Source organism: Streptomyces sp. NPDC079141, from assembly GCF_040686775.1.
In the GTDB taxonomy this organism is placed as follows: domain Bacteria; phylum Actinomycetota; class Actinomycetes; order Streptomycetales; family Streptomycetaceae; genus Streptomyces.
Genome location: NZ_JBFBLP010000002.1, coordinates 723,720 through 780,302, shown reverse-complemented (window position 1 = coordinate 780,302; position 56,583 = coordinate 723,720). Strand labels below are relative to the sequence as shown.

Here is a 56,583-nt window from a genome sequence, read left to right as displayed (position 1 = left end):
CAGGTGCTGGGCCTGTTCGGACTGGGCGCGCTGATCGCCGCCGGGCTCGCCGTGCACGGGGCGATCGGCACCCGGATCCGCGGCCATCTGCGGGACATCTCGATCCTGAAGGCCATCGGTTTCACCCCGGGCCAGGTCGTCCGCGTCTACCTGCTCCAGCATCTCGCCTACGCGCTGCTGGGCGCCGTGTCCGCGGTCGCGCTCATCGAGGCCCTGGGCAACCGGCTTCCCGGCCGCCTCGGCGACGCGGTCGGGGTGTGGCAGGGGCTGCCCGGGCGGGCGGTGGCCCTGGTCGCCGTTCCGGCCTGCGCGGTCCTGTTCATCGCCGCGACCACCGGCCTCGCCGCCTGGCGGGCGGGACGGGTGCCTCCGGTGCCGGTGCCCCGGCCGGCTGCCTCGGCGGGCCGCGGACTGTCGGGCCCGGTTCGGCGGGCGCTGGGGACACGGCTCGGGCGAGCGGGCGGGATACGGCTGTCCCCCGCGCTGGTGCTGGGCTGGCACACCGCGTTCGCCCGCCGCCGGCGCACGCCGGCCACCGTCGCCCGGCTCGCACTGCCGCTGCTGCTGATCGTCGTGGCGCTCAGCGCCTGGAGCACCATCGACCGCTTCCAGAGCAGACCCGAACAGATCGGCCTGCCCACCGCGCTCACCGTCCACACGGACTCCGGCCTCGGCCGCCGCGACGCCGGCGCGCTGCTGGAACGCGACCCGCAGGTCGCCGCGGTCTACCCGGGCGTCGAGGTCGCCGCCCTGGTCCCCGGCCAGACGGCCACCATCGCCCTGCGCGGCCTCGGCACCCGCCAGGACCCCTACCCGTACGCCCTGGCCGAGGGCCGTCCCGCGCAGAACCGTGACGAGGCGGTCGCCGGGCAGGGTCTGCTCAACCTGCTGGACGTACGGGTCGGCGACTGGGTCCGGATGACCGTGGGCGACCAGCCGCAGATCCTGCACATCGTCGGCCGCAGCATCGAACCGGAGAACGCCGGCCGGGTCATCTCCACCTCGCTCGACACCCTCCGCGAGAACGACCCCCGACTCGCCCCGACCCGCTACGAGCTCCGGCTCCACCCGGGCGCGGACGCCGCCGAGGTCGCCGACCGCCTGACCGAGGCCGGCCACGGCCACCTCGACGTCCACACCGTCCCGAACCCCGCCGACGGCCTCTCACCCATGCGCGGAGTCGTCCTCGGCCTCATCACCGTGCTGGCGCTCATCGGCCTGATCGAACTGCTCACCGCCATCGGCGGCACCGTCCGCGAGAGCGAGCGGGACCTGCTGGCCCTGAAGGCCGTCGGCCTCTCCCCCCGCCAGATCACCGGCATCACGGTGACAGCCACCGCGCTCACCACCCTGGCCGCGGCCGCCATCGGCACCGCCCTGGGCGCCCCGCTCGCCCACTGGCTGATCGACACCCAGGGCAGATCGAGCGGCATCGGCGCGGGGATAGCCGAGGGCCCGTCGACCGCCCTGCTGTTGCTCTTCGTCACGGCGGCGGTGATCGGCGCGGCAGCCGTGGCCGCGCTCCCGGCGACGAGGGCGGCAAGGCGAAGACTGGCGGACACTCAACCCGCGTAGGGGTTCCTCGGAGCCTGCGGGTTGTACGGCCCGTAAGGGTTCCCCTGAGGCGGAACATACGGCGGATACGCCGGAGGCACCGGCACCGGGGCCAACGCACTCGGATGCACACCGAGCCGAATCCCGTACCGCCCCTTCAGCCGCTTCGTCTCCAACAGCGAGATCCCCGTGACCGTCAACGGCGCGCCCAGGATGAACAGAACGCCCATCGTGAGGCTCAGCCCGTGCAGATCACCGGTGACAAGATCCGGAATGGCCATCAGCCATGTCGTCACCGTGGCGAGCAGCGGCGGCAGACACCGGTGCACCCCGGCCGTGCCGAAGAAGTTCGCGCCGACGTGCCAGGCCCCGCGGGCCACGAAACCGATCAGCCAGAGCACCAGCGGACCTAGCAGCAGCACGAAGAACCCCGCACCGCCCGCCGCCCTGAGCAGGACGACGGTGAGCACGATCGACCCCACGAAGAGCAGCAGCAGCTTCAGCGAGTTGAGCAGCGGCACCTTCAGCGACCGCACGGTGCCGCCGCGCCGCCACACGAAGAGCATCACGCCGACCGTCAGCGGTGTGACGAACAGCAGGACGACGGACGCCGTCAGCATGTTCTCCAGCATTTCGTCGAAGGCGAAGCCGCCCTCGACGAAGGTGTAGACGCCGACCGCGGCGATCGTCCCGGCGATGAGGCGCGCCTTCTTGAGCTGCTCCACCGCCGGGTCGGCGGACTCCGGAATCCACGCCGGATGGAATGCCGCGCGCGCCGCGTGCTTGGGCTTCCACAGCGGTCCCGCCGCCGGCGTGCCGCCCGTCCAACTGCCGCGTGAACCGGCCAACTTGAACTCCCCCGAGCCATGGCTTTCATGATCGCCAGGGAGTCTACGGGAAGCGGACGGCCGTGCGCCGCCCGCTTGCCGTGATCAGCGGCCGCGCAGCTCCCGGTACTTGGCGACCAGCGCCTTGGTGGAGTCGTCCAGACCCGGCACCTCGGCGCCCTCGGTCAGGGCGGGCTCGACCCGCTTGGCGAGGACCTTGCCGAGCTCGACGCCCCACTGGTCGAAGGAGTCGATGTTCCACACGGCGCCCTGGACGAACACCTTGTGCTCGTAGAGGGCGATGAGCTGGCCCAGCACCGACGGCGTCAGCTCACGCGCGAGGATCGTGGTCGTCGGGTGGTTGCCCTTGAACGTCTTGTGGGTGACCAGCTCCTCCGGCACCCCCTCCGCGCGCACCTCGTCCGGCGTCTTGCCGAAGGCCAGGGCCTGCGTCTGGGCGAAGAAGTTGGCCATCAACAGGTCGTGCTGCGCCTTGAGTTCACCGCTCATCTCGGCGACCGGCTCGGCGAAGCCGATGAAGTCCGCCGGGATCAGCTTGGTGCCCTGGTGGATCAGCTGGTAGTAGGCGTGCTGCCCGTTGGTGCCGGGCGTGCCCCACACGACCGGCCCGGTCTGCCAGTCGACCTCCTGCCCGTCCCGGCCGACGTACTTGCCGTTGGACTCCATGTCCAGCTGCTGGAGGTAGGCGGTGAACTTGGAGAGGTAGTGGCTGTAGGGCAGCACGGCGTGCGACTGGGCGCCGAGGAAGTTGCCGTACCAGATGCCCAGCAGGCCCAGCAGCAGAGGCACGTTGGACTCGGCGGGCGCGGTGCGGAAGTGCTCGTCGACGAGGTGGAAGCCGTCGAGCATCTCCCGGAAGCGGTCCGGGCCGATGGCGATCATCAGGGAGAGGCCGATCGCCGAGTCGAAGGAGTAGCGGCCGCCGACCCAGTCCCAGAACTCGAACATGTTGTCCGGGTCGATGCCGAAGTCCGTGACCTTCTCGGCGTTCGTCGACAGCGCCACGAAGTGCTTGGCCACGGCGTCCTGGCCGGCGCCCAGTTCACCGAGCAGCCAGTTGCGCGCCGAAGTGGCGTTGGTGATCGTCTCGATCGTGGTGAACGTCTTGGACGCGACGATGAACAGCGTCTCCGCCGCGTCCAGGTCACGGGTGGCCTCGTGCAGGTCGGCGCCGTCGACGTTGGACACGAAGCGGACCGTCAGATCGCGGTCGGTGCAGGCGCGCAGCACCTCGTAGGCCATGGCCGGGCCGAGGTCGGAGCCGCCGATGCCGATGTTCACGACGTTCTTGATGCGCCGGCCGGTGTGGCCGGTCCACTCGCCGGAGCGGACGCGGCCGGCGAAGTCTGCCATCTTGTCGAGGACGGCGTGCACACCGGGGACGACGTTCTCGCCGTCGACCTCGACGACCGCCTCGCGCGGGGCGCGCAGCGCGGTGTGCAGCACCGCACGGTCCTCGGTCGTGTTGATCTTCTCGCCGCGGAACATCGCGTCGCGCAGCCCGAACACATCGGTGGCGGCGGCCAGCTCGCGCAGCAGCCGCAGCGTCTCCTCGGTGACCAGGTGCTTGGAGTAGTCGACGTACAGGTCACCGACCTGGAGCGCGTATCCGCTGCCGCGGCCGGGGTCGGCGGCGAACAGCTCACGCAGCTGCACCTCGCCGAGTTCCTCACGGTGCTTGGCCAGCGCCGTCCACTCGGGCGTCTGGTTGAGCCTGGTACGACCGTCTGCGTTCATTTCGGACTTCAGCCTTCTTTCCTACCCGTCCCTGCTGTCCCAACCTAGTTGATCAGCGGGTGACGTGAGCTGTCGTGCTGTCGTCGTGCGGGGCAACAACAAGTACGTCCGCCTTGCGCACAGGTATCAGCGCGATGACGGACAGAACGAAGAACGCGGCCGCGAGAAGGGCCGGGCTGTTGAGTCCCCAGACGGTGGCGACGGCTCCGCCGAGCAGCGCGCCCAGCGGTGCTCCGGCGACACCGAGGGTCCGGAAGGCGGAGCTGACCCGGCCCAGCATGTCGGTCGGGCTGCGCTGCTGCATGAGTGTCGTGGTGTTGACGTTCCACACCATGCCCATGAACCCGAACACGGCCAGGGCGAGGGCCAGCGCGACCAGATGGCGCACCGAGCCCATCACGACCAGCGCGCCGATCTGCACGATCCCGGCGAGCAGCACCGCCCGCATCCGCCCCACCCGGGCGACGAGCGGGCCGCCGGCCGGCCCGCCGATCAGGCTGCCGACCGTGTACGCCGTCATGGCCACCACGTATCCCGTGGTGCCCGCGTCCAGCCAGCCCGTCACCAGGAGCACGAGTGTGGCAATCAGGGCGCCCATGCCTATGTTGCACAGGGCGGTGGCGGCGCACAGGCCGCGCAGGGCTCTGTCCCGCCACAGAGTGCGCAGCCCCTCGGCGATCTCCCGGCGCAGGGTGCTGCCTGCCGGCCGGGGCTTCCGCTCGGGCGGCGCGGTCCGCAGCGAGGCGACGAGCGCGGCCGCCACCAGGAACGTGACGGCGTCGACCGCGAAGGGCGCCGCCGCCCCTGCCGCGATCAGCAGCGGCACGACCGGGGCGCCCAGCAGGCCGCCGGCGACACTCTGACCGGTCATCAGACGGGCGTTGGCGCTGCCCAGCTCGGCGCGGTCCACCAGGGCCGGCAACAGGGCCGTCGAGGCGTTGTCGAAGAGGGTCTGGAGTGTGGTCAGGGCGAAGGCCAGCGCGATCAGCAGGCCGATCGAAGCGTGCCCGAGGGCGACGGCCACCGCGAAACACCCGACCAGCAGCCCGCGTACCGCGTCCACCGTCCACATCGCGCGCCGCTGGTCCACGCGGTCGGCGACGGCGCCGCCCAGCAGTCCGAAGACGATCCAGGGGAGATAGCCGCAGGCGGTCACCGCGGCGATGAGCAGCGGCCGGTCCGTCAGTGTCGCGGCGAGCAACGGCAGCGCGGCGGTCCGCAGTGCGTCACCGAACCTGGAGAGCACGGCGGCACTCCACAGCCGCCCGAACCCCCCGCGCCACGCCGGTGCGCGCACGTCCCCCGTCTCGACCGTCGTCACAGCTCCCCCTCACGATTCGCCCGATGCACAAACCGTAGAGGGCACCACTGACAATCGGCCGGGGCGCGGGGTTCTGCGGGCGCCCGCGAAACAGCTCCGGCCGGACACCGAACGGTGCCTGGCCGGCTCTCAACTCCTAGATCTCGCCCCGCAGTTTGGCGAGCGCCTCGGCGAGGATCGCCTCGCCGTCCGCGTCGCTGCGCCGCTCCCGCACATACGCCAGATGCGTCTTGTAGGGCTCGGTACGCGGCGGGTCCGGCGGGTTGTCCCGGTCCTGTCCTGCCGGGAAGCCGCAGCGCGGGCAGTCCCAGGTGTCGGGAACCTGCGCGTCGCTGGCGAAGCTCGGCTGGGTCTCGTGCCCGTTGGAGCACCAGAAGGAGATGCGCAGCCGCGGCGCGGACTCACCGCGCTCGGCCTCACCCATCGGCCCCGCCCCGACCCGGCTTCCTCGGATCGCGTTGCCACTTGCCACGGTCGTAACTCCCTGCGTGATGGTGCCGCGAAGCGAGTCGGCGTTTCGCTTCGTTGCGAGCGCCTCAGTCTACGTAAGGCCCAACGCGCGTCCAGTGATTGGAGTTACAGCCCCCACATCTAGACGCAAGCCCCATGATAGGCCGCGCTCAGCTGCGCGTACCGAACATGGGGCGTTACGTACGGAATGTGCGTGCCGGTCAGTTGTTCACCTTCATCAGCAGACCGAGCACGACGATGCACGCGAACCAGAGCAGACCGACCACGACGGTGATCCGGTCGAGGTTGCGCTCGGCGACCGAGGAGCCGCCGACGGAGGACTGCATGCCGCCACCGAACATGTCGGAGAGGCCGCCGCCCTTGCCCTTGTGCATCAGCACCAGCAGCATCAGCAGCCCGCTGAAGACGATCAGGGCGATCGAGAACCCCATAACCACGGCTGGACCAACTTCCTCGGATCTGGATGGACGACAGGGGCACAGCCACCGGGCTGTGCCCCCGCAAGGGTACGACGGATCCCCGCTTACCAGGTACTCACTGGTCGCGGAAGCGCACGATCTTGACGAACTCGTCGGCGTCGAGCGACGCACCGCCCACGAGCGCCCCGTCGATGTCGGCCTGCGCCATGATCTCGGCGACGTTGCCCGACTTCACGGAGCCGCCGTACTGGATGCGGACCTTGTCGGCCAGCTCCTGCGTGTACAGCTCGGCGATCTTGCCGCGGATGGCGGCGCAGACCTCCTGCGCGTCCTCGGCGCCGCAGACCTTGCCGGTGCCGATGGCCCAGACGGGCTCGTAGGCGATCACGATGGTCTCGGCCTGCTCGGCCGGGAGGTCCTTCAGACCGCCCTCGACCTGGGCGAGGGTGTGGGAGACGTGGTTGCCCGCCTCGCGGACGTCCAGCTCCTCGCCGACGCACAGGATCGGGGTCAGGCCGTGCTTGTAGGCGGCCTTGACCTTGGCGTTGACGATCTCGTCGGTCTCGGCGTGGTACTGGCGGCGCTCGGAGTGGCCGATGGCCACGTACGTGCACTTCAGCTTGGCCAGCATCGAGCCGGAGATCTCGCCGGTGTAGGCGCCGGAGTCCTGCGCCGAGATGTCCTGGGCGCCGTACTTGATCTTCAGCTTGTCGCCGTCGACCAGGGTCTGCACGGAGCGCAGGTCGGTGAAGGGCGGCAGGACGGCGACCTCGACGGCCTCGTAGTCCTTGTCGGCCAGGGCGAAGGCGAGCTTCTGGACGTGGGCGATGGCCTCAAGGTGGTTGAGGTTCATCTTCCAGTTGCCCGCCATCAGCGGCGTGCGCGTGCTCATAAAGGGTCAGTCCTCCAGTGCGGCGAGGCCGGGGAGCGTCTTGCCCTCAAGGTATTCGAGGGAGGCGCCGCCGCCGGTCGAAATGTGGCCGAATGCCGTCTCGTCGAAGCCCAGGATGCGGACGGCCGCGGCGGAGTCGCCGCCGCCGACGACCGTGAAGGCCGGGGAGTCGATGAGGGCCTGGGCGACCGCCTTGGTGCCCTCGGCGTAGTCGGGGTGCTCGAAGACGCCCATGGGGCCGTTCCAGAAGACGGTGGCGGCGTCGGCGAGCTTCGAGGCGTACAGCTTGCGGGTCTCCGGACCGATGTCCAGACCCTCCTGGTCGGCGGGGATCGCGTCCGCGGCGACGGTCGTGGGGTTGGCCGGGGCCTTGGTCTTCAGGTCCGGGAACTCCGTGGCGACGAGGACGTCGACGGGGAGGACCAGCTCGACGCCGTTCTTCTCCGCGCGCTCGATGTACTCCTGGACGGCCGGGACCTGGTCCTCCTGGAGGAGGGAGATGCCGACCTCGTAGCCCTTGGCCTTGAGGAAGGTGTAGGCCATGCCGCCGCCGATGAGCAGGCGGTCGGCCTTGCCGAGCAGCTCGTCGATGACGGCGAGCTTGTCGGAGACCTTGGCGCCGCCGAGGGCAACCACGTACGGCCGCTGGACCTCGTCCGTCAGCTTCTTCAGGACGCCGACCTCGGTGGCGATGAGGTAGCCGGCGTAGTGCGGCAGACGGGCCGGGAGGTCGAAGACCGAGGCGTGCTTGCGGTGCACGGCGCCGAAGCCGTCGCCGACGTAGACGTCGGCCAGGGCGGCGAGCTGCTCGGCGAAGGCGCCGCGCTCGGCGTCGTCCTTGCTGGTCTCGCCGGCGTTGAAGCGCAGGTTCTCGATGACGGCGACGCCGCCGTCGGCGAGGCCGGCGACGGTGGCGGTGGCGGACTCGCCGACCGTGTCCGTCGCGAAGGCGACAGAGGCGCCGAGGAGTTCACCGAGGCGCGCGGCGGCCGGGGCGAGGGAGAAGGCCGGATCCGGGGCGCCCTTGGGGCGGCCCAGGTGCGAGGCGACGACCACCCGGGCGCCCGCCTCGGCCAGCGCCTTGACGGTGGGCAGGACGGCGCGGATGCGGCCGTCGTCGGTGATCGTGGTGCCGTCCAGCGGCACGTTCAGGTCGGCGCGGACGAAGACCCGCTTGCCCGTGACACCTTCGGCGAGGAGTTCGTCGATCGTCTTCATTGAGAGGGCTCCCGAGGAGATTTCGTGGTGCTCGTGATCCTAAGAGGGCTGGTCCGTACGTGAGTCAGGGCCCGGGCGGCGCGTCCCTGCGCCGCCCGAGCCCTGCTCACATCAAAGTGCCTGCTCCGGAGATCAGAGCTGGTTGCCGACGAACACCGTCAGGTCGACGAGACGGTTGGAGTAGCCCCACTCGTTGTCGTACCAGCCGAGGATCTTCACCGACTTGCCCTCCTGGACCATGGTCAGGGAGGAGTCGAAGGTGCAGGACGCCGGGTCGCTGACGATGTCGGAGGAAACGATCGCGTCCTCCGTGTAGGACAGGTAGCCCTGCAGCTCGCCCTCGGCGGCCTTCTTGAACGCGGCGTTGACCTCGTCCTTGGTGACCTCGCGCTCAAGCTCCACGACCAGGTCGGTGGCGGAACCGGTCGGGACCGGGACGCGCATGGCGATGCCGTCCAGCTTGCCCTTGAGCTGCGGGAGCACCAGGGCGGTGGCCTTGGCGGCACCCGTGGTGGTCGGGATGATGTTCTCGGCGGCGGCACGGGCGCGGCGCAGGTCCTTGTGCGGGAAGTCCAGGATGCGCTGGTCGTTCGTGTACGCGTGCACGGTCGTCATCAGACCCTTGACGATGCCGAAGTTCTCGTCGAGGACCTTGGCCATCGGCGCCACACAGTTGGTGGTGCAGGAGGCGTTGGAGATGACGTGGTGGTTCGCCGGGTCGTACTTGTCCTGGTTGACACCCATCACGATGGTGATGTCCTCGTCGGAGGCCGGAGCCGAGATGAGGACCTTCTTGGCGCCGCCGGCGATGTGCTTCGCGGCGTCGGCCTTCTTCGTGAAGATGCCGGTCGACTCGATCACGATGTCGACGCCCAGCTCGCCCCACGGGATGTCGGCGGGGTTGCGCTCGGACAGGACCTTGATGGTCTTGCCGTCGACAGTGATGGTGTCGGCGGTGTGCGACACCTCCTGCTTCAGGCGGCCCAGGATCGTGTCGTACTTCAGCAGATGGGCGGTGGTCGCGGTGTCACCCAGATCGTTGACAGCCACGATCTCGATGTCAGCACCCTGCTCCAGCAGCGCGCGGAAGTAGTTACGACCGATGCGGCCGAAGCCGTTGATGCCTACGCGGATCGTCACGAACCGATCTCCTCGTTGGTACGCCGGCCATGCGGTGCCGGCGAGCTCTATTTGGGATGTCCCCGACCGCCTACGACCCTACCTCCCTGAGGCCCCCGAGGTGACATCGAGATGCCCCATACACGGGCAGGCGGTCCGTACCCGCCAGTAGGGGTACGGACCGCCCGGGCCGGACGGCCCTATGAACCGTTTTCCCGACGCGGTCGAGCGGGGGTCACCCCTCCAGCGCCGTGAGTGCCTTGCCGATCAGGGCCGCACGGTCGGCCGGTGCGACGACATGCTCCAGGCCGAAGCCCAGCAGCACGGTGTCGTCCGTGGTCACCGCGCCGTACGTCTGGAAGAGCCGGCCCACGCGGGCCCAGTCCTTGACGACGGCGGGGCTGCCCGCGGGCGGTCCGGGGGTGGTCCAGGCGCCCAGTGACGTCTCGAAGCCCTCGGTCTCGACGGCGGTGCCGCCGACGACGAGCGAGGCGTTGTCCACGAGCAGGCCGCGACCGCCGGAACCGGGATCGGTGATGTAGCCCAAGGAGAGCTCGACCGTCTTTCCGGCGTAGGCCGAGAGGTCGAAGGAGACCTCCTGCCAGCCGGCCGACGCCCCGGTGAAGCTGTTCCAGGAGCCGCTGGTGCCGGTGGGCGTGCAGGCGCCGCCGGCGAGGGTCAGATACCGCTTGAGGGCGGGGTGGGCCTGGATGAAGTACCCGGCCCCGCACTCCTCGGGCACGGCGGTGCTGGTGGCGCCGCCCTTCTCCGGGAGCGTGGTCCAGTCGTCGCCGCCCGCCGTGCGCGCCTCCAGGACGGCGTGGTCGTAGCCCTCCTCGGTGCTCCACAGCATCCGGGTGCGCAGTGTGGGCGCGTCGGCGGCGGTCACCGAGGTGAGGTCGACGGTGCGGGTGAGGCGGTTCCAGGCGTAGTCGCTGTGCGTGACGGCCGCCATGTAGGCGCCTTCGTAGGGGCCGTACGGATTGACGGTGCCGGGGTACCGGCCCGCTCCCGCGCTCGCGAACTGCGGGAAGTCGGCCTCGGCCAGCGTCTCGGAGGTGACGCCGTAGGAGCCGGCCGCGCTCAGCGGGTTGCCGGGCGCGTCGCCGAGCCCGGCCGCGGTGCCCGCGAGCTTGCCCGCGCCGTCGAAGGAGGAGGCTCCGGGGAGGGACGTACGGCTGTAGGCGCCCAGGTAGTACTGGCTGAAGTCGTTCGACGGGGTGCCGCCGCCGAGGTCGACGGAGCCGCCCGCCTGCTCGCCGGCCTCGACCAGCTTGCCGCCCTCGTTGAGGAAGGCGCGCAGTTCGAGCTGGGTGGCGTTGCCCGGGACGCCGGCGCCCGTGTAGTGGACGACGGTGTCGAAGTGGCTCAGCACGCCGAGCGCGTCGGGGGCACCCTGCGTGGCGACGTCCCAGACGACCGCCTTGCGGCCGTTGGCCTTGAGCGCGTCGACGTAGGTCTGCGCCTGGGTGGCGGCCACGCCCTCCTCGGCGACGACGAGGACGTCCGCGCGCGGGCGCTCGGCCACCGTGTACGTGAAGTGCTCACTGGCGACGGGCTTTCCGCTCCTCGTCTCGCCGGTGAACCACACCTCGACCTTGTCGCCCGGATCGCCGTCGGCGACCTTGGCGCGGTACTCGTCGAAGTAGAGGTTGTCGGCACCGCCGAACGTCTCGCCGCCGTCCCAGGGCCGCAGCGCCATGTCGTGCGTACGGCCGCCGTTGACGCGGTACTTGAGCTCCTTGTCGCGCACCGACTTGCGGACGGTGACGGAGACCTCCTGGTCGGCGCCGCGGGAGTACGACGTGGTGAACGGCGCCGGGGTGAAGTCGGCGGCGGTCAGTCCGACGGACGAGGACGGCCGGTCGGGGTGGGCCGCCGATTCGGCGACGGAGAGCGCGAAGGGGATGTTCTTGGCGAACTCCTGCTGGATCAGCTTCTCGTCGTCCGGGAAGTTGAAGATCGACTGGCAGTCGCCGGGGAGCCAGGCGTCGTCGGGGTCGATGTTCGACGCGGTCTGGCAGGTCGACATCTCGGGTGTGAACATCGCCAGGCCGTTGACGTTGGCGGCGTGTCCGTCCGCCTCGCCGTTGGTGGTGTACAGCTCCGAGGAGACCTGCGGGTGGTAGCCGGGGACGGCCGGGTTGTCGGGCGTGCCGGCAAGTGCCTTGTAGAGCACGTCGTCCGGGGTGTCCGTGGCCACCTGCCAGCCGACGCCGTAGAGGATGAGCTCGGCGGCGGAGTGGTAGTTGATGCCGTACTCGAAGCCGATCCGCTTCTGGAAGGCGTCCAGTGCCTTCGTCTCCGGCTCGGAGGCCGGGCCGGCGCCGCGGTAGGTCTGGCTGGTGGGGTTGGGGGACGAACCCTCGTTGTCGTAGCCCCACTTGTAGGTGAAGTTGCGGTTGAGGTCGACGCCGTCGCCGGTGCTGATGGCGCCGTCGCCGTTGACGTCCCGCAGGTTCTTGCGCCACAGGCGGTCGCCGGTGTCCGCGAAGGTGTGGTCGTAGCCGTCGGGGTTGGCCGAGAGCACGAACCACAGCTCGGTGGTGTCGACGATCGTCTTGATGCGCTTGTCCGTCTTGTAGTTGTCCAGGTAGTGGTGCATCAGCCGGCGGGTCATTTCCGGCGTGATCCACTCGCGCGCGTGCTGGTTGGACAGATACAGGACGGAGGGCTTGGCGCCGTCCTTGGTCTTCTTGGCGTTCTTGGTGAGCTTGAGCGCCAGGATGTCCTGGCCGTTGACGGTCTTGCCGATGGAGACGACCTTGGTGAGGCCGGGGTTCTCCTGGGCGGTCCGCAGGATCTCCTCCTTGAGGCCGCCGCTGCCGCCGTAGGGCCGGTAGACGCCGTCCGCGGCCGCCTCGACGCGCTGTTCGGCCTTGGCGGACAGGGTGTGCTCGGTGAGCTCGACGCCCTGCTTCTCAAGCTTCTCGGCCTGCTGGTCGGTGAGGTAGACCTCGATCGTGGCGGTGCCCTTCTCGGGCGCCTGCTCACTGAGTTCATGGCCGTCCTGTCCGGCGGCCAGCAGCAGAGGTATCTGCTTCTTGGTGACCTCGGCGCGGAAGACCTTGACCTCGTTGTCCGATGCGCTCGACGCGTCGGAACTGCCGTTCTGTGCCTGGGCGATGGGTGCGAAGCTCGCTCCGCCGATCAGGAGCGCGCCGACAGCGAGGATCGATCTCGCTCTGTGTCTCATGAACCCCCCTAGCGTGGGTTCGCCACGTCAGCGAACAGATGCCAGGCTCATGACAGTCCATGATCGAGTCAAGGGTGCCTCAAGGACGGAGGAATGCCGGTGGCCACGCCCCGACAGGGCGTGGCCACCGGCATGGTGACGGTGTGTCAGCCGACCAGGTTGTCGGCCATCTCCTCGGTGATGCTGGACTCCGTGCCCGGGATGCCGAGGTCCTGGGCGCGCTTGTCGGCCATCGCCAGCAGACGGCGGATACGGCCGGCGACGGCGTCCTTGGTCAGCGGCGGGTCGGCGAGCGCGCCGAGCTCCTCCAGGGAGGCCTGCTTGTGCTCCATGCGCAGCCGGCCGGCCGCGGCGAGGTGCTCGGGGACGTCCTCGGCGAGGATCTCCAGGGCGCGCTGGACGCGGGCACCGGCGGCGACGGCCGCGCGCGCGGAGCGGCGCAGGTTGGCGTCGTCGAAGTTGGCGAGACGGTTCGCCGTGGCGCGGACCTCGCGGCGCATCCGCCGCTCCTCCCAGGCCAGCACGGACTCGTGGGCGCCGAGGCGGGTGAGCAGGGCGCCGATCGCGTCACCGTCGCGGACGACGACCCGGTCCACGCCGCGCACCTCGCGGGCCTTCGCGGCGATCGACAGCCGACGGGCGGCGCCGACGAGCGCGAGGGCGGCCTCCGGGCCGGGGCAGGTGACCTCCAGGGAGGAGGAACGGCCGGGCTCGGTGAGCGAGCCGTGCGCCAGGAAGGCGCCGCGCCAGGCGGCCTCGGCGTCGCAGGTGGCCCCGGAGACCACCTGCGGGGGCAGGCCGCGGATCGGGCGGCCCCGGCCGTCGACGAGGCCGGTCTGCCGGGCCAGCTGGTCACCGCCCGCGACGACGCGCACCACGTAGCGCGAACCCCGGCGCAGACCGCCCGGGGCCATCACGATCAGCTCCGAGCTGTGGCCGAAGATCTCCAGGATGTCCCGCTTGAGGCGGCGGGCCGCCATCGCGGTGTCCAGCTCCGCCTCGATCACGATGCGCCCGCTGACCAGATGGAGGCCGCCGGCGAACCGCAGAATGGCGGAGACCTCCGCCTTCCTGCAGCAGGTCCGGGTGACGGGGAGCCGGGAGATCTCGTCCTTCACCGCTGCCGTCATCGCCATGGGCCGATCCTTCCATGCATCCGAAAAATACGGTCGTACGCGGCGGCCAGCAGCTCCGGGTCGTGCCGCGGAGAACCGTCCCTCCGGGCGACCGGAGCCAGCTCGACCGCGGCACCGAGCCGCTTGGCGGCCTCGGTGAGCACATCGCGGTCGGGCACGGCGGCCTCGTCGGCCAGCACCACGTCCAGGGCGAGTTTAGGGGCGTGTCGTCCCAAAACCTCCAAATGACGCTGCGGGGAGAAGCCTTCGGTTTCTCCGGGCTGCGGGGCGAGGTTCAGCGAGAGTACCCGGCGCGCCTTGGTCTCCGTCAGCGCGTCCAGCAGCTCGGGCACCAGCAGGTGCGGAATGACCGAGGAGAACCAGGAACCGGGGCCGAGCACCACCCAGTCCGCGTCCATGACCGCCGCGACGGCCTCGGGCACGGCGGGCGGGTCGTGCGGCACGAGGTGCACGGACTGCACCTCGCCGGGGGTGAGGGCGACGGTGGCCTGGCCGCGGACGGTGTCGACGTCTTCGGGCCGGGCCGGGTCGTGCCCCTTGACCAGGGCCTGGAGCTCCAGCGGTACGGCGGACATGGGCAGCACGCGCCCGTGCGCGCCCAGCAGCTTGCCGACCAGGTCCAGGGCCTGGACATGGTCGCCGAGCTGTTCCCACAGGGCGACGATCAGCAGATTGCCGACCGCGTGGTCGTGCAGGTCGCCCTGGGTCTGGAAACGGTGCTGGATCACCCGGGCCCAGGTCTGGCCCCAGTCGTCGTCGCCGCACAGCGCGGCGAGCGCCTTGCGCAGGTCACCGGGCGGCAGGACGCCCAGCTCGTCGCGCAGGCGCCCACTGGAGCCGCCGTCGTCGGCCACGGTGACGACGGCGGTGAGATCACCGGTGATCCGGCGCAGCGCGGCGAGCGAGGCCGACAGGCCCATGCCGCCGCCGAGCGCGACGACCTTGGGCTGGGTGCCCCGGCGGCGCGGCCGGCCGCCGCGGACCTCGACGGTGCGGCCGCCGCGTCCGTCGGGCACCCGGCGCAGCCTGATCAGCCGCGGAGTACGTCCTGTCATTCGCGTCCCATGTCCCGGTGTACGACCACCGTCTCCACGCCCTGCGCGGCAAGGCGGGCGGCGAGCTTCTCCGACGTGGCCACCGAGCGGTGCTTGCCGCCGGTGCAGCCGACCGCGATGGTCACATAGCGCTTGCCCTCACGACGGTAGCCCGCGGCAATCAACTGGAGAAGCTCGGTGTACCGGTCGAGGAACTCCTTGGCGCCCGGCTGGTTGAAGACGTACGCCGAGACCTCCTCGTTCAGGCCGGTGAACGGGCGCAGCTCCGGGACCCAGTGCGGATTGGGCAGGAAGCGCATGTCCACGACCAGGTCGGCGTCGACCGGGAGGCCGTACTTGAAGCCGAAGGACATCACCGTGGCCCGCAGCTCGGGCTCCTCATCGCCGGCGAACTGGGCGTCCATCTTGGCGCGCAGCTCGTGGACGTTCAGGCTGGAGGTGTCGATCACCAGGTCGGCGTCGCCGCGCAGCTCGCGCAGCAGCTCGCGCTCGGCGGCGATGCCGTCGACGATGCGGCCGTCGCCCTGGAGGGGGTGCGGGCGGCGCACCGACTCGAAGCGGCGCACCAGGGCCTCGTCGGAGGACTCCAGGAAGACGATCCGACGGGTGACGCCCCGGGTGTCGAGGTCGGCGAGCGACTCGCGAAGGTTGTCGAAGAAGCGGCGGCCGCGGACGTCGACGACGACCGCGATCCGGGCCACGTTGCCCTGGGAGCGGGCGCCGAGCTCCACCATGGTGGGGATCAGCGCGGGCGGCAGGTTGTCGACGACGAACCAGCCGAGGTCCTCCAGGCACTTCGCGGCGGTCGAGCGGCCGGCCCCGGACATGCCGGAGATGATCACCAGCTCGGGGATGGCCGCGTCCGCGGCGGCGGCCGGCTCGCCGGTCGTGCCCGTACTCACCTGTGCTCCGTCTCCGCCTTGTTCCTGTTGCTCGTCCTGCTTGTTCACATTCATGTCTCCTGCCCCCGTCGTTCGTCCGGGGAGCCGATCGTCACGGGCTCCCCACTGGAACCCATGATGTCGGGTTCCTCCTCCATGATCTCTCCAGTCGCCGTGTTCACGGCCGGCGCGGCCGGTGCCGCCTGGGCGAGGGCCACGGCGATGGCCTCGGCCGTCTTGCGGCCTATGCCGGGAACCTCGCAGATCTGGTCGATGGTGGCGGATCGCAGTCTCTTCAACGAACCGAAGTGCTTCAGCAGCGCCTGCTTGCGCGCTTCCCCGAGTCCCGGTACGTCGTCCAGCGGGCTCGACCGGAACCGCTTGGCGCGCTTGGTGCGCTGGTAGGTGATCGCGAAGCGGTGGGCCTCGTCACGGACCCGCTGGAGAAGGTACAGGCCCTCGCTGGTGCGGGGCAGGACGACCGGGTCGTCGTCGCCGGGCAGCCAGACCTCCTCCAGTCGCTTGGCCAGGCCGCAGACGGCGATGTCGTCGATGCCGAGCTCGTCCAGGGCCTTCTTGGCCGCGGCGACCTGGGGCTGTCCGCCGTCGACGACGACGAGCTGGGGCGGGTAGGCGAACTTCTTGGGGCGGCCGTCGTCGTCCTTGAGGCCGTTCTCGGAGGCGTCCGGGGACTCCTCGTCCACCCACTCGCCGGTCTTCTCCTTCTCGGCGATGTACCGCCGGAAGCGGCGGGAGATCACCTCGTGCATGGAGCGGACGTCGTCCTGACCGGCGAAGCCCTTGATCTGGAAGCGGCGGTACTCGTTCTTGCGCTGGAGTCCGTCCTCGAAGACGACCATGGAGGCCACGACGTCGTCGCCCTGGAGGTGCGAGATGTCGTAGCACTCGATCCTGAGGGGCGCGCTGTCCAGGTCGAGGGCGTCGGCGATCTCCTCCAGGGCACGCGAGCGCGTGGTCAGGTCGGAGGCGCGCTTGGTCTTGTGCAGGGCGAGGGCCTGCTGGGCGTTGCGCTCGACGGTCTCCATCAGCGCCTTCTTGTCGCCGCGCTGCGGGATGCGCAGGCTGACGCCGGAGCCGCGGCGCTCGGTCAGCCACTGCTGGACCGGCTCCACCGGGTCGGGCAGGGCCGGGACGAGGACCTCCTTGGGCACGGAGTCGCCCTTCTCCTCGCCGTACAGCTGCTGCAGGGCGTGCTCGACGAGGGCGCCGGTGGTGATCTCCTCGACCTTGTCGGTCACCCAGCCGCGCTGGCCGCGCACCCGGCCGCCGCGCACGTGGAAGATCTGCACCGCCGCCTCCAGCTCGTCCTCGGCGACGGCGATCAGGTCGGCGTCGGTCGCGTCGGCGAGCACGACCGCGTTCTTCTCCATGGCCTTCTTCAGGGCCTCGATGTCGTCGCGCAGCCGGGCGGCCCGCTCGTACTCCATCTCCTCGGCCGCCTCCGTCATCTGCTTCTCCAGACGGCGCAGGTACGTGCCCGTGCGGCCGGCCATGAAGTCGCAGAACTCCTCGGCCAGTTCGCGGTGCTCGTCGGCGGAGACGCGCTCGACGCAGGGAGCGGAGCACTTGCCGATGTAGCCGAGCAGACAGGGGCGGCCGGTGCGGGCGGCGTTCTTGAAGACGCCGGCCGAGCAGGTGCGTACCGGGAAGACGCGCAGGAGGAGGTCGACGGTGTCGCGGATCGCCCACGCGTGCCCGTACGGCCCGAAGTAGCGCACGCCCTTCTTCTTGTGACCGCGCATCACCTGCACGCGCGGGAACTGTTCGTTCATCGTCACCGCGAGGTACGGATAGCTCTTGTCGTCGCGGTACTTGACGTTGAACCGGGGGTCGTACTCCTTGATCCAGGAGTACTCCAGCTGGAGCGCCTCGACCTCCGTGGACACCACGGTCCACTCCACGGACGCGGCCGTGGTGACCATGGTCCGGGTGCGGGGGTGCAGGTTCGTCAGGTCCTGGAAGTAGTTCGCCAGGCGCTGGCGCAGGCTTTTCGCCTTTCCGACGTAGATCACCCTGCGGTGCTCGTCACGGAACCTGTAGACCCCGGGCGAGTCCGGGATCTGTCCCGGCCGGGGGCGGTAGCTGGAGGGGTCGGCCATGTTTCACACCCTACTGGCGAGGGGTGACAACGCGGCGGGCGGCGAGAACGATCCGGGCATCAGGTGTTGTCGGGGCTTGGTCAACACGCTTCAATGCGGGGGAACTCGGGGCCGTGAACGACGGCGTACGGATGTGAAGACGCCCCGGCGCCGACGGGGAGGCCCCGACCGCCCGCGCGAACGGTCTGACCAGCCGTTGTGAACATGTCACAGAAAGGCCCCTGCATGCTGCATGCCCGAGAGCACGCGGATGTCGCCGCCGCCGTCTCCGACGTGACACCGCACGCCGGACCGGAGGGGGAACTGGCCGCGGCCCTGCGCGGGGGCCCCTTCCACGTCGCGCTGCGCGCCGCGATCGCCGCCCGCGGGCTGCCGCTCCAGCGCGTCCAGCACCATCTGACCCGCTACGGGGTCAAGGTCGGTGTCACGAGCCTCAGTTACTGGCAGCAGGGCGCCCGGCGGCCGCAGCGCGCCGAGTCACTGCGCGCGGTACGGGCGCTGGAGGAGATCCTCCGGCTGCCGGAGGAGTCGCTGATACGCCTGCTCGCCGAGAGCGAGGAGCACGCGGGCGCGCAGCGGCCCGCGGCCCGCTCCTACCGCTCCCTCGTCGAGGCCACGGGTGTCCTGGAGCGGCTGCTGGCCGAGCTCGACGCCACGGCCGACGGCGGGCTGCACCTCCTGGGGCTCCACGAGCGGGTGCGGATCGGCCCGCGCCGCGAGCTGGCGGACCGCGAGGCGCACCACATCGTGCGCGCCCACCGGGACGGCGTCGACCGCTTCGTCGCCGTGCACCACGGCGACCCCGGCTGCGCGCCCGAGCGCATGCGGGTGCACGCCCTGGAGAACTGCCGGGCCGGCCGCGTCCGGCTGCACCACGACACCGGCGTCCTGGTCACCGAGCTGCTCTTCGACACCCGGCTGCGGGCCGGCGACACGTTCCTCTTCCGTTACGGCGTCGAGGACGGCACCGCCGGGGTCTCCCGCGAGTACGCGCGCGGGTTCGCGCTGGCGGGCGGCCAGTACGCGCTCCAGGTCCGCTTCGACGAGCGGGCGCTGCCGGTGCGCTGTCACCGGTTCGCCCAGCACTCTGCGGCGGCCCCGCGCAGTGGCCGCCACGAGCTGCCGCTCAGCGGCCGCCACCACTCGGTGCACCTCGTCGAGCCTCGGGTGCGAACGGGGATCGTGGGGATCGGCTGGGACTGGGGGTGAGCGAGCGGCGCCGGCCCCGCGGCGGTCCGCCCGCGTGACTCAGGCCGCCGGGCCCGCGACGATCCGGCCGCCCTTGGCCTCCACGGACAGCCCGTTCAGCGCCACGGTGGCCGGCGCATGCAGGACCTCGCCGGTGGTGGCGTCGAACTCACTGCCGTGACAGGGGCAGATGAGCTTGGTCCCCTCCAGCTTGTTGATGGGGCACAACGCGTGCGTGCAGATCGTGCTGTACGCCTTCAGAGTGCCGTCCTCGGCGCGGCTGACGACCACGTTGTGATCCCGGTAGAGCTTGGCGCTCCCCTTGGCGATCTCGCTCTCCGCGCCCAGGTCTACCGGCGCGGTCGGCGTGGCGTCCGTCGTGGTGCCGCCCGGCGAGCACGCGGCCATGCCGAGCCCGGCGACGGGTGTCAGGGCCGCTCCTCGAAGGACGGTGCGACGGCTCGGGGCGGGGCGGCCGGACATGAGGTCTCCACTGGTCAGGGGATGTGCAGGGCGACGATACCGGCCCGGATCCCGGTGGACGGGGGCGGGGGCGGGGCCGAAGCAAGGTGACGTAAACGCTTGCGCAAGCGTTTACGTCGGCCGCCGGATGGGATACGTTCCCGGCCAGAGGAGACCCGAGGACCAGAGGACCAGGAGGGGCACGATGCCGACCATGGCCGATGTCGCGCGCAGCGCGGGCGTCTCCGTGGCGACCGTGTCGCACGTGCTGAACGACACCCGGCCGGTGCTGCCGCACACCCGCCAGGCCGTGCTGGACGCCATCGAGAGACTCGGCTACACGCCCAACACCCTCGCCCGCTCGCTGGTGACCTCGCGCACCCGGTCCATCGGACTCGCGGTGTCGGCGATCAGCAACCCGTACTTCACGGAGATCCTCCAGGGCGTCGAGGCCGCCGCCCTGGAGCACGGCTACAGCCTGCTCATCGCCGATCCGCACGACGATCCCGAGCACGAGCGCAAGGTCGTCCAGCTGCTGCACGAGCGACGCGTGGACGGCATGATCGTCGCGCCCTCGGCCGACCCGCAGGAACTCCTCGCCTACCTGCGCCGCCACGACGTACCGACCGTATTCCTGGACCGGCTGGTGGACGCCCCGGGGCAGCGTTTCGACCAGGTCTGCGCCGAGAGCGCCGCGCCGACGACCCGGTTGGTCCGCCATCTCGCGGAACTCGGCCACCGGCGGATCGCCCTGGTCGCCGGCCGCCCCGGGCTCAGCACCACCGGCGAACGGATCACCGGCTACCGGCACGGGCTCGCCCACGCCGGTCTCCCCTACGACGAGCGTCTCGTCGTGCACGGCGACTCCGAGTCCGCCGGAGCCGAACGCGCCACCGCCGCCCTGCTGTCCCTCGCCGCGCCGCCCACCGCGCTGGTGACCGCCAACAACGCCATGACCATCGGCGCCCTGCGCGCCCTGCGCGCCCACGGCCGGTCCGTGCCCGACGACATCGCGCTGTGCTGCTTCGACGACTTCGCCTGGGCCGACCTGTTCTCCCCCCGGCTCACCGCGATCGCCCAGCCCAGCAAGGAGATCGGCGCCCGGGCCGTACGCGTGCTCCTGGACCGTCTCGCCACGCCGGACCGGCCCTCCCGGACCGTGCGCCTCGACTGCGCCTTCGTCCACCGCACCTCGTGCGGCTGCCCCGAACAGCCCCTGAAGTCCGCGAAAGGAACCGCCTCGTGATCGTCGTCGCCGGTGAGGCCCTGATCGACCTGGTACCGCAGGGCACGGGCGCCCTCGCCAGCCTGAAGCCGGCGCTCGGCGGCGGCCCCTACAACACGGCCGTGGCCCTCGGCCGCCTCGGCTCCCCCACCGCCTTCTGCTCCCGCGCCTCCCACGACGCCTTCGGCGAGGCCCTGCTGGACGGGCTGCGGCAGGCGGGCGTGGACGTGTCGGGCGTACAGCGCGGGACCGAGCCGACGACCCTCGCCGTCGCCACCGTCGACGCAAACGGCTCGGCCTCGTACTCCTTCTACGTCGACGGCACCGCCGACCGGCTGTTCTCGGCACCGTCCGCGCTGCCCGCCGGAACCCGCGCGGTGTCCTTCGGCACCTGCTCGCTGGTACTGGAGCCCGGTGCGAGCGCCTACGAGGAGCTGATGCGGACGGCGGCCGCGCAGGGCGTGTTCACCGCGCTCGACCCGAACATCCGGCCGGGGCTGATCCCGGATCCGGACGCCTACCGGGCCAGGTTCAAGAGCTGGCTGCCGTCGGTGTCGCTGCTGAAGCTGTCCGAGGAGGACGCGGAGTGGCTGGGTGGCACCCCGCACGAGTGGCTGGCCGCGGGCCCTCAGGCCGTGGTGGTCACCCACGGCGGTGACGGGCTCACCGTCTTCACGCGGGACGGCGCGGAGCACTCCGTGCCGGGCGAGAAGGTCGACGTCGTCGACACGATCGGGGCCGGCGACACCGTCAACGCCGCCCTGCTGCACGGTCTGACCGCCCAGGACGCCCTGTCCGCCGAGGCGCTCGCGGGACTGGGCGCCGACGGCTGGACCCGGCTGCTGCGCTTCGCCGCGCGCGCGGCGGCGATCACCTGCTCACGGGCCGGGGCGGAACCGCCGTACGCCCACGAACTGGAGGGCTGATCACCCGGCGCTGCCCACGGCCCGCAGAGCGCCCGGCCTGCGGCCGCTGAGGCGGTCCAGGGCGGCGGCCGTCGCGTCGTCCGCGGGCAGGTGCACGATCAGCCGCTGGCCGTCGTCGATCAGCGCGAGCGTCTCGTGCAGCAGCCGCAGCGGCCCGGCCTCCGGGTGCTCGACCAGCTGCGAGCCGACCTGGCGCGGTGTCACGGCCAGATCGGCGTACCGGTCGGCGAACTCCGCCCCCGCGATCACCGTCAGCTCCTCGGCCAGCTCGGACAGGTACGGGTCGCGCAGCGGTACGTCGTGCCGCAGCCGGGCGACCAGATCGTCGGCGACCCGCTCCCACTGGGGGTAGGCGGTGCGGGCGCGCGGGTCGGTGAACAGGTGGCGCAGCAGGTTGGGCTGTTCCGCGTCGAGCAGTCCGATCGGGCCGAACAGCCGTGCGTAGCCGCTGGTATGGGCGATGACGTCGCCGATCCAGTTGAACACCACGGCCGGCGCGGGCTCCAGGTGGTCCAGGAGGGCCCGTACGGTGGGGCGCGCCGCGCGGCTGAGCGACGGGGCCGCGGCGCAGACCAGCGGGTCCCCGCCGTCCGCCTCCTTGGTGAGACGGCGCAGGAGCATACGGTCCCTCAGGGACAGGTTCAGCGCGTCGGCGAGGGCGCCGAGCACCTGCGCCGACGGGTTGCGGTCCCGGCCCTGTTCGAGCCGCGTGAGGTACTCGACGCTGATGCCCGCGAGGGTGGCCAGCTCGGCGCGGCGCAGTCCGGGGGTACGGCGGCGGGGGCCGACGGGCAGCCCCGCCTCGGCCGGGGTGACCGCTTCTCGCCAGGTGCGCAGGAAGGTGCCCAACTCGTTGTCGCTCACGGCATCGAACGTACCAACGCTCGCGCGCCGCAGGGTGGCCCTGCGACTACCACGCTCAAGCCGGTCTCCCTCCCCGGGCGCCGGGCCCGCAGAGTGGAGGGCATGACGAATGACACCGCTGCCACCGCCACCGCCCTGCCGCTCGCCCCCGGGGACTGGACCCTCGACCCGCTGCACTCCGCCGTGAACTTCACCATCCGCCATCTCGGCATCGCCAAGGTACGCGGGCGTTTCGCCTCGGTGCAGGCCGGGCTGTACGTCGGTGAGACCGCCGAGGACGTCCGGGTGTCCGCGACCGTCGACCTGGCCTCCATCGACACCGGGAACCCGGACCGGGACGCACACGTGTGTGCGTCCGATCTGCTCGACGTCGAGAAGCGTCCGACGATGACGTTCCGCTCGACCCGGGTGTTCGGCGACGGCGAGGACTGGACGATGGAGGGCGAGCTGACGATCGGCGGGGTGACCCGGCCGGTGACGCTCGCCGTGGAGTTCGGCGGGCTGGTCGACGTGCCGATGGACGGCAGCCGGCATGCCGGGTTCGAGGCGCGGGGCGAGATCCGGCGCAGCGAGTTCGGGCTCGACTTCGCCCCCGGGCTGCTCGGTGAAGTGGTGAAGATCCAGCTGGACATGCAGTTCGTGGAGCCGAAGGCGGCCTGAGGCTTCCGGAGTGCGCATACGGCTCGCGCCCCACGGGATGTCCCGTGGGGCGCGAGCCGTTGTGCGTCAGGCCTTGGTCGACCTGGTCGTCTTCTTCGCGGCCGCCTTGGTGGCGGTCTTGGCGGCCGTCTTCGTGGCCGTCTTCCTGGCCGCCGCGGCCTTCTTGGTGGCCGTGGCGTCGACCGCCTTGGTGGCGGTCTTCCGGGCCGTGCTCTTGGCCGCCACGGTCTTCTTCGCCGCGGTCTTCCTGCGGGCCGCGGGAACGGGCGCGTCGCTGATCCGGTCGGCGCCGAGAATCTCCCGCAGGAACTTGCCGGTGTGGCTCGCGGGGACTCCGGCGACCTCCTCCGGCGTGCCCTCGGCGACGACGAGGCCGCCGCCCGCGCCACCCTCGGGGCCCATGTCGACGATCCAGTCGGCGGTCTTGATCACGTCGAGGTTGTGCTCGATGACGATGACCGTGTTGCCCTTGTCGACCAGGCCGCCGAGGACCGTCAGCAGCTTGCTGATGTCCTCGAAGTGCAGACCGGTGGTCGGCTCGTCCAGGACGTAGACGGTACGGCCGGTGGACCGCTTCTGCAGCTCGCTGGCGAGCTTCACGCGCTGGGCCTCGCCGCCGGACAGGGTGGTCGCGGACTGACCCAGCCGGACGTAGCCGAGGCCGACGTCGTGCAGCGTCCTGAGGTGGCGGGAGATCGCGGGCACCGCCTCGAAGAAGTGCATCGCCTCCTCGATCGGCATGTTCAGGACCTCGGCGATGGACTTGCCCTTGTAGTGGACCTCCAACGTCTCCCGGTTGTAGCGGGCGCCGTGGCAGACCTCGCAGGGGACGTAGACGTCCGGGAGGAAGTTCATCTCGATCTTGATGGTGCCGTCGCCCGCGCAGTTCTCGCAGCGGCCGCCCTTGACGTTGAAGGAGAAGCGGCCGGGCATGTAGCCGCGGACCTTCGCCTCGGTGGTCTCGGCGAACAGTTTGCGGATGTGGTCGAAGACGCCGGTGTACGTCGCCGGGTTGGACCGCGGGGTGCGGCCGATGGGCGACTGGTCGACGTGTACGACCTTGTCGACGAGGTCGTCGCCGTCCACACGCGTGTGCCGTCCCGGAACGCTCCTGGCACCGTTCAGCTCGCGCGCCAGGTGCGTGTACAGGATGTCGTTGACCAGCGTGGACTTGCCGGAGCCGGAGACACCGGTGACCGCGGTGAACACGCCCAGCGGGAAGGACACGTCGATGTCCTGGAGGTTGTTCTCGCGGGCGCCGTGCACCGTGAGGTGCCGGGAGGGGTCGCGCGGGCGACGGATGTCGGGCAGCGGGATGGACTTCCGGCCGGACAGGTACTGCCCGGTCTGCGACTCGGCGTTGGCGAGCAGCTCCTTCAGGGAGCCGCTGTGCACGACCTTGCCGCCGTGCTCGCCCGCGCCGGGGCCGATGTCCACGACCCAGTCGGCCACCTTGATGGTGTCCTCGTCGTGCTCGACGACGATCAGCGTGTTGCCCATGTCGCGCAGCCGGACCAGGGTCTCGATCAGGCGATGGTTGTCGCGCTGGTGCAGGCCGATGGACGGCTCGTCGAGGACGTAGAGGACGCCGACGAGGCCGGAGCCGATCTGGGTGGCCAGGCGGATGCGCTGGGCCTCGCCGCCGGAGAGCGTGCCGGCCGCGCGGTTGAGCGAGAGGTAGTCCAGGCCGACGTCGACCAGGAACCGCAGTCGTTCGTTGACCTCCTTCAGCACCCGCTCGGCGATCTTCTTGTCGCGGGCGTTGAGCTTCAGCTCGCCCAGGAAGTCCGCGCAGTCGCTGATGGACATCGCCGCGACCTCGGCGATCGACTTCTCCATGATCGTGACCGCGAGGACGATCGGCTTCAGGCGCGTGCCCTCACAGGTGGGGCAGGGCACCTCGCGCATGTAGCCCTCGAAGCGCTCACGGCTGGCGTCGGACTCGGCCTCGCCGTGCCGGCGCTTGACGAAGGGGACGGCGCCCTCGAAGGGGGTCGTGTAGACGCGCTCGCGACCGTACCGGTTGCGGTAGCGGACCTCGATCTGCGTCTTGTGGCCGTACAGCAGGGCCTTCTTGGCGCGCTGCGGCAGACCGGCGAAGGGGATGTCCGTCCGGAAGCCCAGGGCGTCCGCGAGGGCGCCGATGAGCCGGCCGAAGTAGTCCTTGGTGTGGCCGTGCGACCAGGGGTGGATGGCGCCCTCGTCGAGGCTCTTGTCCTCGTCGGGGACGATCAGCTCGGCGTCGACCTCCATGCGCGTACCGATGCCGGTGCACTCGGGGCAGGCGCCGAAGGGCGAGTTGAAGGAGAAGGAGCGGGGCTCCAGCTCCTCGAAGGACAGGTCGTCGTACGCGCAGTACAGGTGCTCCGAGTACATGCGCTCGCGCTCGGGGTCGTCCTCGGGCAGGTCGACGAAGTCGAGCACGACCATGCCGCCGGACAGGCCGAGGGCGGTCTCGACGGAGTCGGTGAGGCGGCGCTTGGCGGAGTCCTTCACCGTGAGGCGGTCGACGACCACCTCGATGGTGTGCTTCTCCTGCTTCTTCAGCGTGGGCGGGTTGGAGAGCTGGATCGTCTCGCCGTCGACACGCGCGCGGGAGTAGCCCTTGGTCTGGAGGTCGGCGAAGAGGTCGACGAACTCGCCCTTGCGCTCGCGCACGAGCGGCGACAGCACCTGGAAGCGGCTCCCCTCCGGCAGCTCCAGGACCTTGTCGACGATGGCCTGCGGCGACTGCCGGGAGATCGGCCGACCGCACTCGGGGCAGTGCGGCTTGCCGATGCGCGCGAAGAGCAGACGCAGGTAGTCGTAGACCTCGGTGATGGTGCCGACCGTGGAGCGCGGGTTGCGCGAGGTCGACTTCTGGTCGATGGAGACCGCGGGCGAGAGACCCTCGATGAAGTCGACGTCCGGCTTGTCCATCTGGCCGAGGAACTGGCGGGCGTACGAGGAGAGCGACTCCACGTAGCGGCGCTGGCCCTCCGCGAAGATCGTGTCGAAGGCCAGGGAGGACTTGCCCGACCCGGACAGGCCCGTGAAGACGATGAGCGAGTCGCGAGGCAGGTCGAGCGAGACGTTCTTGAGATTGTGCTCGCGCGCGCCACGGACGATGAGACGGTCGGCCACGCCGGTCCGCACCTTTCTTGAGAGAAGTGACAGGGGCGAGGCCCCCGTCTTTTCTCAGACTAGGGGGACCCACTGACAACGCCGGTCGGATTCCGGGATGCACAACAATCCCCGACCATCCAGCATGCCCGACGCCACTGCCGACCATATAGCACGCGCATTCGATTTACGGCACTGCTTCACCACCTTCACCCAAAGGTGTGGCGGCACTAAGGTCAGCAGCATGACTGATCACGCTCATGACCTGGCGTCTGTACGTGACGCGACGGACCGGCTGCTCACCGCAGTCGCCAAACTGGACAACGCCTCGGTCGCCGAGCCGTCACGGCTCCCCGGCTGGACCCGCGGCCATGTCCTCGCCCACCTCGCCCGCAACGCCGACGCTCTGGTGAACGTGTTCCAAGGGCGCCCCATGTACACCTCCGGCGAGGCGCGGGACGCCGACATCGAACGGGACGCCCCGCGCCCGCTCGACGTCCAGCTCACCGACGTACGCGAGAGCGCGGCCCGCCTCCAGGAGGCCGCGGACGCGCCCGCGGACTGGTCGCGCACGGTGGAGCTGCGCAACGGGGTCACCGACACGGCGGCCCGGGTGCCGTTCCGGCGCTGGGTCGAGGTGGAGCTGCACCACGTGGACCTCGGGATCGGGTACGAGCTGGAGGATCTCCCGGAGGAGTTCGCCCGGCGCGAGATCGACTTCCTCGCGGAGCGGTTCCGGGGCAACCCCGACGTGCCCGCCGTGACGATCGTCGAGGACGACGGCCGGCAGGTCCCCACCGGCCGTCACGAGGGAGACCCGATCACCGTCAGCGGCCGCCGGGCCGATCTGCTCGGCTGGCTCTGCGGCCGCCGCGACGGATCCGCCCTGACGACTGCCGGCGGCGCTCTGCCGGCACTCCCCCCGCTATAGGCTGCCGCCATGACGTACAGCGGACAGGTGACGGTCGGCGGCCCGGCGGATGTGCACGAGCTCAAGGACCTGATGATCACCAAGATCGCGGTCGGTCCCATGGACAACAACTGCTATCTGCTGCGCTGCCGGGCCACCGACGAGCAGCTGCTGATCGACGCGGCCAACGACGGGGACGCCCTGCTCGGCATGATCGGCGACGACGGCATCGCGTCCGTCGTCACCACGCACCAGCACGGCGACCACTGGCAGGCGCTCGCCCAGGTCGTCGCGGCCACGCGCGCGCGTACCTACGCCGGCCGCGCCGACGCCGAGGGCATCCCCGTGCCGACCGATGTCCTGGTCGATGACGGCGACGTCATCCGGGTGGGGCGCGTGGAGCTCACCGCGCGCCACCTGGTCGGGCACACGCCGGGCTCGATCGCCCTCGTCTACGACGACCCCCACGGGCATCCCCATGTGTTCACCGGGGACTGCCTGTTCCCGGGCGGCGTGGGCAACACCCGCAAGGACCCGAAGGCGTTCGCCAGCCTGATCCACGACGTCGAGACGAAGATCTTCGACGTGCTGCCGGACGAGACCTGGGTCTACCCGGGGCACGGCAACGACACGACCCTGGGCGCGGAGCGGCCGCATCTGCCGGAGTGGCACGCGCGGGGGTGGTGAACGGCGGGGTGCGCGCCCGGCGCGCACCCCTCTGCGCGCGCCGGTGCCTTCCGTGGTCCACGCGCCCCGTGTGAAACCTTCACGCGCACCGGCGCCCTGCGCGCGCTCCCGGCGCATGTCGTTGCGCAGTCAACTGGAAGCAGCCCGCACAGGAAGACGGCTCTTGCGCGGTACGGGCCGCCGGTCTTTCATCCCCGCCCTCGACCGGCGGCCCGGGCATGCGACACGGCCTCTGCCCCCGTACGCCTCCGCCTCCTTACGCCTCGGCCTGCGCCGCACCCACCAGTGCCGCGACGCGCTCGACGCCGAAGACGTACCCCTGCACCCCGCACCCCGCGATGACCCCGTTGGCGCGCAGCGAGACGTAGGAGTGGTGACGGAAGGACTCACGCTGGTGGATGTTGGAGATGTGGACCTCCAACACCGGCATGCCGTCGCAGGTGTTGAGCGCGTCCAGGATGGCGACGGACGTGTGCGAGTAGGCGCCGGGGTTGATGACGATCCCGCAGTGGTTCAGCCGCGCCTCGTGGATCCAGTCGACCAACTGACCCTCGTGGTTGGACTGGCGGAAGTCCACCGTGCCGCCGTGCGCGGCCGCGGCCTTGGCGCACATCGCCTCGACGTCGGCGAGGGTGTCGGAACCGTAGATCTCCGGCTGGCGCTGGCCGAGCAGGTTCAGATTGGGGCCGTTGAGGATCATGATCGGGGCGTTGGCCAGGGTGCGGGGCACGGTTCCTCCGGTCCGGTGATGGGGTGGGCGATCGCTTGAGGACCGCTGCTCAGACCCGGTTTATCACGGTGCGCGGGCGACGCGGCGGCCCGTACCCTGCCCGGCATGACGACGATCTCGTACCCGCCCAAGCCGTCGCCCGGCGACCGTATAGCCGTCATCTCGCCCGGCGCCGGCCTGCCCGGACTCTTCCCGCGCCCCCATGAGCTGGGCCTGGAGCGCCTGCGCAAGGAGTTCGGACTCGAACCGGTCGAGTACCCGACGACCCGCAGGATGGGCGCGACCCCGCAGGAGCGGGCCGCCGACATCAACGCCGCCTTCGCCGACCCGGACATCAAGGTGGTCATGGCCTCGATCGGCGGCGACGACCAGATCACCGTGCTGCCGTTCCTGGACCGGGAGTTGATCCGGGCGAACCCGAAGCCGTTCTTCGGGATGAGCGACAACACGAACCTGCTCGCGTACCTGTACAACACCGGAATCGTCGGCTACCACGGCGCGACCGTGATGACCGCCCTCGGGCGCCCGGTGGCCATGGACACGCTGACCGCCGACTCCCTGCGGGCCGCGCTGTTCACCTCCGGCAAGTACGACCTCACGCCCGCCGAGCGCTGGAGCGACGTCGACCGGGACTGGGCGGACCCCGCGACCTTCGAGGCCGAACCGGAGACCCGGCCCGGCACGGGCTGGACCTGGGTGAACGCCGACCGGGTGGTGGAGGGCCGCAGTTGGGGCGGCTGTCTGGAGATCCTCGGCTGGCTGCTGATGGCCGACCGGGAGATCGCCCGCGACCTCTCGCAGTACGACGGCGGGGTGCTGCTCCTGGAGACCTCGGAGGAACTGCCGAGCGCCGAGGAAGTCTTCCGTACCCTGCGGAACATGGGCGAGCGCGGGCTCCTCCAGCGCTTCTCCGCGCTGCTCATGGGCCGGCCGAAGACCTGGTCCTTCGAGCACCCCAACAGCCCCGAGGAGGCCGACGGTTACGCCGCCGGGCAGCGCGAGGCGGTACTGCGCGCGATGCGGGTGTACGCCCCGAACACCCCGATCGTCTTCGACGTGGACTTCGGGCACACCAGCCCTCAACTGGTCATCCCCTACGGCGGTCTCGTACGGGTCGACGGCCCGGCCCGGCGCATCACGGTCACCTACTGACACCTCCACGCGCCCCCGTAACCCACGGTCACCGTGGGTAGTTGACGCGGCATGCACGACGTACGCACCGTAAGGGCGCCCTCCATGCTGCGGCTCGCGGCCGCCTCGCTCGCCGGGACGGCCATCGAGTTCTACGACTTCTTCGTCTACGGGACCGCGGCGGCGCTGGTCCTGGGGCCGCTGTTCTTCCCCACGTTCTCGCCGGTGGCGGGGACGCTGGCCGCGTTCGGGACGTTCGGTGTCGGGTTCCTGGCGCGGCCGCTCGGTTCGGTGCTGTTCGGGCACATCGGGGACCGGCACGGGCGCCGGCCGGTCCTCGTCGGCTCGCTGCTGCTGACGGGCGCCTCCACCGTCGCGGTCGGCTGTGTACCGACGTACGACACGATCGGGGTGGCCGCTCCCGTGCTGCTGCTCGTGCTGCGCTTTCTGCAGGGTCTCGGGCTCGGCGGGGAGTGGGGCGGGGCCGTGCTGCTGACCGCCGAACACGCGCCTGCCGAGCGGCGCGGGCTGTGGACGAGCTTTCCGCAGGTGGGTCCGGCGATCGGTTTCCTCCTCGCGAACGGCGTGACGCTGACACTGGCGGCGACGCTGTCCGAGGCGCAGTTCGCCCAGTGGGGATGGCGGGTGCCGTTCTGGGCGGCGGGGGTGCTGGCCGTGGCGGGGCTGTGGCTGCGGTCGTCGCTCGCCGAGAGTCCCCGGTTCCTGGAAATCGACGACCACGCGCGCGTGCCGCTCGCCGAGGTGGTGCGCGACCACTGGCGGCTCGTCCTGCTGACCGCCGGCGCGCTCGCGATCGGATACGCGATCTTCTACGCCGTGACGACGTGGTCGCTGGCGTATGCGACGGAGCGGCTCGGGGTGAGCCGTACGGTGATGCTGGTCTGCATCATGGGCGCGGTGCTGGTGAAGGGGTCGCTCACTCCGTTCGCGGCGTTGCTCGGGGACCGGTACGGGCGGCGGCCGCTGTGTCTGGCCGGATGTGCGGCGGCCGCGGTGTGGATGTTCCCGATGGTCGCGCTGCTGGCCACCGGCGCGCCGCTGCTGATGTTCCTCGGCTTCCTGGGCGCGATGCTCGCGTTCATCACGATGTTCGCCGTCATCGCCGCGTACCTGCCGGAGCTGTACGAGCCGCGGGTGCGCTGTACGGGCGCCGCGGTCGGCTACAACCTCGGCGGGGTCCTCGGCGGTGCGCTCACGCCGATCGCGGCGACCGCGCTCGCCGAACAGGGCGGCCGGGTGCCGTGGGGTGTGGGGGCGTATCTGACGGGGATCGCGCTGCTCAGTCTCGGGTGCTTCGCGCTGTTGCCGGAGACGCGTCCGGTGCGGGCGGTGGCGGCGACGCCGGTCATGGATTGATCGCGAGTTCCAGATAGGCGGCGAACAGCACCAGGTGGACCCCGCCCTGGAGGGGAGTGGCCCGGCCCGGCACCACCGTCAGGGAGCTCACCACGACGGTCAGGGCGAGCAGCACCATATGGGTGGCGCCGAGGCCGAGGACGAGCGGCCCGGAGAGCCAGATCGTCGCCATGGCGACCGCGGGGATCGTGAGGCCGATGCTGGCCATGGCCGAGCCGAGCGCGAGGTTCAGGCTGGTCTGCACGCGGTCGCGGCGGGCCGAGCGCAGGGCGGCGATCGTCTCCGGGAGCAGCACCAGCAGGGCGATGATCACACCGACGACGGCGTGATCGAGGCCGACCGACTCCACGCCGGACTCGATGGTGGGCGACACCGCCTTGGCGAGGCCGACCACGCCGATCAGGGCCAGGCCCAGCAGGCCGAGGCTGATCAGGGCGGTCCGGGCGGTGGGCGCGTCGGCGTGGTCCTCCGCGGTGATCACCTCGCCCTGCCGGGTGATGGGCAGGAAGTAGTCCCGGTGCCGGACGGTCTGGGTGGCGACGAACAGGCCGTAGAGGATCAGGGAGGAGATCGCGGCGAAGGTGAGCTGGACGCTGGAGAACTCCGGGCCCGGCTTGCTGGTGGTGAAGGTCGGCAGGACGAGGCTGAGGGTCGCGAGGGTGGCGACGGTCGCCAGTGCCGCGCCGGTGCCCTCGGGGTTGAAGACCGCGGTGCCGTGGCGCAGTGAGGCGACCAGGAGGCTCAGGCCGACGATGCCGTTGCAGGTGATCATCACGGCTGCGAAGACGGTGTCCCGCGCGAGGGTCGCGCCCTTGTCGCCGCCGTCTGCCATCAGGGTGACGATCAGTGCGACCTCGATGATCGTGACGGCGACGGCGAGGACGAGGGAGCCGAAGGGCTCTCCGACCCGGTGGGCGACGACCTCGGCGTGGTGGACCGCGGCCAGGACGGCTCCGGCCAGGACCAGCGTGACCAGTGCGACGACCGCGCCGGGCAGATCGCGGCCCCAGGTGAGGGCCAGCAGGACGACCGCGAGCACCGGCACGGCCGACGTCCATTCGGTGAACGACCTGAGCCGAGCGATCATGCCGTGATCGTCGCAAAGGTGAAGGGGCCCCGCACTTCGGCCTCGGGGGCCCCTTCACGGGTGCGGGCTACTTGAGTTCGCGCGCGTCCAGCAGGTCGCAGTTGACGAAGCGGGGCTCCCGGGTGCACAGCGCCGTCAGCTGCTCCGCCAGCTTGGCCGTCTCGGGGCGCTCGTTGTTGCGCATGGCCTCCTCGTACGACGCGAACTCGATCACGGCCAGGTAGCGCCCTGGAGTCTCCCGGTCCTTCAGCAGGATGCGGTGGTCGGGGCCGCCCTCCTGGCCCGCCATGCGCTGCCTGGCGTCTTCGAGGAGCTGCTCCATCTCGTCGAGCCGCTCGGTCTCGAAGTCGATGATCTGTACGAACTTCATGCCTGCCTCCGCCGGCCACGGCGCCCCCGGGCCGGGGAACGCGCACAGGGACCAAGCAAGCACCGGGAGCGGTGCTCGGCAATTCGCCGCGCACCGCTCCCGGTGATGGTTGTTCCTACGTCCGAAGCCGTCAGGCCTCGATGCTGTCCTTCGGAGCGCCTTCGCTCTCCTTCTGCGCCGCCTCGGCCGCCGCCTGCTTCTTGGAGGCGCGCAGGCTGGTGATCGTGGTGATGATCAGGACCGCGCAGATCACGCCGAGCGAGACCGGGATGCTGATCTCGGGGACGTGCACCCCCGACTCGTGCAGCGCGTGCAGCACCAGCTTGACGCCGATGAAGCCGAGGATGACCGACAGGCCGTAGCTGAGGTGGACCAGCTTCTTCAGCAGACCGCCGATGAGGAAGTACAGCTGCCGCAGGCCCATCAGCGCGAAGGCGTTGGCGGTGAAGACGATGTACGGGTCCTGGGTCAGGCCGAAGATCGCGGGGATGGAGTCCAGGGCGAACAGCACGTCCGTCGTACCGATCGCGAGCATCACGACGAGCATCGGGGTCATGACCCGCTTGCCGTTCTGCTGGATCCACAGCTTGGTGCCGTGGTAGCGGTCGGCGACGCCGAAGCGGCGCTCGGCGGCCTTGAGGAGCTTGTTCTCCTCGTACTCCTCGTCCTCCTCGTCGGCCCGGGCCTCCTGGATCAGCTTCCAGGCGGTCCAGATCAGGAAGGCGCCGAAGAGGTAGAACACCCACGCGAAGCTGGCGAGGATCGCGGCACCGGCGGCGATGAAGATCGCGCGCAGCACCAGGGCTATGAGCACGCCGACGAGGAGCACCCGCTGCTGGTACTGCGAGGGCACCGCGAACTTCGCCATGATCAGGACGAAGACGAAGAGGTTGTCGACGCTCAGGGACTTCTCGGTGATGAAGCCGGCGAAGAACTCGCCGGCGGGCTGGCCGCCGCCGAACACGAGCAGGCCGAGCCCGAAGAGGCCGGCCAGGACGATCCAGACGACCGTCCAGATTCCGGCTTCCTTGATGGACACGTCGTGCGGCTTGCGGCCGATGAAGAAGTCGACCGCGATCAGGGCGGCAAGGCCCACGATGGTCAGGACCCACAGGGTCACGGAAACATCCACTGCGCCTCCGGCAGTACGTAACGGCAAATGTCAGCGTCGTCGCTGCCGGAGGTCTCTTCCACCCGCGAACGGGCCGACGCCCCGGGATCTGGCCTGATCCGTATTGACGGGTACGCCGCAGTAGACAGGGAGTACTCCCCTCCGCACGAAAGAGAGTACCCCAATCACCAAGGGTTGGTAAAGAGGAGAGTAAAGGAAAGGGTAAATCCCCAGGTCAGAGGCTTTTACTTACGCTTGGTAATGGCCGCTCGACGGTCACCGGTTCCACGTGCGGCGGGCCGCGGCGACCTGGGTGAGCACCTGCTGGAGCACCTGGCTGCCGGGCGGCACGAGCGGGGGCTCGTACGTCCAGGCGTGTCCCACCCACGGGTCGGCGAGATGGTCCGAGGGCACCGGGGTGAGTCGCAGGAGCGAACGCCACAACGGGTCCAGCAACGGGCCGTAGGCGGAGGCCTCCTCACGGTCCGCGACCATCATCAGGTGGACGCCGACGGCCGGGCCCTCGTCCGCGAGGTAGCGCAGTTGGTTCACGGCCCGGTCGTCGAAGCCGTGCGGGAAGTCATTGACGATCAGCAGCTGCTCGGAGGTGTCGAAGCCGGGGGGCAGGGATTCCGACGCGCCGCCGCGCACCGCCATCTGCACGAGGTCGACGCGCTGCGTGAGCCGGCCGAGGACGTCCATCACCCCGGCCGCGCCGACGGCGGGCGGGGCCGCGAGCACGCCGGTCTGCACCAGCGGCGCGAGCGCCTGCGCTCCGGAGCCGGCCGGGTCGATGACGTGGACCGTGAAGTCGCCCGCGGGGTGGACGGCGAGCAGCCGGGCCGCGTGCGACACGGCCGTCTCCAGCCCGAGGCGGCGCAGGTCGTAGGAGTCGGTGAAGTCGCCGTCGAGCGACGCGGACGGCCCGCTGTCGATCCACAGACCGCGCTCCAGCGGCAGCCGGACCAGCATGGGGACGCGCAGTGGGTCGCTCTCGGGCAGGTGCAGGTCGCCCAGGCGCACGGCCATGGGCGTCTCCATGGGCACGCGGTACCCGTGCCAGACGGGGTTGTCCCAGCGCGCGTAGGCGTACGGCAGCGCGGGCTCGACGACCTCGGACTCGGCGGTGAGCTGAGCGAGGTCCCGGTCCAGCGTCGCCCGGGCCTGGTCGACGAGGTGGGCGTGCTTGGTCTGCGCGGCCTCCCGCGCGGCGTCGCCCTGACCGCCGATCCTGCTGCGCGGGTCGGACAGGACCTGGTCGAGCTCCTTCTCCATGCGCGAGTCGGCGAAGTCGACGGCGCTGCGGTACGCGGCCGTCGTCCGGGCCAGGTCCTCGAACATGCCCCAGACCTGGTTGTAGAGCCGCTCGTCCATGGACCAGCCGGTGGCGTCTCCCGCGACGGGCTGTCCGGGCTGCCCCGGCTGGGCCGGGGGCGCGGGCGGGGCGGGCGGCGGCGGGGCCGTGTTCCGCCGTCCGGGATGGCTGTAGTCGATCGGGCCGCCGGCGGGCGGGTCGGCGGGCGCACCCGGGTGCCCGGATTGCGGGGTCCCGGCGGCAGGGGTCCCTTGCGGGTTCTGTCCGCCGTAGGGCGAACCGGAGGCACCCTGCGGGTTCGGCCCGCCGTAGGACGAACCGGCCGACGGCGGTACGGCACCGGAGGCGCCCTGCGTGCCCTGTGCGCCGTACGTCGGGGCGGCGGGCGGGGAGATCTGGCCGGGGCCTCCCTGGGTCGTGGGGCCGGTCTGGTCCGGGCCGAGTGCGGGGGCTGCCGGTTGCCGGGAGCGGTCGGTGTCCGCCGTGCGCGGCGGTGCGGCGATCGAGCGGGCCACGCCCTGGGCCACCGCTTCGTTGATGCCGTTCGCGAGCAGGCCCGCCTCGGGCAGGTTCTGGTCGGCGAGGAGTTCGGCGAGCCCGCCCGCGTACCCCTGACCGACGGCGCGCACCTTCCAGGCGCCCTGCCGGCGGTAGAGCTCCAGGGCGACGACGGCGGACTCGGCGTCGAGACCGGTGATGGTGTAGGTCGCCACCTCGGAGCCGTCGAGGCCGGTGACCGCGACGAAGGGGGCGGCGACCGCACCGAAGCGGACCGGGCCGCCCACTCCGGTGGGCAGGGCGAGCAGCACACTGACCCGGTGCACGGCCTCCGGTACGGCACCCAGGTCCACCGCGAGGCGATGGTCGGCGGCCGCCTGCCGGGAGACCTCCAGGCCCGGCAGGGTGGGCGCGCCCGGATGGGCGACCCACTCCGTGCCGTGGACCTTGCCGTCCTCGTCGCTGAGCGTGGCGCCCGCCACGATCGGCGCGCCGGCCGAGACCCGGATCTCCAGACGGGCCTGGGAGAGCGGGTGGTTCTGCCCCCGCACCAGCTCGGCCGTCATCGCCTTCTCCCCCTGTGTGCCTGTGTCGCTTGTCGTGTTGGTGTGCTGCTCGCCCGGAGTCCCTTACAGGTGCGGCAGGATCGCCGGCATCAGGTCCTGGAAGGTACGGCCGTTGGCCGGGGTGCCGATGGCCGTCATCGACCAACCCGGGCCGTTGCGGTGCACCTTGGCCATGATCTGGGCGGTGTAGGCGCCGCCGCCGGCGAGCGTGTAGCGGGCCAGCTCCTGGCCGTTGGTCTCGTCGACCAGGCGGCAGAAGGCGTTCTGCACTTCCTGGAAGGTCTGGCCCGTGAAGGAGTTCACGGTGAAGACGATCTGGTCGATGTGGACCGGGATGCGGGCCAGGTCGACAAGGATCGCCTCGTCGTCGCCGCCCTGGCCGACACCGCCGACCAGGTTGTCACCGGTGTGACGGACCGAGCCGTCGTCGCTCACCAGGTGACGGAAGAAGACGACGTCGACCGGCTGCTTGTCGGCGAACAGCACGGCGGAGGCGTCGAGGTCGACCTCCCGGGTGCGCGAGCCGAACAGGCCGCGCCGGGGGGCCGCCTGCCAGCCGAGACCCATGCGCACCGCGGTCAGGCTGCCGCCGTCGTTCTTCTGCAGACTGATGGCCTGACCCTTGGTCATGTTGACGGTCACGTGCTGATTCCCCTCTCGAACTTCCCCTGTTGCCGCGGCGTCCGCGGATGACGAGAACCCTACGCAGGGGCACTGACAGTGCCGTACCCCGGTCCGCACTTTGTGTCGGTCTTGCAACACAGCAGGGGAAACTCCGAGGTCACGACAGCCGTCGCCGTCGCCGGCCCCCGGGGCGGGGACCGGCGTCGCTGGGTCCGTCAGGCCAGTCCGGCCTCCTTCATCTGGCGCAGTTCCTTCTTCATCTCGGAGACCTCGTCGCGCAGTCGGGCCGCGATCTCGAACTGGAGGTCCGCGGCGGCGGCGCGCATGCGCGCGGTCATCTCCTCGATCTGCTCGGCGAGCTCGGCCGCGGGCCGGTCGGTCGGCACGGTCTCCTTGGCCTTGCCCTTGGCCGCCTTGCCGCCGAGGGCGGGCACGGGGGCCTTGGCGCCCTTGCCGTCCTTCGTCTTGCGGTAGCCGGAGCCGAGCAGTTGCTCGGTGTCGACGTCCTCGCGGGCGATCTGGGCGACGATGTCGTTGATCTTCTTGCGCAGCGGCTGGGGGTCGATGCCGTTCGCCTTGTTGTACGCGACCTGCTTCTCGCGGCGGCGGTTGGTCTCCTCGATGGCCTTCTCCATCGCCGGGGTGATCTTGTCGGCGTACATGTGGACCTGGCCGGAGACGTTACGGGCGGCGCGGCCGATGGTCTGGATCAGGGAGGTGCCGGAGCGCAGGAAGCCCTCCTTGTCCGCGTCGAGGATGGCCACCAGGGAGACCTCGGGCAGGTCGAGGCCCTCGCGCAGGAGGTTGATGCCGACCAGGACGTCGTACTCGCCCGCGCGCAGTTCACGCAGCAGTTCGACACGGCGCAGGGTGTCGACGTCGCTGTGCAGGTAGCGCACCTGGATGCCGAGCTCCAGGAAGTAGTCGGTGAGGTCCTCGGCCATCTTCTTGGTGAGCGTGGTGACCAGGACGCGCTCGTCCTTCTCGGTGCGCTTGCGGATCTCGTGCACCAGGTCGTCGATCTGGCCCTCGGTGGGCTTGACCACGACCTCGGGGTCGACCAGGCCGGTGGGGCGGATGATCTGCTCGACAGGCCTGTCGGAGCGCGACAGCTCGTACTGGCCCGGGGTCGCCGACAGGTACACCGTCTGGCCGATGCGCTCCTGGAACTCCTCCCACTTCAGCGGGCGGTTGTCGAGGGCGGAGGGCAGCCGGAAGCCGTGGTCGACGAGGGTGCGCTTGCGGGAGGCGTCTCCCTCGTACATGGCGCCGATCTGCGGCACGGTGACGTGCGACTCGTCGATGACGAGCAGGAAGTCGTCCGGGAAGTAGTCGAGGAGGGTGTTGGGCGGCGAGCCGGGCAGGCGGCCGTCGAAGTGCATCGAGTAGTTCTCGACGCCGGAGCAGGAGCCGATCTGCCGGAGCATCTCGATGTCGTACGTGGTGCGCATGCGCAGGCGCTGGGCCTCCAGGAGCTTGCCCTGCTTCTCCAGCTCGGCCAGGCGCTCGCCCAGTTCCTTCTCGATGTCGTTGACGGCCCGCTCCATGCGCTCGGGGCCGGCGACGTAGTGGGAGGCCGGGAAGACGTACAGCTGCTGGTCGTCGCTGATGATCTCGCCGGTGACCGGGTGCAGCGTGGACAGTGCCTCGATCTCGTCGCCGAACATCTCGATGCGGACGGCCAGCTCCTCGTAGACCGGGAAGATCTCGATGGTGTCGCCGCGGACGCGGAAGGTGCCGCGGGAGAAGGCCATGTCGTTGCGCGTGTACTGGATGTCCACGAAGCGGCGCAGCAGCTGGTCCCGGTCGATCTCCTCACCGACCTTGAGGGGGACCATGCGGTCCACGTACTCCTGCGGCGTACCGAGGCCGTAGATGCAGGAGACGGAGGCGACCACGACGACGTCACGGCGGGTGAGCAGTGAGTTGGTCGCGGAGTGGCGCAGGCGCTCGACCTCCTCGTTGATCGAGGAGTCCTTCTCGATGTAGGTGTCCGACTGGGGGACGTACGCCTCGGGCTGGTAGTAGTCGTAGTACGAGACGAAGTACTCGACGGCGTTGTTCGGCAGGAGTTCCCGGAACTCGTTCGCCAGCTGGGCGGCCAGGGTCTTGTTCGGCGCCATGACGAGCGTGGGGCGCTGAAGCTTTTCGATCATCCACGCGGTGGTGGCGGACTTGCCGGTGCCGGTCGCGCCGAGCAGGACGACGTCCTTCTCGCCGCCTTCGATGCGCCGGGCGAGCTCGGCGATGGCCGTCGGCTGGTCGCCGCTGGGCTGGTAGGGGCTGACGACCTCAAAGGGCGCCACCGTGCGTTCGATGCTGGAAACGGGCCGCATGGATCCACCGTACGACCACCCACTGACAACGCGGCCGGATCACCTGTTCTGCGGAGTGCGGGAGCGGCGCTGCTCGGAGCCTCGGCGGGGGCGCAGCTGGGGGCGGCGGGTGGGGTGGGCCACGGCGCTGTGGGCCGGGATGCCCGGCTTGTCGTCCACGGCGACCCGGTCGGGGCGGCCCATGACCATCAGTGGGTCGAACATCACGACGACGCCGGCGAGGAGCAGGAAGGCGAGCGGGCCGATCATCATCGGGGCGAGCAGGGCGGCGGGCGAGTCGCCGTCGGTGGGGGCGCCCGTGCTGTGGAGATGGACGCTGAGGGCCGCCATGCCGGTGTAGTGCATGCCGCTGACGGCGAGCCCCATGACGAGGCTCGCGCCCACGCTCCACAGGAAGCCCCTGACCTGTCCGGCGGCCCACAGGGCGGCGGTGGCCGCGGCCATGGCTATGGCTACGGAGGCGGCGACGGTGAAGGTGTTGTACTCAAGCCTGCCGTCGAGCTGCATGCCGGCCATGCCCAGGTAGTGCATGGAGGCGATGCCGAGTCCGGTGATGGTGCCGCCGGTGAACAGGGCCGTTCCTCTGGCGCCCTTGTAGCCGACGATGAAGATCCCCATGCCCACCATGACGATGGCGATGGCGAGGCTCGCGAAGGTCATCGGTTTGTCGTAGTGGATGGGCGTCTCCTTGACCGTGAAGCCCATCATCGCGACGAAGTGCATGGTCCAGATGCCCGAACCGATGGCCGCCGACCCGAGGGCGAGCCAGCCGGGGCGCCAGGAGCCGGAGACGAGCATCGATCTGGTGGTGCAGCGCAGGCCGAGGGCGCCGCCGAGGCAGGCCATGAGGTAGGCCACCAGCGGTGTGACGAGGCCGTAGCTGAATCCGTCGACCGTGCCCTGCATGCGCGGCTGTCCTTCCGCCCTCTTGTGTCCGGGAATGTGCCGTGAAACGCCCCCTCCCAGGACCGCCCGAGCGGTCAGGGTTGAGGCAGAGAGTATGACCCCCACCGGAATGGTCGAACGATTTTCCGGCAAAGAAACACGGCCTTGCCTCAGTTGTGCGGCACCAGTGAACGGACTTGGGCAACACCGTGCAATCCACGGCCCTCGCGCAACCCTCTCCCGTCGACGCTCTGCTGTCACAGTTGAGCTGTCCGTGACGATCGACACGAGGAGTACGCATGCACGCGCGCGCTGTTGCCGCCACGACCACCGCGCTCCTGGGGACCGCCGCCTTCCTGCTGCCCACCTCCGACGCCGGGGCCGGTATCGCCGTGGAGCCTCCGACGGTCATCGCCCACCGGGGCGCCTCGGCGTACGCCCCCGAGAACACGCTGGCCGCCGTGGACAAGGCGGCGGAGCTCGGCATCCGCTGGATCGAGAACGACGTCCAGCGCACCAGGGACGGCGAGCTGGTCGTCATCCACGACGACAACCTGAAGCGGACCACGGACGTCGAGGAGGTCTTCCCCGACCGCGCGCCCTGGAAGGTCAAGGACTTCACGGCGGCCGAGATCGCCCGCCTGGACGCCGGGAGCTGGTTCGGCCCCGGGTACGCGGGCGCGCGCGTGCCGACGCTGGAGCAGTACATGGACCGCGTCGAGCGGCACCACCAGAAGCTGCTCCTGGAGATCAAGAACCCGGGCCTCTACCCGGGCATCGAGCAGCAGACCCTCAAGCTGCTCGGCAACGAGGGCTGGCTCGACCGGCAGCACCTGGCCGGCCGGCTGATCGTGCAGAGCTTCAGCGCGGACAGCGTACGGACCGTCCACGACCTCAAGCCGGGCGTCAAGACCGGGCTCCTCGGTACGCCGGACGTGTCGGACCTGCCCGGGTACGCCGCCTTCGCCGACCAGATCAACCCCTCCTACGGCTCGATCTCCGCGGGCTATGTCGCCGCCGTGCACGCGTTCGACGGACCGCACGGCAGGCCGCTGGAGCTCTTCACCTGGACCGTCAACGACGCCGACAACGCCCGGCTGGTCACCGGGTACGGCGTCGACGGCATCATCACCAACAAGCCCGACGTCGTACGGGACGCCGTGCACGGGCTGTGATCGGGGCCCGGGGCCCGGCCCTTCCTGCCGGGCCCCGGGCGTTGTCAGTGGCGGGCCGTACGGTGGGGCGCATGGACAGCCATGGACAGTACGAGCAGCAGGTCGTGTGGACCGTCGTAGGCACCGACATCGGCCCGCTGCTGCTGGCCGCGACCAGCGAGGGCCTGGTCAACGTCGTGTTCCACGCCACGGACGCGGTGCGTGACAAGGCCGTGGAGCGGCTCGCGTCCCGGCTGGGGCGCGAGCCCGTCGAGGCGCCCGGCTCCCCGCTGCTCGCCGAGGCGATACACCAGGTGAAGGCGTACTTCGCGGGCAAGCGGCACGACTTCGACCTGCCGCTGGACTGGTCGCTGATCTCGGGCTTCAACCGGCAGGTGCTGCGCGAGCTGGCGGCCGGCGTGCCGTACGGCTCGGTCGTGGGCTACGGCGACCTGGCCGGGCGGGTCGGCCAGCCCGGCGCCGCCCAGGCCGTGGGCACGGCCATGGGCGCCAATCCGCTGCCGGTCGTCGTGCCCTGCCACCGCGTCGTCGAGAGCGACGGCGGCATCGGCGGGTTCGGCGGCGGACTGGAGACCAAGCGAAAGCTGCTCGCCCTGGAGGGGGTCCTGCCCGAGCCGCTGTTCTGAGCGCCGCGGCCGACCGCGCGCGACGGCTGGCCGGGACGGCCGGGCGGTAGCAGACTCCGCCATGCGCACAGCCGCTGGCATCCGACTGGCATCCGCAGGACGCGGAGCCGAAGGGACGGCGATCACGCATGAGCGGAAACAGGGCAGTGGCGTATCTCAAACCGGGCGCGGTCGAGGTCAGGACCATCGACTATCCGACGCTCGAAATGCAGGACGGACCGGGGGTGGCTCCCGAGAACGTCGGCCGCAAGTGCCGGCACGGAGTGATCCTCAAGGTCCTCGCCAGCAACATCTGCGGCAGCGACCAGCACATGGTGCGCGGTCGGACGACCGCGCCCGAGGGGCTGGTCCTCGGACACGAGATCACCGGAGAGGTCGTCGAACGGGGTCCGGACGTCGAGACGATCGACGTCGGCGACATCGTCTCCGTACCGTTCAACATCGCCTGCGGACGGTGCCGCAACTGCAAGGAGCGCAAGACCGGAATCTGTCTGAACGTCAACCCGGCCCGCCCGGGGGCCGCGTACGGCTATGTCGACATGGGCGGCTGGGTCGGCGGTCAGGCCGAGTACGCCATGGTGCCGTACGCGGACTTCAACCTGCTGCGGTTCCCCGACCGGGACCAGGCCCGGGAGAAGCTGCTCGACCTGACCATGCTGTCGGACATCTTCCCGACCGGCTTCCACGGTGTGGTCAGCTCTGGTGCCGGCGTCGGCTCGACGGTGTACGTCGCCGGGGCGGGGCCGGTCGGCCTGGCGGCGGCCGCGTCCGCGCAGCTCCTGGGGGCGGCCGTGGTCGTCGTCGGCGACCTCAACCCCGAGCGCCTGGCCCAGGCGCGCAGCTTCGGCTGCGAGACCGTCGACGTCTCGCGCGGCGGCGTGGAGGAGCAGATCGCCGAGCTCCTCGGCGAGCCCGAGGTGGACGCCGCGGTCGACGCGGTCGGCTTCGAGGCCCGGGCGCACGGCCCCGACGCCCCGGAGGCGCCCGCGACGGTCCTGAACTCGCTGATGGGCATCACGCGCGCGGGCGGCGCCCTGGGCATCCCCGGGCTGTACGTCACGGACGATCCCGGCGGCGTCGACGAGGACGCGAAGTCCGGGACGCTGAAGGTGCGGCTGGGTCTCGGCTGGGCCAAGAGCCACCGCTTCACGACCGGGCAGTGCCCGGTGATGAAGTACCACCGGAGCCTGATGATGGCGATCCTGCACGAGCGCGTGCACATCGCCAAGGCGGTCAACGCCACTGTGATCGGGCTGGACGACGCTCCGCGCGGCTATGCCGAGTTCGACCAGGGCGCCAGCCGCAAGTACGTGCTCAATCCCCATGGGGTTCTGGATCGCGTACAACCCGTGTGAGTCCCTGGAGCGGGGTGTCCACGCGCGCGTGGACACCCCGTGCGCCGCGCGGGCCTCAGTCGTAGTGCCGGGCCTCGAAGACGTTGCCGTCCGGGTCGCGGAAGTAGAAGCTGCGCTTGGCCATGCCGCGGGCGCCGAAGGAGTCGAAGCCGATGGCGGAGACGGGCACGGCGTTCTCCTCCAGACGGGCGCGGAGCGCGTCGAAGTCGTCCCCCGGCAGCGCGATGCAGACGTGGTTGACCGGGTGTCCGGCACTTTCCGCGGCGCCCGGGAGCATCTTCATGCGTTCGGCCATGGTCTGCGGCATGAGGTCGAGGATGGTCTCCTCGTTGAGCCGTACCGAGGGGAAGGGCACCTGGCCGGCGGCGAAGTCGGTGAGCCTGACGGGCTCCATGCCCAGCGTCTTCTCGTAGAACTCGGCCGAGCCGATCGGGTCGCGTACCCAGAGGACGACGTGGTCGAGACGTGCGGTGTGGTCGGTCATGCGTCCCAGGCTGGTGTCGTGCCCCACAGCCTGCAAGTGGTTTGGCCGGGGGCCGCGACCGCCAGAGATGAGGGAGGACCGACTGATCGACTGACAGGAGGCGGGCGCGTGGTGCTGGTGGTGTCGGAAGAGGTGCGGGCGGCGATCGACGCGCGTCGACCCGTGGTGGCTCTGGAGTCCACGATCATCGCGCACGGGCTGCCTCGCCCGCGCAATCTGCAGGTGGCGCTGGAGTTGGAGGACGTCGTACGCGGGGAGGGCGCCGTCCCGGCGACGATCGCCGTGCTGGACGGTCGGCCTCATGTCGGCCTGGACAAGGAGCAGTTGGAGCGGGTCGCGAACGAGGACGGGATCCGCAAGCTGGGGCACCGGGATCTGCCGCTCGCGGTGGCCGCGGGGGCGAGCGGGGCGACCACGGTGTCGGCGACGGCCCTGCTGGCGGCCCTGGCGGGCGTACGGGTGTTCGCGACGGGCGGGCTCGGCGGGGTGCACCGGGAGTGGACGGTGACCCAGGACGAGTCGGCGGACCTCGGTCTGCTGGCCCGTACCCGGATCACGGTGGTGTGCGCGGGGGTGAAGTCGATCCTGGACGTGCCGGCGACGCTCCAGCGGCTGGAGACGCTGGGTGTCGCCGTGGCCGGGTACGGCACGGACCGCTTCCCCGGCTTCTATCTGTCCGACTCGGGCCATCCGGTGGAGTGGACGCTGGAGTCGCCGGCGCAGGTGGCGGAGGTGATGCGGGCTCAGGACGAGCTGGACGGGCCGGAGTCGGCACTGATCGTCGCCAACCCCGTGCCGGAGGCCGAGCAGTTGGATCCCGAGCTGCACGCGCGTGTGCTCGCCGACGCGCTGCACGCGTGCGAGGAGGAGGGCGTCACCGGCCAGGGGGTCACGCCGTTCCTGCTCGACTACCTGGTGCGGCACACCGACGGTGCCTCGCTCGAAGCCAATCTGGCGGCGGTGCGCGGCAACGTACGGCTGGCCGGCCGGATCGCTGCGGCCTGGGCCCGGGCGTGACGACAGCACCGAACAGTGGGCCGGACGACCACGACAGAAGAGCGACGCCCGACGGCGCGCTGCTGGTCGTCGGTGATGTCGTCACGGATGTCGTCGCGCGGCATCGTGGGCCGCTCGCCCCGGGCACGGACACGGCCGCGGTGATCCGGACGGTACCGGGTGGCGCGGGCGCCAACGTGGCCTGCTGGGCCGCGCACTGGGGCGGCGTGGAGGTGCGTCTGCTCGGGCGGGTCGGCGCGGACGCGGCGGCGTGGCACGAACGGGAGCTGGCCGCGTGCGGGGTACGGGCCCGTCTCGTCGTCGATTCCGAGGCGCCGACGGGGTCGGTGATCTGCCTGGTCGACACGGGTGCCACGGCCGAGCGGACGTTCCTCACCGACAGCGGCGCGTCAGTGCGGCTGGAGCCGGACGACTGGTCGGACGCGCTGCTGGACGGCGTCGCCCGGCTGCATCTGTCGGGCTACCTGCTGTTCTCCGAGCCGAGCCGGGCGTTCCTGTGCGCGGCCGTGAAGTCGGCACGCGCGCGTGGGGTGCCGGTGAGCCTGGATCCGGCCTCGGCCGGGTTCCTCGCGGAGTTGGGCGTCGATCGCGCTCTGGCCCTCGTCGAGGACGTCGACGTGCTGCTGCCCAGCCGTGACGAGGCCTGTCTGCTCACGGGGTTGCCCGATGCGGCGGACGCGGCGGCCGCGCTGAGCCGCCGCGTCCCGCTGGTGGTCGCCAAGCAGGGGGCGGACGGCGCCCTGGTGGCCCGGGACGGTGCCGTGTGCGCCCGTGTGCCGGCAGCGCCGGCGGCCCCGACGGACACCACGGGGGCGGGTGACGCGTTCACGGGCGCGTTCCTCGCGTCCCTGCTCATGGGCGCCGAGCCCGAGCAGGCGGCGAAGGAGGGGTGCCGGGCGGGGGCGCTGGCGGTGGAACGGGTGGGCGGCAGACCGCCGGTGGCGGGCTGACGGCGCGGGCCGGGCCCGCCCCCTCTCCCGTCCTTACGGCCTGCGGCCCCACGCCGAGATCATCGGGGCCGTGGCCAGGTCCATGCCGCCCGAGGCCACGTTGGCGAGGTGGCGGTCGATGTCCTGGTCGGTGGCGTGGCCCGCGGCGACGAGCTGCTCGCGGATCTGACGGATCGTGGCGGATTCCAGCGCGGCGCAGGCGGGCGAGGTCACGGGGAAGTACCCGTCGGCCTCCACCCGGTCGAGACCGGCCTCCCGGAGCAGGCGCGGGAGCCGGCGCCCGTAGGAAAGATCGGCGCCGCGGTCGGCGAGCAGCTTGCGGAAGCCCTGGCGCAGCCGGTTCGCCAACTGCTGCTCGGAGCCGTGCTCGTCGGGGCAGATCAGGGGCTGGAGGGCGGGATCGGCGTCCTCGACCAGGAGCCGTCCGCCGGGTCGCAGGGCGCTGATCATCGACCGCAACGCCCTTTCCCGCTCAGGGACATGGACGAGGACGAGCCGGGCGTGCACCAGGTCGAAGCCCTCCCCCGGCGGCTCCTCGGTCCCCACGTCGTGGACGCGCACCTCGACCGGTGGCCGGGCGGCCGCGGCCAGCTGCGAGGTGTCGATGTCGGTCGCCACCACCCGCCCCGTCGGGCCCACCTTCTTGGCCAGCCAGGACACCACGGAGGTGCCGCCGGCGCCGACCTCCCAGCAGCGCCAGCCGGGCCCGATTCCCAATGATTCGAGGTGCCGGAAGGTCGTGGGGTCGAAGAGAGCGGCGAAGGCGTCGAACCGTTCACCCGCTTCGCTCTGTCGGTTGTCGAGGAGATACCCGTCGGATCGCGTCATGCCGCGATCATCCCAGTTATCCGTCTTGTCCGAAGTGGTCGACGCGCACCCGGACCCGTGCACGAGCCCCGGACGGTACGAGTTCGTCCACAGCCGGGAACAAAGCGGAACAGGCCGTTCCCGCAGGCTTACCCAGCCCTCACGCCGACCTGGCAAACTGGCGCGACGAGCGCGGGAACACGGCGCGAGGAGATCCACGCAAGGAGATCCATATGTCCATGGCAGGGAATTTGCGGAAGGTCACGGGCCTGGGCAAGGTCGGCGGCCTGCGCAAGGTGGCACGGCTGGCCAGACGGCGCCCCCGCGTCGACCTGAGCCACCCCGCGCGCTCCCCGCTGGGCTCCTCCGTGGTGAACTGCGTGATGTACCGCGACGGCGTCCGGGTGCCGTCGGGCGGCGACCTGGCCGACACCATGGAATGGGTGCGCAAGCGCGGCGACGGTTTCGTCTGGCTCGGCCTGCACGAACCGACGAACCAGGAGTTCGCGGGCATCGCCGAGCTCTTCGACCTGCATCCGCTGGCCGTCGAGGACGCGATCGAGGCCCATCAGCGCCCGAAGCTGGAGCGTTACGGCGAGACGCTGTTCGCCGTGTTCAAGACGGTCTGCTACGTCGAGCACGAGGAGCTCACGGCCACGAGCGAGGTCGTGAACACGGGCGAGATCATGGCGTTCGTCGGCCACGACTTCGTGATCACCGTGCGGCACGGGAGGCACGGATCGCTCGGCCCGCTGCGCGAGGAGCTGGAGTCCGATCCCGAGCAGCTCGCCAAGGGGCCGGCGGCGGTGCTGCACGCGCTCGCCGACCATGTGGTCGACGACTATCTGAGCGTCACCGACGCGGTGCAGGCGGACATCGACCAGGTGGAGACGGACGTGTTCGCGGAGAGCGGCGCACGCGTCGACCCCGGGCGCATCTACCAGCTCAAGCGTGAACTCCTCGAACTGAAGCGGGCGGTGGCGCCGCTGGCCCGCCCGCTGACGGAGCTCGCCACTCGGCCGCTCCGGGCGGTCGACCCGGAGATACAGGCCTACTTCCGTGACGTCGCCGACCATCTGCTGCGGGCCACCGAGCAGATAGCGGCGTTCGACGAACTGATCAACTCGATTCTGCAGGCGCATCTGGCGCAGGTGACGGTCGCCCAGAACGAGGACATGCGGAAGATCACGGCCTGGGCCGCTCTGATCGCGGTGCCGACCATGGTCTGCGGCGTCTACGGCATGAACTTCGACCACATGCCGGAGCTGCACTGGCAGTTCGGCTACCCGCTCGTCCTGGGCGTGATAGCCGTCGCGTGTCTGACGCTGTACCGGGGTTTCCGGCGCAACGGCTGGCTGTGATCCGGGGGGCAGGTCAGCGCGAGGGCGTCCTGGCGTAGACGCTCTCGGCCCAGTTGGCGAGCTGGTCGTCCGTCAGGTGCTGGGCCAGGTCCGCCTCGCTGATCATGCCGACCAGGCGCTTGTTCTCGATGACGGGGAGCCGGCGGATCTGGTGGTCCTGCATCTCCCGGAGCACGTCGCTGACGTCGGCGTCCGCCTCGATCCAGCGCGGTGTGCCCTGGGCCATCTCTCCGGCGGTGACCTTGGCGGGGTCGTGCCCCATGGCCACGCAGCCGACGACGATGTCACGGTCGGTCAGGATGCCGCAGAGCCGTTCGTTCTGGTCACTGATGGGCAGGGCGCCGACGCCCAGGTCGCGCATCAGCTGGGCGGCGCGGTCCAGGGTCTCGTGGGCGGGGATCCACTGGGCGCCACGGTGCATGATCTCTCCGGCGGTGGTCATGGAGTACCTCCTGATACCGGCCGGCCGGCGCGGCGCGGGGTGCGCCACTGGTCCCGGCGCCCTTCATTCTCGCCGCGCCCGACGGGGACCGCACCTCAGGCCGCGAAGCCCACGGCCTGCCGCGGGAGGACCTGGCCTGCGCCCCGGTCCGTCAGCCGCTCCAGGCCGGATGGCGTGGGTCGTCGGCGCGGACCAGGACGTCCGCCGTGCCGGCCGGGTCGGTCTCGTCCTCGTAGCGCTCGAAGGCCGGGAGGGTCCACTGGTCGGCCTGCGGGGTTCGGCGGCGCAGGGCGCCCGGGGAAAGGAGGACGTGGACGGTCAGATCGAAGGGGAACCAGTGCCGAAGAAGGAGGGGACCATGCACCAACAGCACTCCCCCGGGTGGGAGTTGGACGTAGGGGCTGCGGGTGGCGCGATCGCTCTCGGGGTCCCACAGGTCGGGCAGGACGCGGCCGTCACCGCCGGGTTCGAGCGGGCCGAAGACCTCGCGCCACAGGGCGCCGGTGTCGACCCAGCCGTTGTAATAGGCCTCCACGTCCTGGCGGCCGTACTCCAGCCGGAGGGAGGCGGGGCGCAGAAAACCCTCCGCGCCGACGACGAGCGAAGGGCGGCCGCGGGTGCGCAGTGCCTCGTGGACACGTTCGGCGAGTTCTCCCGGACGGGCCGCCGGGGCACCGTCGAAGGCGACGCGCGTCCAGGCACCACCGTCGCCCGGTTCCAGGCCGAGCAGCCGCTCGGCCAGTGTCTCGCCGAGCCGGTCCCAGGTGATCGCTTCGAGTCGCACACGGCCCATCATGCGCCACGCGCCTGTTTCGGCGGGCGGCGCGTGCGCCTCGCGCTCCCCGGGGAAAGAACCCCCTATGGCGCCGCCCTCGACCTCCCCGCCCCGCACCGGACTTCTCGTCTTCCAGCCTGTTCGGCGGCGGCACTGTGCGGAGTGCCGGCGGGGGCCGCTGTCGCTGCTCGTGCTGGAGGACGGGGCGCCGCGTTGTCTCGACTGTGCCGACCTGGGGCACCTGGTCTTCCTGCCGCGCGGGGACACCGCGCTGACCCGGCGGTCGCGGGAGGAGAGCGCGTTGTCGGCGGTCGTGGTGCGGTTCAACCGCCGCAAGGGGCGGTACGAGCGGCAGGGCGTCCTCGTCGAGGAGGCGGGGCTGGCCCGGGCCGAGGAGCGCTGTCTCGCGGACGCCGAGGCGAGAAGGCGGCGGCGGGTGCGGGACGCGCGGCGGCGGGCCGCGGAGGACGTGCGGTTCGCGGAGGCGTTCGCGGCGGAGATCGGCCGGCTGTTCCCGGGGTGCCCGCAGGACCGGGCGCGGGAGATCGCCGCGCACGCCTCGGTGCGGGGCAGCGGCCGGGTGGGCCGGAGTGCGGCGGGGCGGGCCCTGTCCGAGGGCGCGGTGGTCTCGGCGGTCGTGGCGTCCGTACGGCATGTGGACACGCCGTACGATCAGTTGCTGATGAGCGGGGTGCCGCGGCATGAGGCGCGGCGGCGGATCGCGGCGGTCGTGGAGACGACGCTCGACAGGTGGAGGGCGGTGGAGGCGGACGCCGGCTGACGGGGCGGCGGCGGCGCGCAGCCCCGGCCCGCCGACCACCATCCACCCAGGCCCCGCACCGAGCCCCCTGGACTCTCACGCATGCCCCCGCGCGATTCAGCCATGGGAACCGGCCGCCCGCGGCATTTCACTTGTGGTGAGGGTTGGTGCCGGGCAAGATCTCGGCGGGACGCGGGAGTTGACGTTGACATGATCGATGGGCCGTACTTCGTACTGACCGTGCTGGGTGTGCTGGGGACTGCCCTGGTGGCCGGGGTGTTCTGCGGTTTCTCGACCTTCGTGATGAAGGGGCTCGCCGCGCTGCCGCCCGCGCAGGGCGTCGCGGCGATGCAGGCGATCAACGTGGCCGCGGTGACGCCGGCCTTCATGCTGGTGTTCGTCGGGTCGGCGGTGCTGTGCGCCGTACTCGCCGTGGTGACGTTCGTGCTGTGGCCGGACGAGGGGACGGTGGAGCTGCTGCTGGGCAGCGCGCTGTATCTGTTCGGCTCGTTCGGCGTGACCATGGCGGCGAACGTGCCCCGCAACGACGCGCTGATGAAGCTGGACCCCGGCACCCCGGAGGCGGCAGCGTACTGGACCACGTACGTGCGCGAGTGGACGGCCTGGAACCACGTCCGCATGGTCGCGTCGGCCGCCGCGGCGGTCTCCTACACCCTGGCGCTCACCTGACGTACGGCCTCGCCCGCCCCCGGAGAGAGCGCTTGCCCAATCCGGCGGCGGCCCCCTGCGCAAGGGGCTGATGAGACGTATCGTGGCCGGAAGAGTGCCGCCCGATGACGCACGGCCCCGTCGCACGCGCACGCAAGGGGGACGGCCATGGCCGATCCCAAGGGATTCATGACCACGCCTCGCGAGGACTGGCCCCGCCGGCCCGTCGAGGAGCGGGCCCGGGACTGGGACGAGGTGTACGTCCCCGGGGCGCTGCTGCCCATCATCAGCAAGCAGGCCGATCGCTGCATGGACTGCGGCGTCCCGTTCTGCCACGACGCCTGCCCGCTCGGCAACCTGATCCCCGAGTGGAACGACCTGGTCTCGCGGGAGGACTGGCGGGCGGCGGCCGACCGGCTGCACGCGACGAACAACTTCCCCGAGTTCACCGGCCGGTTGTGCCCGGCACCGTGCGAGGCGGGCTGTGTGCTCGCGATCAACCAGCCCGCCGTCACGATCAAGAACGTCGAGTGCGCGATCGCCGACCGGGCCTGGACGGAGGGCTTCGCTCCGCCGCGCCCGCCGGACCGGCTGTCCGGACGTACGGTCGCGGTGATCGGGTCGGGCCCCACCGGCCTCGCCGCGGCTCAGCAGCTGACGCGGGCCGGGCACACGGTCGCCGTCTACGAGAAGGACGACCGGATCGGCGGGCTGATGCGGTACGGCATCCCCGCGTTCAAGATGGAGAAGCACCATCTGGAGCGGCGCATCGAGCAGATGCGGGCGGAGGGCACCAGGTTCCGTACGTCGACGGCGGTCGGACGGGACGTCGGGGCGGCGGAACTGCGCGCGCGTTACGACGCCGTGGTGATCGCCACGGGAGCGACCGCATGGCGTGAACTGGACGTGCCGGGGCGCGAGTTGGCCGGGATCCAGCAGGCGATGGAGTATCTGCCGCTGGCCAACCGGGTGTGCGAGGGCGATCTGGAGACCTCACCGATGTCCGCCGCCGGGAAGCACGTCGTCATCGTCGGCGGTGGCGACACCGGCGCGGACTGCCTGGGCACCGCGGTCCGCGAGCGTGCCGCGTCCGTGACCCAGCTGGACATCTACGCCCAGCCCGGCGCCGAGCGCGACGAGGACGCCGAGCCCTGGCCGACGTATCCGAAGATCTACCGGCTGTCGGCGGCGCACGAGGAGGCGCGGGAGCTGCGGACGGCGCCGGCGGCGGACGCGGACGCGCGGCTGTTCGCGGCGTCCACGCTCCGCTTCACCGGGGACGCGAGCGGGCATGTGCGGTCCCTGCACCTGGTGGAGGTGGACACGGGGCGCCGCCCGCTGCCGGGCACCGGACGGTCGATCCCGGCCGACCTGGTGCTGCTTGCCCTGGGCTTCTCCGGGCCCGACCGCGAGGACGGGCTCATCGACGGACTCGGTCTTGAGCTGGAGCCGCGCGGCACCATCGCGCGGGACGCCGGCTTCGCCACGAACGTCCCCGGCGTGTTCGCCGCCGGGGACGCCGCGCGGGGCCAGTCGCTGATCGTGTGGGCGATCGCGGAGGGGCGGGCGGTGGCGGCGGCCGTCGACCGCCACCTGACGGGAAGCTCCCGGCTGCCGGCGCCGATATCGCCGTACGACCGGCCGATGACGGTGTAGGACACCGGAGCCGACTCAGCCCCGGACGCCGGTCCCCGGTTCAGCCCCGCTCGTCCGTCCCCGCGACCTTCGCCGTCGACAGCGCGACCCGGTTCCATGTGTTGATCGTGAGGATGAGGGCCAGTACGTGGGCCAGCTCCTCCTCGTCGAAATGAGCCGCGGCCTCGGCGTAGACGTCGTCCGGGACGCCGCCGTCGGACACCAGGGTGACCGCCTCGGTCAGGGCGAGGGCGGCCTGTTCCTTCTCGGTGAAGAAGTGCCGGGCCTCGCGCCAGACGGCGACCATGTGCAGCCGGTCCTCGCTCTCGCCGGCCTTGCGGGCGTCGTTGGTGTGCATGTGCAGGCAGTACGCGCAGTTGTTGATGAGCGAAGCACGGATCTGGACGAGCTCCACCAGCGTCGGGTCCAGGCCCTCACGGGCCGCGGCGTCGAAGCCGATCAGGGCGCGGAACACCTTCGGCGCGGTCTTGGCGAGGTTGAGGCGGGGCTGCGAGGTCGTCGTCATCGTGTTCGTCGTCATGCCCCTAAACCTATGATGCGGAAAGACCGGCTGTAGGGTGCATTTCCATGCCTGAATCGTGGGTCAATTCCGCGGAGCGGATCGGCGCCGACCTGCATCTGGAGCTCTCCGGCCCGGGCGGGCGCCGGGCCGCGCTGACCCGTGCGCTGCGCGAGGCCGTGCGCGGCGGACGGCTGGCTCCGGGCACCCGGCTGCCGCCGTACCGCTCGCTCGCCGCCGACCTCGGCGTCGCCCGCAACACGGTGGCCGACGCGTACGCGGAACTCGTCGCCGAGGGCTGGCTCACCGCCCGCCAGGGCTCGGGCACGCGGGTCGCCGAGGGGGCACTGCCCACGCCCCTGAAAGCCGCGCGACACGCCGGGGACCCGCCCGTAAAGGCCCCTCCACGCGCGCGTGGACCGCGGCACGATCTGCGGCAGGGCACCCCGGACGCGTCGGCGTTCCCGCGCGCGGACTGGCTCGCCTCCTACCGGCGGGCGGTGCAGCAGGCGCCCAACGAGGTGTTCGGTCCCGGCGACCCCGCCGGCCGGGTCGAGCTGCGGCGGGCGCTGACGGAGTACCTCGCACGCGCGCGTGGCGTCCGCGTCGAACCGGACCGGATCGTCGTCTGCTCCGGCTTCGCCCACGCCCTGCGCCTGCTCTTCTCGGGCGGCGTGCTGCGCGGACCGCTCGCGATGGAGGCGTACGGGCTGCCCTTCCACCGGGAACTGCTCGCCGAAGCGGGCGTGCGGACCGTGCCGCTCCCCCTCGACGAGGACGGCGCCCGGGTCGACCGGCTGGCGCGCGAGCGGGCCGTGCTGCTCACGCCCGCGCACCAGTTCCCGACCGGCGGCCCGCTGCACGCCACCCGCCGGGCCGCCGTGATCGAGTGGGCACGCACGCGTGACGGAGTGATCGTCGAGGACGACTACGACGGCGAGTTCCGCTACGACCGCAAGCCCGTCGGCGCCCTTCAGGCCCTCGACCCCGAGCGGGTGATCCACATCGGCTCGGTCAGCAAAAGCCTGTCCCCGGCGGTCCGGCTGGGCTGGATGGTCCTGCCCGAGCGGTACGTCGACGGCGTGCTCGCCGCCAAGGGCGAGCGGGAGGCCTGGGCAAGCGTCCTCGACCAGCTGTGCCTGGCCGACTTCGTCGCCCGGGGCTCCTACGACCGTCATGTGCGGCGTATGCGGCAGCGCTACCGCGGCCGCCGGGACCGGCTCGTCGCGGCGCTCGCCGCGCAGGCGCCGCACATCGAGGTCACAGGCATCGCGGCCGGGCTGCACGCGGTGCTGCGGCTGCCGCCGGGGACCGAGGAGGCCACCCTCGCGCGGGCCGGGCGGCAGGGCGTGGCCCTGGAGGGCCTGGCCGGGTTCCGGCATCCGGAAGACACGAATACGGCCACACCCGCTCCCGACGGCCTTGTCGTGGGGTACGCGACCCCTTCGGAACATGCCTACGCAGCGGCCCTGAGCGCGCTGTGCGCCGTACTGCCGCAGGCGTAGTTCTTCGCCATTCTTCTCCTCCTGCCCGAAAAGTGGCTTACGGGCTACATGAATCCGAACGGCAGTGGGATCATCGGAACAGGAGGCGTGCCGCTGCCGTGTCCGGGTCATGTCCGACCCGGGCCGACAGCAGTTCGTCCCATCCTTCGTTCCGCCGTCAGGCGCAGGGTCACCCCAGCGCGTCCCCCCTGTTGGCGGCCGGTCCTGGAGGGTGCTCGATGACGACGCTCGATGAACGTCACGGAGAAGGTGCATACAAAGGGGAAGGGCCCCGGGGCGAGACGGCCCTCGGCCTGGCGGAGGCGTACGGCCCCGCCGCGGTCCCACTGGAGCAGCCCCTTGCCGCAGTTCCCGGAACAGCCGGATCCAAGGCCGCGAACCTCGCCCGCGCGGCCGGAGCCGGACTGCCGGTGCTCCCCGGCTTCGTGATCCCCTACAGAGGACAGGGCGACCCTGACGCCCTGCGGCGCGCCTGGCACGAAGTGTCCGACGGCGGCGCCCGTCCGCTGGTCGTACGGTCCTCGTCGCCGCAGGAGGACACGGAGGAGTCGTCGCTGGCCGGCCAGTTCGCCTCCGTCCTCGATGTGCGCGGCTGGGCCGACTTCCACGCGGCCGTACGGACCGTGCTCGACTCCGCGCGCCGGCCCGACGGCTCCACCGCGCCGATGGCGGTGCTGGTGCAGCCGATGCTGAGGGCGACGGTCGGCGGAGTGATGTTCGGCGCCGACCCCGTGGAGGGGCGCGCCGACCGGATGCTGGTGAGCGCGGTGCGCGGCGGGCCGGACAGCCTGGTCAGCGGCGAGCAGGCCGGGACCAACTACTGGCTGAGCGGGCGGGGGCGCGTGCTGCGCACCGAGCCCGAGGAGGCCGGCTCGCTGCTCGGCCGTGCCGAGCTGCGCCGGCTGTCCCGGCTCGCGCGGCAGGCACGGCAGGTCTTCGGCGGGCCGCAGGACATCGAGTTCGGCTTCGACGCGGACGGGCGGCTGTGGCTGTTCCAGAGCCGCCCGATCACGGCGATGGCGGCACGGCCGGTGCGCGGGGCGCGACTGCTGGGCCCCGGGCCGGTCGCGGAGACGCTGCCGGACCAGCTCCAGCCGCTGGAGGAGGACCTGTGGGTGGCGCCGATGGCCCGCGGTCTCGCCGCCGCGCTGGACATCGGCGGCACCGCGCCGCGCCGGCTGCTGCGATCGGTGCCGGTGGTCACGACGGTCGGCGGACGCGCTGCCGGCGACCTGCGCCTGCTGGGCGCCGTACCGCCGAGACACCGCTGGCTGGCGCTGCTCAACCCGGCGCCGGGAGCGCGGCGACTCGCGGCGGCCTGGCGGGTGGGCCGGCTCACGGCGGCGCTGCCCGGGCTGGCGACGGACCTGGCCGCGGACGTGGACCGCCACCTGTCCGAGATCCCGGCACCCGCCGGGCTCTCCTCCGCGGCCCTGATCGACGAGCTGCGCTGGACGCGGACGGTCCTGGTGTCCCTGCACGCCCAGGAGGCGCTCGCGGGCGCCCTGCTGCGCGACCGGTCGACCAACAGCACCGCGGCAGGCGCGGCTCTCGCCGCCCTGGCGGCGGCACGCGCGCGTGGCGTCCCCGACGCACGGGTGATCGCCGACCACCCGGTGGTCCTGACCCTCACCGCGCCGACCCTGCACGGACAGGTGCGCCTGCCGCCGACGGGGACGGGGCCCGGCGAGCAGGACCGGCCGACCGAAGCGGACACCTCCGTACCCCTGTCGGTCCTGCCCGCGCCGGGGGCCGGCAAGCACGACCGCCCGGCCCCGGCAGGCACCACCACCCCACCCACCGCCTCCCTCTCCTCCCTCCCACCCCGAGAAGCGCTCCGCCTCCGTATCCGCTGGGTGCAGGAGTTGCAGGTGCGGCTGGTGCGGGACGTGGCTCGGCGGTTGACGTCGGACGTGCGGCGGGTCGGTCTGCTGCGCTGGCGGGAGCTGGTGAGCGCGCTCGACGGTGACGGGCTGCCCGCCGATGCCGACGTACGGGTGCCGCCCGCCGTCTCTCCCCCGCTGCCGGACGCCTTCCGGCTGGCGGAGGGCGGGGTCGTCGTCGCCGAGCGGACCGGCCGCCGGGGCAACGGCCTGCAGGGCGTCTCCGGCGGGCGCGCGGTCGGTACGGCCTGGGACGGTACGGGGCCGAGGCCGCCGGACGCGGTGCTCGTCGTACGCAGCCTGGATCCCGCGCTCGCCCCGCTGCTGCCCGGTCTGACCGGACTGGTCGCACAGACCGGCAGCCCGCTGTCGCATCTCGCGGTGCTGGCGCGGGAGTTCCGGCTCCCCGCGGTCGTCGGGGCCGAGGACGCCGTCCGGCGGTTCCCGGTGGGCGCCCGCCTCAGCGTGGACGGCACGGTGGGCGACGTAAGACTGGGGGCCGAGCCATGAGGAAGATCGCGTACCTCTTCGCGGGCCTGGCGGCCGCGGGCGCCGGCACCTACCTCGTCGTCTACCTGTACCGGTGGCAGTGGCAGCG

At 71.3% G+C, this 56,583-nt stretch carries 50 protein-coding genes (2 of these 50 running past the window's edge); 21 read left to right on the top strand and 29 right to left on the bottom strand.

Annotated features, from left to right (window positions below; genetic code table 11):
* Positions 1-1,575, top strand: the 3' portion of a protein-coding gene (locus AB0Q90_RS08630) for an FtsX-like permease family protein (protein ID WP_363158280.1). Its footprint begins 726 nt before the window's first position; only the last 1,575 of its 2,301 coding nucleotides appear in the window; its start codon lies beyond the left edge, outside the window; it ends in the stop codon at positions 1,573-1,575.
* On the opposite strand, the gene AB0Q90_RS08625 is transcribed toward AB0Q90_RS08630, so the two are convergent.
* From AB0Q90_RS08625 to uvrC, 13 genes are all read right to left on the bottom strand, one after another.
* A complete protein-coding gene (locus tag AB0Q90_RS08625; protein WP_363158279.1) occupies positions 1,563-2,402 on the bottom strand; it encodes a hypothetical protein in 840 nt (279 codons plus the stop codon). The two genes, AB0Q90_RS08630 and AB0Q90_RS08625, sit on opposite strands and share 13 nt — an antisense overlap.
* 84 nt (positions 2,403-2,486) lie before the next feature.
* Entirely contained in the window at positions 2,487-4,139 is a 1,653-nt protein-coding gene (gene pgi, locus AB0Q90_RS08620) for a glucose-6-phosphate isomerase (protein ID WP_363158278.1), read from the bottom strand.
* Positions 4,140-4,191: 52 nt separating this feature from the next.
* A complete protein-coding gene (locus AB0Q90_RS08615; RefSeq protein ID WP_363158277.1) occupies positions 4,192-5,460 on the bottom strand; it encodes an MFS transporter in 1,269 nt (422 codons plus the stop codon).
* A gap of 136 nt (positions 5,461-5,596) precedes the next feature.
* Complete coding sequence (locus AB0Q90_RS08610) at positions 5,597-5,932, bottom strand: RNA polymerase-binding protein RbpA (protein ID WP_003957010.1); 336 nt, start codon at positions 5,930-5,932, stop codon at positions 5,597-5,599.
* A 199-nt stretch (positions 5,933-6,131) separates the two neighbouring features.
* Positions 6,132-6,362: a preprotein translocase subunit SecG gene (gene secG, locus AB0Q90_RS08605; RefSeq protein WP_015661252.1), complete on the bottom strand. Its 231-nt coding sequence runs from the start codon at positions 6,360-6,362 to the stop codon at positions 6,132-6,134.
* A gap of 103 nt (positions 6,363-6,465) precedes the next feature.
* Positions 6,466-7,242 carry a triose-phosphate isomerase gene (gene tpiA, locus AB0Q90_RS08600; protein WP_363158276.1) on the bottom strand — a complete coding sequence of 259 codons (777 nt, stop codon included), beginning with the start codon at positions 7,240-7,242 and terminating at the stop codon, positions 6,466-6,468.
* Between the two features lie 6 nt (positions 7,243-7,248).
* Positions 7,249-8,460, bottom strand: coding sequence for a phosphoglycerate kinase (locus AB0Q90_RS08595; protein ID WP_363158275.1), 1,212 nt, complete (start codon positions 8,458-8,460; stop codon positions 7,249-7,251).
* A gap of 132 nt (positions 8,461-8,592) precedes the next feature.
* Positions 8,593-9,600: a type I glyceraldehyde-3-phosphate dehydrogenase gene (gene gap / locus AB0Q90_RS08590; protein ID WP_363158274.1), complete on the bottom strand. Its 1,008-nt coding sequence runs from the start codon at positions 9,598-9,600 to the stop codon at positions 8,593-8,595.
* Between the two features lie 214 nt (positions 9,601-9,814).
* A complete protein-coding gene (locus AB0Q90_RS08585; RefSeq protein ID WP_363158273.1) occupies positions 9,815-12,775 on the bottom strand; it encodes a M14 family zinc carboxypeptidase in 2,961 nt (986 codons plus the stop codon).
* 146 nt (positions 12,776-12,921) lie between these two features.
* The gene (gene whiA, locus AB0Q90_RS08580) at positions 12,922-13,911 is read right to left on the bottom strand and encodes a DNA-binding protein WhiA (RefSeq protein ID WP_363158272.1); all 990 of its coding nucleotides are present in this window, start codon (positions 13,909-13,911) and stop codon (positions 12,922-12,924) included.
* Positions 13,902-14,966 (bottom strand): uridine diphosphate-N-acetylglucosamine-binding protein YvcK, encoded by a 1,065-nt coding sequence (yvcK, locus tag AB0Q90_RS08575; RefSeq protein WP_363158271.1) that lies wholly within the window; start codon positions 14,964-14,966, stop codon positions 13,902-13,904. The genes whiA and yvcK overlap by 10 nt, the downstream gene beginning before the upstream one ends.
* Positions 14,963-15,922: an RNase adapter RapZ gene (rapZ, locus tag AB0Q90_RS08570; RefSeq protein ID WP_363158270.1), complete on the bottom strand. Its 960-nt coding sequence runs from the start codon at positions 15,920-15,922 to the stop codon at positions 14,963-14,965. The genes yvcK and rapZ overlap by 4 nt, the downstream gene beginning before the upstream one ends.
* Positions 15,919-17,967, bottom strand: a complete 2,049-nt coding sequence (uvrC, locus tag AB0Q90_RS08565) for an excinuclease ABC subunit UvrC (protein WP_363158269.1) — start codon at positions 17,965-17,967, stop codon at positions 15,919-15,921. Before uvrC ends, rapZ begins: the two co-directional genes overlap by 4 nt.
* Before the next feature lie 225 nt (positions 17,968-18,192).
* Between uvrC and AB0Q90_RS08560 the strand changes: the two genes are divergently transcribed.
* The gene (locus AB0Q90_RS08560) at positions 18,193-19,176 is read left to right on the top strand and encodes a hypothetical protein (RefSeq protein ID WP_363158268.1); all 984 of its coding nucleotides are present in this window, start codon (positions 18,193-18,195) and stop codon (positions 19,174-19,176) included.
* Positions 19,177-19,215: 39 nt separating this feature from the next.
* Here the strand turns inward: AB0Q90_RS08560 and AB0Q90_RS08555 are convergent, their stop codons facing one another.
* Positions 19,216-19,638 carry a Rieske (2Fe-2S) protein gene (locus AB0Q90_RS08555; protein WP_363158267.1) on the bottom strand — a complete coding sequence of 141 codons (423 nt, stop codon included), beginning with the start codon at positions 19,636-19,638 and terminating at the stop codon, positions 19,216-19,218.
* Positions 19,639-19,822: 184 nt separating this feature from the next.
* On the opposite strand from AB0Q90_RS08555, the gene AB0Q90_RS08550 reads away from it, so the two are divergent.
* Both AB0Q90_RS08550 and AB0Q90_RS08545 read left to right on the top strand, forming a co-directional pair.
* Positions 19,823-20,863, top strand: coding sequence for a LacI family DNA-binding transcriptional regulator (locus AB0Q90_RS08550; RefSeq protein WP_363158266.1), 1,041 nt, complete (start codon positions 19,823-19,825; stop codon positions 20,861-20,863).
* Positions 20,860-21,768, top strand: coding sequence for a carbohydrate kinase (locus tag AB0Q90_RS08545; RefSeq protein ID WP_363158265.1), 909 nt, complete (start codon positions 20,860-20,862; stop codon positions 21,766-21,768). Before AB0Q90_RS08550 ends, AB0Q90_RS08545 begins: the two co-directional genes overlap by 4 nt.
* Here AB0Q90_RS08545 and AB0Q90_RS08540 read toward each other — a convergent pair whose 3' ends face one another.
* Entirely contained in the window at positions 21,769-22,632 is an 864-nt protein-coding gene (locus AB0Q90_RS08540) for a helix-turn-helix domain-containing protein (protein ID WP_363158264.1), read from the bottom strand.
* 102 nt (positions 22,633-22,734) lie between these two features.
* Between AB0Q90_RS08540 and AB0Q90_RS08535 the strand changes: the two genes are divergently transcribed.
* A complete protein-coding gene (locus tag AB0Q90_RS08535; RefSeq protein ID WP_363158263.1) occupies positions 22,735-23,292 on the top strand; it encodes a YceI family protein in 558 nt (185 codons plus the stop codon).
* 66 nt (positions 23,293-23,358) lie between these two features.
* Here the strand turns inward: AB0Q90_RS08535 and uvrA are convergent, their stop codons facing one another.
* On the bottom strand, positions 23,359-26,415 hold the full coding sequence (gene uvrA / locus AB0Q90_RS08530; protein ID WP_363158262.1) for an excinuclease ABC subunit UvrA: 3,057 nt from the start codon (positions 26,413-26,415) through the stop codon (positions 23,359-23,361).
* A 223-nt stretch (positions 26,416-26,638) separates the two neighbouring features.
* Here uvrA and AB0Q90_RS08525 point away from each other — a divergent pair, with 223 nt between their 5' ends.
* Together AB0Q90_RS08525 and AB0Q90_RS08520 are read left to right on the top strand one after the other, a co-directional pair.
* Positions 26,639-27,325 carry a maleylpyruvate isomerase family mycothiol-dependent enzyme gene (locus tag AB0Q90_RS08525; RefSeq protein WP_363158261.1) on the top strand — a complete coding sequence of 229 codons (687 nt, stop codon included), beginning with the start codon at positions 26,639-26,641 and terminating at the stop codon, positions 27,323-27,325.
* A 9-nt stretch (positions 27,326-27,334) separates the two neighbouring features.
* Positions 27,335-27,991 carry an MBL fold metallo-hydrolase gene (locus tag AB0Q90_RS08520; RefSeq protein ID WP_363158260.1) on the top strand — a complete coding sequence of 219 codons (657 nt, stop codon included), beginning with the start codon at positions 27,335-27,337 and terminating at the stop codon, positions 27,989-27,991.
* A 256-nt stretch (positions 27,992-28,247) separates the two neighbouring features.
* On the opposite strand, the gene aroQ is transcribed toward AB0Q90_RS08520, so the two are convergent.
* The gene (gene aroQ / locus AB0Q90_RS08515) at positions 28,248-28,721 is read right to left on the bottom strand and encodes a type II 3-dehydroquinate dehydratase (RefSeq protein WP_363158259.1); all 474 of its coding nucleotides are present in this window, start codon (positions 28,719-28,721) and stop codon (positions 28,248-28,250) included.
* A gap of 105 nt (positions 28,722-28,826) precedes the next feature.
* Here aroQ and AB0Q90_RS08510 point away from each other — a divergent pair, with 105 nt between their 5' ends.
* Both AB0Q90_RS08510 and AB0Q90_RS08505 read left to right on the top strand, forming a co-directional pair.
* Positions 28,827-29,873, top strand: coding sequence for a S66 peptidase family protein (locus tag AB0Q90_RS08510; RefSeq protein ID WP_363158258.1), 1,047 nt, complete (start codon positions 28,827-28,829; stop codon positions 29,871-29,873).
* Positions 29,874-29,924: 51 nt separating this feature from the next.
* Entirely contained in the window at positions 29,925-31,229 is a 1,305-nt protein-coding gene (locus tag AB0Q90_RS08505) for an MFS transporter (RefSeq protein ID WP_363158257.1), read from the top strand.
* Here AB0Q90_RS08505 and AB0Q90_RS08500 read toward each other — a convergent pair.
* The 7 genes from AB0Q90_RS08500 to AB0Q90_RS08470 all read right to left on the bottom strand — a co-directional run bounded on the left by AB0Q90_RS08500 (position 31,219) and on the right by AB0Q90_RS08470 (position 40,042).
* Positions 31,219-32,316, bottom strand: coding sequence for an ionic transporter y4hA (locus AB0Q90_RS08500; protein WP_363158256.1), 1,098 nt, complete (start codon positions 32,314-32,316; stop codon positions 31,219-31,221). The genes AB0Q90_RS08505 and AB0Q90_RS08500 overlap by 11 nt on opposite strands.
* Positions 32,317-32,383: 67 nt before the next feature.
* Positions 32,384-32,686 (bottom strand): hypothetical protein, encoded by a 303-nt coding sequence (locus tag AB0Q90_RS08495; protein WP_363158255.1) that lies wholly within the window; start codon positions 32,684-32,686, stop codon positions 32,384-32,386.
* A 130-nt stretch (positions 32,687-32,816) separates the two neighbouring features.
* Entirely contained in the window at positions 32,817-33,818 is a 1,002-nt protein-coding gene (locus AB0Q90_RS08490) for a TerC/Alx family metal homeostasis membrane protein (RefSeq protein WP_363158254.1), read from the bottom strand.
* 255 nt (positions 33,819-34,073) lie between these two features.
* Positions 34,074-36,176: a TerD family protein gene (locus AB0Q90_RS08485; RefSeq protein ID WP_363158253.1), complete on the bottom strand. Its 2,103-nt coding sequence runs from the start codon at positions 36,174-36,176 to the stop codon at positions 34,074-34,076.
* A 63-nt stretch (positions 36,177-36,239) separates the two neighbouring features.
* On the bottom strand, positions 36,240-36,818 hold the full coding sequence (locus AB0Q90_RS08480) for a TerD family protein (protein ID WP_363158252.1): 579 nt from the start codon (positions 36,816-36,818) through the stop codon (positions 36,240-36,242).
* 197 nt (positions 36,819-37,015) lie between these two features.
* Positions 37,016-39,136: an excinuclease ABC subunit UvrB gene (gene uvrB, locus AB0Q90_RS08475; protein ID WP_363158251.1), complete on the bottom strand. Its 2,121-nt coding sequence runs from the start codon at positions 39,134-39,136 to the stop codon at positions 37,016-37,018.
* 39 nt (positions 39,137-39,175) lie between these two features.
* Positions 39,176-40,042 carry an MHYT domain-containing protein gene (locus AB0Q90_RS08470; RefSeq protein WP_363158250.1) on the bottom strand — a complete coding sequence of 289 codons (867 nt, stop codon included), beginning with the start codon at positions 40,040-40,042 and terminating at the stop codon, positions 39,176-39,178.
* Between the two features lie 278 nt (positions 40,043-40,320).
* Here AB0Q90_RS08470 and AB0Q90_RS08465 point away from each other — a divergent pair, with 278 nt between their 5' ends.
* The 3 genes from AB0Q90_RS08465 (at position 40,321) to fdhA (ending at position 43,177) form a co-directional block, all read left to right on the top strand.
* Complete coding sequence (locus AB0Q90_RS08465) at positions 40,321-41,196, top strand: glycerophosphodiester phosphodiesterase family protein (RefSeq protein ID WP_363158249.1); 876 nt, start codon at positions 40,321-40,323, stop codon at positions 41,194-41,196.
* 71 nt (positions 41,197-41,267) lie between these two features.
* A complete protein-coding gene (locus AB0Q90_RS08460) occupies positions 41,268-41,822 on the top strand; it encodes a methylated-DNA--[protein]-cysteine S-methyltransferase (protein ID WP_363158248.1) in 555 nt (184 codons plus the stop codon).
* A 128-nt stretch (positions 41,823-41,950) separates the two neighbouring features.
* Positions 41,951-43,177 carry a formaldehyde dehydrogenase, glutathione-independent gene (fdhA, locus tag AB0Q90_RS08455; RefSeq protein ID WP_363158247.1) on the top strand — a complete coding sequence of 409 codons (1,227 nt, stop codon included), beginning with the start codon at positions 41,951-41,953 and terminating at the stop codon, positions 43,175-43,177.
* A gap of 55 nt (positions 43,178-43,232) precedes the next feature.
* Here the strand turns inward: fdhA and AB0Q90_RS08450 are convergent, their stop codons facing one another.
* Positions 43,233-43,661: a VOC family protein gene (locus tag AB0Q90_RS08450; protein ID WP_363158246.1), complete on the bottom strand. Its 429-nt coding sequence runs from the start codon at positions 43,659-43,661 to the stop codon at positions 43,233-43,235.
* Positions 43,662-43,769: 108 nt separating this feature from the next.
* Here AB0Q90_RS08450 and AB0Q90_RS08445 point away from each other — a divergent pair, with 108 nt between their 5' ends.
* Positions 43,770-44,678 (top strand): pseudouridine-5'-phosphate glycosidase, encoded by a 909-nt coding sequence (locus tag AB0Q90_RS08445; protein WP_363158245.1) that lies wholly within the window; start codon positions 43,770-43,772, stop codon positions 44,676-44,678.
* Positions 44,675-45,628 (top strand): sugar kinase, encoded by a 954-nt coding sequence (locus AB0Q90_RS08440; protein WP_363158244.1) that lies wholly within the window; start codon positions 44,675-44,677, stop codon positions 45,626-45,628. Before AB0Q90_RS08445 ends, AB0Q90_RS08440 begins: the two co-directional genes overlap by 4 nt.
* A gap of 33 nt (positions 45,629-45,661) precedes the next feature.
* Here AB0Q90_RS08440 and AB0Q90_RS08435 read toward each other — a convergent pair whose 3' ends face one another.
* A complete protein-coding gene (locus tag AB0Q90_RS08435; RefSeq protein WP_363158243.1) occupies positions 45,662-46,456 on the bottom strand; it encodes a methyltransferase in 795 nt (264 codons plus the stop codon).
* Positions 46,457-46,668: 212 nt separating this feature from the next.
* On the opposite strand from AB0Q90_RS08435, the gene AB0Q90_RS08430 reads away from it, so the two are divergent.
* Positions 46,669-47,796, top strand: coding sequence for a magnesium and cobalt transport protein CorA (locus tag AB0Q90_RS08430; protein ID WP_363158242.1), 1,128 nt, complete (start codon positions 46,669-46,671; stop codon positions 47,794-47,796).
* Between the two features lie 13 nt (positions 47,797-47,809).
* Here the strand turns inward: AB0Q90_RS08430 and AB0Q90_RS08425 are convergent, their stop codons facing one another.
* The gene (locus AB0Q90_RS08425; RefSeq protein ID WP_363158241.1) at positions 47,810-48,238 is read right to left on the bottom strand and encodes a CBS domain-containing protein; all 429 of its coding nucleotides are present in this window, start codon (positions 48,236-48,238) and stop codon (positions 47,810-47,812) included.
* Between the two features lie 151 nt (positions 48,239-48,389).
* Positions 48,390-49,022 (bottom strand): uridine kinase, encoded by a 633-nt coding sequence (locus AB0Q90_RS08420; protein ID WP_363158240.1) that lies wholly within the window; start codon positions 49,020-49,022, stop codon positions 48,390-48,392.
* Between the two features lie 76 nt (positions 49,023-49,098).
* Between AB0Q90_RS08420 and AB0Q90_RS08415 the strand changes: the two genes are divergently transcribed.
* From AB0Q90_RS08415 to AB0Q90_RS08405, 3 genes are all read left to right on the top strand, one after another.
* A complete protein-coding gene (locus AB0Q90_RS08415) occupies positions 49,099-49,794 on the top strand; it encodes a DUF2293 domain-containing protein (protein WP_363158239.1) in 696 nt (231 codons plus the stop codon).
* Positions 49,795-49,983: 189 nt separating this feature from the next.
* Positions 49,984-50,463, top strand: a complete 480-nt coding sequence (locus tag AB0Q90_RS08410) for an anthrone oxygenase family protein (RefSeq protein WP_363158238.1) — start codon at positions 49,984-49,986, stop codon at positions 50,461-50,463.
* A 147-nt stretch (positions 50,464-50,610) separates the two neighbouring features.
* Positions 50,611-52,098: a glutamate synthase subunit beta gene (locus tag AB0Q90_RS08405; protein ID WP_363158237.1), complete on the top strand. Its 1,488-nt coding sequence runs from the start codon at positions 50,611-50,613 to the stop codon at positions 52,096-52,098.
* 40 nt (positions 52,099-52,138) lie between these two features.
* Here the strand turns inward: AB0Q90_RS08405 and AB0Q90_RS08400 are convergent, their stop codons facing one another.
* A complete protein-coding gene (locus AB0Q90_RS08400) occupies positions 52,139-52,618 on the bottom strand; it encodes a carboxymuconolactone decarboxylase family protein (RefSeq protein WP_363158236.1) in 480 nt (159 codons plus the stop codon).
* 47 nt (positions 52,619-52,665) lie between these two features.
* Here AB0Q90_RS08400 and AB0Q90_RS08395 point away from each other — a divergent pair, with 47 nt between their 5' ends.
* The 3 genes from AB0Q90_RS08395 to AB0Q90_RS08385 all read left to right on the top strand — a co-directional run.
* Positions 52,666-54,102 carry a PLP-dependent aminotransferase family protein gene (locus AB0Q90_RS08395; RefSeq protein WP_363158235.1) on the top strand — a complete coding sequence of 479 codons (1,437 nt, stop codon included), beginning with the start codon at positions 52,666-52,668 and terminating at the stop codon, positions 54,100-54,102.
* Between the two features lie 218 nt (positions 54,103-54,320).
* Complete coding sequence (locus AB0Q90_RS08390; RefSeq protein ID WP_363158234.1) at positions 54,321-56,495, top strand: PEP/pyruvate-binding domain-containing protein; 2,175 nt, start codon at positions 54,321-54,323, stop codon at positions 56,493-56,495.
* Positions 56,492-56,583, top strand: the start of a protein-coding gene (locus AB0Q90_RS08385; protein ID WP_363158233.1) for a hypothetical protein. 829 nt of this gene lie beyond the right edge of the window; only the first 92 of its 921 coding nucleotides appear in the window; it begins with the start codon at positions 56,492-56,494; its stop codon lies beyond the right edge, outside the window. Before AB0Q90_RS08390 ends, AB0Q90_RS08385 begins: the two co-directional genes overlap by 4 nt.

What these genes read in the sequence shown, in the direction of transcription:
- pgi (WP_363158278.1), bottom strand. Translation starts at nt 4,139, where the DNA reads ATGAACGCAGACGGTCGTACCAGGCTCAACCAGACGCCCGAGTGGACG.
- secG (WP_015661252.1), bottom strand. Translation starts at nt 6,362, where the DNA reads ATGGGGTTCTCGATCGCCCTGATCGTCTTCAGCGGGCTGCTGATGCTG.
- tpiA (WP_363158276.1), bottom strand. Translation starts at nt 7,242, where the DNA reads ATGAGCACGCGCACGCCGCTGATGGCGGGCAACTGGAAGATGAACCTC.
- AB0Q90_RS08595 (WP_363158275.1), bottom strand. Translation starts at nt 8,460, where the DNA reads ATGAAGACGATCGACGAACTCCTCGCCGAAGGTGTCACGGGCAAGCGG.
- AB0Q90_RS08585 (WP_363158273.1), bottom strand. Translation starts at nt 12,775, where the DNA reads ATGAGACACAGAGCGAGATCGATCCTCGCTGTCGGCGCGCTCCTGATC.
- whiA (WP_363158272.1), bottom strand. Translation starts at nt 13,911, where the DNA reads ATGGCGATGACGGCAGCGGTGAAGGACGAGATCTCCCGGCTCCCCGTC.
- yvcK (WP_363158271.1), bottom strand. Translation starts at nt 14,966, where the DNA reads ATGACAGGACGTACTCCGCGGCTGATCAGGCTGCGCCGGGTGCCCGAC.
- rapZ (WP_363158270.1), bottom strand. Translation starts at nt 15,922, where the DNA reads ATGAATGTGAACAAGCAGGACGAGCAACAGGAACAAGGCGGAGACGGA.
- uvrC (WP_363158269.1), bottom strand. Translation starts at nt 17,967, where the DNA reads ATGGCCGACCCCTCCAGCTACCGCCCCCGGCCGGGACAGATCCCGGAC.
- AB0Q90_RS08560 (WP_363158268.1), top strand. Translation starts at nt 18,193, where the DNA reads ATGCTGCATGCCCGAGAGCACGCGGATGTCGCCGCCGCCGTCTCCGAC.
- AB0Q90_RS08555 (WP_363158267.1), bottom strand. Translation starts at nt 19,638, where the DNA reads ATGTCCGGCCGCCCCGCCCCGAGCCGTCGCACCGTCCTTCGAGGAGCG.
- AB0Q90_RS08550 (WP_363158266.1), top strand. Translation starts at nt 19,823, where the DNA reads ATGCCGACCATGGCCGATGTCGCGCGCAGCGCGGGCGTCTCCGTGGCG.
- AB0Q90_RS08535 (WP_363158263.1), top strand. Translation starts at nt 22,735, where the DNA reads ATGACGAATGACACCGCTGCCACCGCCACCGCCCTGCCGCTCGCCCCC.
- AB0Q90_RS08525 (WP_363158261.1), top strand. Translation starts at nt 26,639, where the DNA reads ATGACTGATCACGCTCATGACCTGGCGTCTGTACGTGACGCGACGGAC.
- AB0Q90_RS08520 (WP_363158260.1), top strand. Translation starts at nt 27,335, where the DNA reads ATGACGTACAGCGGACAGGTGACGGTCGGCGGCCCGGCGGATGTGCAC.
- AB0Q90_RS08510 (WP_363158258.1), top strand. Translation starts at nt 28,827, where the DNA reads ATGACGACGATCTCGTACCCGCCCAAGCCGTCGCCCGGCGACCGTATA.
- AB0Q90_RS08505 (WP_363158257.1), top strand. Translation starts at nt 29,925, where the DNA reads ATGCACGACGTACGCACCGTAAGGGCGCCCTCCATGCTGCGGCTCGCG.
- AB0Q90_RS08500 (WP_363158256.1), bottom strand. Translation starts at nt 32,316, where the DNA reads ATGATCGCTCGGCTCAGGTCGTTCACCGAATGGACGTCGGCCGTGCCG.
- AB0Q90_RS08495 (WP_363158255.1), bottom strand. Translation starts at nt 32,686, where the DNA reads ATGAAGTTCGTACAGATCATCGACTTCGAGACCGAGCGGCTCGACGAG.
- AB0Q90_RS08485 (WP_363158253.1), bottom strand. Translation starts at nt 36,176, where the DNA reads ATGACGGCCGAGCTGGTGCGGGGGCAGAACCACCCGCTCTCCCAGGCC.
- uvrB (WP_363158251.1), bottom strand. Translation starts at nt 39,136, where the DNA reads ATGCGGCCCGTTTCCAGCATCGAACGCACGGTGGCGCCCTTTGAGGTC.
- AB0Q90_RS08470 (WP_363158250.1), bottom strand. Translation starts at nt 40,042, where the DNA reads ATGCAGGGCACGGTCGACGGATTCAGCTACGGCCTCGTCACACCGCTG.
- AB0Q90_RS08465 (WP_363158249.1), top strand. Translation starts at nt 40,321, where the DNA reads ATGCACGCGCGCGCTGTTGCCGCCACGACCACCGCGCTCCTGGGGACC.
- AB0Q90_RS08460 (WP_363158248.1), top strand. Translation starts at nt 41,268, where the DNA reads ATGGACAGCCATGGACAGTACGAGCAGCAGGTCGTGTGGACCGTCGTA.
- fdhA (WP_363158247.1), top strand. Translation starts at nt 41,951, where the DNA reads ATGAGCGGAAACAGGGCAGTGGCGTATCTCAAACCGGGCGCGGTCGAG.
- AB0Q90_RS08450 (WP_363158246.1), bottom strand. Translation starts at nt 43,661, where the DNA reads ATGACCGACCACACCGCACGTCTCGACCACGTCGTCCTCTGGGTACGC.
- AB0Q90_RS08435 (WP_363158243.1), bottom strand. Translation starts at nt 46,456, where the DNA reads ATGACGCGATCCGACGGGTATCTCCTCGACAACCGACAGAGCGAAGCG.
- AB0Q90_RS08430 (WP_363158242.1), top strand. Translation starts at nt 46,669, where the DNA reads ATGTCCATGGCAGGGAATTTGCGGAAGGTCACGGGCCTGGGCAAGGTC.
- AB0Q90_RS08425 (WP_363158241.1), bottom strand. Translation starts at nt 48,238, where the DNA reads ATGACCACCGCCGGAGAGATCATGCACCGTGGCGCCCAGTGGATCCCC.
- AB0Q90_RS08415 (WP_363158239.1), top strand. Translation starts at nt 49,099, where the DNA reads ATGGCGCCGCCCTCGACCTCCCCGCCCCGCACCGGACTTCTCGTCTTC.
- AB0Q90_RS08410 (WP_363158238.1), top strand. Translation starts at nt 49,984, where the DNA reads ATGATCGATGGGCCGTACTTCGTACTGACCGTGCTGGGTGTGCTGGGG.
- AB0Q90_RS08405 (WP_363158237.1), top strand. Translation starts at nt 50,611, where the DNA reads ATGGCCGATCCCAAGGGATTCATGACCACGCCTCGCGAGGACTGGCCC.
- AB0Q90_RS08400 (WP_363158236.1), bottom strand. Translation starts at nt 52,618, where the DNA reads ATGACGACGAACACGATGACGACGACCTCGCAGCCCCGCCTCAACCTC.
- AB0Q90_RS08395 (WP_363158235.1), top strand. Translation starts at nt 52,666, where the DNA reads ATGCCTGAATCGTGGGTCAATTCCGCGGAGCGGATCGGCGCCGACCTG.
- AB0Q90_RS08390 (WP_363158234.1), top strand. Translation starts at nt 54,321, where the DNA reads ATGACGACGCTCGATGAACGTCACGGAGAAGGTGCATACAAAGGGGAA.